The 57,671-nt window shown below is 63.9% G+C and carries 50 protein-coding genes (1 of these 50 cut by a window edge); 23 read left to right on the top strand and 27 right to left on the bottom strand.

Annotated elements, in window-relative coordinates; genetic code table 11:
* Window positions 1-191: 191 nt before the first annotated feature.
* Window positions 192-1,001 carry a DUF3108 domain-containing protein gene (locus tag XH88_RS30610; RefSeq protein WP_271671967.1) on the bottom strand — a complete coding sequence of 270 codons (810 nt, stop codon included), beginning with the start codon at window positions 999-1,001 and terminating at the stop codon, window positions 192-194.
* 575 nt (window positions 1,002-1,576) lie between these two features.
* Here XH88_RS30610 and rpmB point away from each other — a divergent pair.
* From rpmB to XH88_RS30585, 5 genes are all read left to right on the top strand, one after another.
* Complete coding sequence (gene rpmB, locus XH88_RS30605; protein ID WP_271671943.1) at window positions 1,577-1,882, top strand: 50S ribosomal protein L28; 306 nt, start codon at window positions 1,577-1,579, stop codon at window positions 1,880-1,882.
* A gap of 284 nt (window positions 1,883-2,166) precedes the next feature.
* On the top strand, window positions 2,167-3,174 hold the full coding sequence (locus XH88_RS30600; protein WP_271671942.1) for an AAA family ATPase: 1,008 nt from the start codon (window positions 2,167-2,169) through the stop codon (window positions 3,172-3,174).
* Window positions 3,175-3,319: 145 nt separating this feature from the next.
* Window positions 3,320-5,608: a S8 family peptidase gene (locus XH88_RS30595; protein ID WP_271671941.1), complete on the top strand. Its 2,289-nt coding sequence runs from the start codon at window positions 3,320-3,322 to the stop codon at window positions 5,606-5,608.
* A gap of 72 nt (window positions 5,609-5,680) precedes the next feature.
* On the top strand, window positions 5,681-7,015 hold the full coding sequence (locus XH88_RS30590) for a T6SS phospholipase effector Tle1-like catalytic domain-containing protein (RefSeq protein ID WP_271671940.1): 1,335 nt from the start codon (window positions 5,681-5,683) through the stop codon (window positions 7,013-7,015).
* Window positions 7,016-7,465: 450 nt separating this feature from the next.
* On the top strand, window positions 7,466-7,717 hold the full coding sequence (locus XH88_RS30585) for a PilZ domain-containing protein (protein ID WP_271671939.1): 252 nt from the start codon (window positions 7,466-7,468) through the stop codon (window positions 7,715-7,717).
* 250 nt (window positions 7,718-7,967) lie between these two features.
* Here the strand turns inward: XH88_RS30585 and XH88_RS30580 are convergent, their stop codons facing one another.
* From XH88_RS30580 to cobS, 6 genes are all read right to left on the bottom strand, one after another.
* Window positions 7,968-8,378: a hypothetical protein gene (locus tag XH88_RS30580; RefSeq protein WP_271671938.1), complete on the bottom strand. Its 411-nt coding sequence runs from the start codon at window positions 8,376-8,378 to the stop codon at window positions 7,968-7,970.
* Between the two features lie 286 nt (window positions 8,379-8,664).
* Window positions 8,665-9,777, bottom strand: a complete 1,113-nt coding sequence (locus XH88_RS30575) for an NADH:flavin oxidoreductase/NADH oxidase (protein WP_271671937.1) — start codon at window positions 9,775-9,777, stop codon at window positions 8,665-8,667.
* A 141-nt stretch (window positions 9,778-9,918) separates the two neighbouring features.
* Window positions 9,919-10,611, bottom strand: coding sequence for a hypothetical protein (locus XH88_RS30570; protein ID WP_271671936.1), 693 nt, complete (start codon window positions 10,609-10,611; stop codon window positions 9,919-9,921).
* 173 nt (window positions 10,612-10,784) lie between these two features.
* Window positions 10,785-11,855: an esterase-like activity of phytase family protein gene (locus XH88_RS30565; protein ID WP_271671935.1), complete on the bottom strand. Its 1,071-nt coding sequence runs from the start codon at window positions 11,853-11,855 to the stop codon at window positions 10,785-10,787.
* The gene (cobT, locus tag XH88_RS30560) at window positions 11,852-13,756 is read right to left on the bottom strand and encodes a cobaltochelatase subunit CobT (RefSeq protein ID WP_271671934.1); all 1,905 of its coding nucleotides are present in this window, start codon (window positions 13,754-13,756) and stop codon (window positions 11,852-11,854) included. Before cobT ends, XH88_RS30565 begins: the two co-directional genes overlap by 4 nt.
* Window positions 13,757-13,821: 65 nt before the next feature.
* Window positions 13,822-14,820, bottom strand: coding sequence for a cobaltochelatase subunit CobS (cobS, locus tag XH88_RS30555; RefSeq protein WP_209968106.1), 999 nt, complete (start codon window positions 14,818-14,820; stop codon window positions 13,822-13,824).
* Between the two features lie 296 nt (window positions 14,821-15,116).
* Between cobS and XH88_RS30550 the strand changes: the two genes are divergently transcribed.
* The gene (locus tag XH88_RS30550; RefSeq protein ID WP_271671933.1) at window positions 15,117-15,776 is read left to right on the top strand and encodes a DedA family protein; all 660 of its coding nucleotides are present in this window, start codon (window positions 15,117-15,119) and stop codon (window positions 15,774-15,776) included.
* A gap of 111 nt (window positions 15,777-15,887) precedes the next feature.
* Here the strand turns inward: XH88_RS30550 and XH88_RS30545 are convergent, their stop codons facing one another.
* The 4 genes from XH88_RS30545 to XH88_RS30530 form a co-directional block, all read right to left on the bottom strand.
* Complete coding sequence (locus tag XH88_RS30545; protein ID WP_271671932.1) at window positions 15,888-17,654, bottom strand: phospholipase D-like domain-containing protein; 1,767 nt, start codon at window positions 17,652-17,654, stop codon at window positions 15,888-15,890.
* A gap of 54 nt (window positions 17,655-17,708) precedes the next feature.
* Window positions 17,709-19,733: a GMC oxidoreductase gene (locus tag XH88_RS30540; protein ID WP_271671931.1), complete on the bottom strand. Its 2,025-nt coding sequence runs from the start codon at window positions 19,731-19,733 to the stop codon at window positions 17,709-17,711.
* A gap of 22 nt (window positions 19,734-19,755) precedes the next feature.
* Complete coding sequence (locus XH88_RS30535; protein WP_271671930.1) at window positions 19,756-20,442, bottom strand: hypothetical protein; 687 nt, start codon at window positions 20,440-20,442, stop codon at window positions 19,756-19,758.
* Between the two features lie 645 nt (window positions 20,443-21,087).
* Complete coding sequence (locus XH88_RS30530) at window positions 21,088-22,317, bottom strand: citrate synthase family protein (RefSeq protein ID WP_271671929.1); 1,230 nt, start codon at window positions 22,315-22,317, stop codon at window positions 21,088-21,090.
* Window positions 22,318-22,398: 81 nt separating this feature from the next.
* On the opposite strand from XH88_RS30530, the gene XH88_RS30525 reads away from it, so the two are divergent.
* Complete coding sequence (locus XH88_RS30525) at window positions 22,399-23,493, top strand: citrate synthase/methylcitrate synthase (RefSeq protein WP_271671928.1); 1,095 nt, start codon at window positions 22,399-22,401, stop codon at window positions 23,491-23,493.
* A 186-nt stretch (window positions 23,494-23,679) separates the two neighbouring features.
* On the opposite strand, the gene XH88_RS30520 is transcribed toward XH88_RS30525, so the two are convergent.
* Window positions 23,680-24,312 (bottom strand): J domain-containing protein, encoded by a 633-nt coding sequence (locus XH88_RS30520; protein ID WP_271671927.1) that lies wholly within the window; start codon window positions 24,310-24,312, stop codon window positions 23,680-23,682.
* A 102-nt stretch (window positions 24,313-24,414) separates the two neighbouring features.
* On the opposite strand from XH88_RS30520, the gene XH88_RS30515 reads away from it, so the two are divergent.
* On the top strand, window positions 24,415-24,684 hold the full coding sequence (locus XH88_RS30515) for a BolA family protein (protein ID WP_271671966.1): 270 nt from the start codon (window positions 24,415-24,417) through the stop codon (window positions 24,682-24,684).
* Between the two features lie 34 nt (window positions 24,685-24,718).
* Here XH88_RS30515 and XH88_RS30510 read toward each other — a convergent pair whose 3' ends face one another.
* The 3 genes from XH88_RS30510 to XH88_RS30500 are packed head-to-tail and all read right to left on the bottom strand — an operon-like array spanning window position 24,719 to window position 27,810.
* On the bottom strand, window positions 24,719-26,023 hold the full coding sequence (locus XH88_RS30510; protein WP_271671926.1) for an HlyC/CorC family transporter: 1,305 nt from the start codon (window positions 26,021-26,023) through the stop codon (window positions 24,719-24,721).
* Between the two features lie 18 nt (window positions 26,024-26,041).
* Window positions 26,042-27,190, bottom strand: a complete 1,149-nt coding sequence (aroB, locus tag XH88_RS30505; RefSeq protein ID WP_271671925.1) for a 3-dehydroquinate synthase — start codon at window positions 27,188-27,190, stop codon at window positions 26,042-26,044.
* On the bottom strand, window positions 27,187-27,810 hold the full coding sequence (locus XH88_RS30500; RefSeq protein ID WP_271671924.1) for a shikimate kinase: 624 nt from the start codon (window positions 27,808-27,810) through the stop codon (window positions 27,187-27,189). Before XH88_RS30500 ends, aroB begins: the two co-directional genes overlap by 4 nt.
* A gap of 170 nt (window positions 27,811-27,980) precedes the next feature.
* Between XH88_RS30500 and XH88_RS30495 the strand changes: the two genes are divergently transcribed.
* The 5 genes from XH88_RS30495 to XH88_RS30475 all read left to right on the top strand — a co-directional run bounded on the left by XH88_RS30495 (window position 27,981) and on the right by XH88_RS30475 (window position 33,147).
* Window positions 27,981-28,127, top strand: a complete 147-nt coding sequence (locus tag XH88_RS30495; protein WP_035669499.1) for a hypothetical protein — start codon at window positions 27,981-27,983, stop codon at window positions 28,125-28,127.
* Between the two features lie 17 nt (window positions 28,128-28,144).
* Entirely contained in the window at window positions 28,145-29,113 is a 969-nt protein-coding gene (gene xerD, locus XH88_RS30490; RefSeq protein WP_271671923.1) for a site-specific tyrosine recombinase XerD, read from the top strand.
* Between the two features lie 251 nt (window positions 29,114-29,364).
* Window positions 29,365-30,327 (top strand): acetyl-CoA carboxylase carboxyltransferase subunit alpha, encoded by a 963-nt coding sequence (locus XH88_RS30485; RefSeq protein ID WP_271671922.1) that lies wholly within the window; start codon window positions 29,365-29,367, stop codon window positions 30,325-30,327.
* 342 nt (window positions 30,328-30,669) lie between these two features.
* Window positions 30,670-32,187 (top strand): L,D-transpeptidase family protein, encoded by a 1,518-nt coding sequence (locus XH88_RS30480; protein ID WP_271671921.1) that lies wholly within the window; start codon window positions 30,670-30,672, stop codon window positions 32,185-32,187.
* 174 nt (window positions 32,188-32,361) lie between these two features.
* Window positions 32,362-33,147 (top strand): DUF3883 domain-containing protein, encoded by a 786-nt coding sequence (locus tag XH88_RS30475; RefSeq protein ID WP_271671920.1) that lies wholly within the window; start codon window positions 32,362-32,364, stop codon window positions 33,145-33,147.
* Window positions 33,148-33,896: 749 nt separating this feature from the next.
* On the opposite strand, the gene XH88_RS30470 is transcribed toward XH88_RS30475, so the two are convergent.
* The 7 genes from XH88_RS30470 to XH88_RS30440 all read right to left on the bottom strand — a co-directional run bounded on the left by XH88_RS30470 (window position 33,897) and on the right by XH88_RS30440 (window position 41,545).
* On the bottom strand, window positions 33,897-34,592 hold the full coding sequence (locus XH88_RS30470; protein ID WP_271671919.1) for a branched-chain amino acid ABC transporter ATP-binding protein: 696 nt from the start codon (window positions 34,590-34,592) through the stop codon (window positions 33,897-33,899).
* The gene (locus XH88_RS30465) at window positions 34,585-35,319 is read right to left on the bottom strand and encodes an ABC transporter ATP-binding protein (RefSeq protein ID WP_271671918.1); all 735 of its coding nucleotides are present in this window, start codon (window positions 35,317-35,319) and stop codon (window positions 34,585-34,587) included. Before XH88_RS30465 ends, XH88_RS30470 begins: the two co-directional genes overlap by 8 nt.
* On the bottom strand, window positions 35,306-36,400 hold the full coding sequence (locus tag XH88_RS30460) for a branched-chain amino acid ABC transporter permease (protein ID WP_271671917.1): 1,095 nt from the start codon (window positions 36,398-36,400) through the stop codon (window positions 35,306-35,308). Before XH88_RS30460 ends, XH88_RS30465 begins: the two co-directional genes overlap by 14 nt.
* Before the next feature lie 89 nt (window positions 36,401-36,489).
* Window positions 36,490-37,704 (bottom strand): substrate-binding protein, encoded by a 1,215-nt coding sequence (locus XH88_RS30455; protein WP_271671916.1) that lies wholly within the window; start codon window positions 37,702-37,704, stop codon window positions 36,490-36,492.
* 4 nt (window positions 37,705-37,708) lie between these two features.
* Complete coding sequence (locus tag XH88_RS30450; protein WP_271671915.1) at window positions 37,709-38,566, bottom strand: branched-chain amino acid ABC transporter permease; 858 nt, start codon at window positions 38,564-38,566, stop codon at window positions 37,709-37,711.
* A gap of 92 nt (window positions 38,567-38,658) precedes the next feature.
* Window positions 38,659-40,173: an amidase gene (locus tag XH88_RS30445; protein WP_271671914.1), complete on the bottom strand. Its 1,515-nt coding sequence runs from the start codon at window positions 40,171-40,173 to the stop codon at window positions 38,659-38,661.
* Window positions 40,174-40,360: 187 nt separating this feature from the next.
* Window positions 40,361-41,545: a substrate-binding domain-containing protein gene (locus tag XH88_RS30440; RefSeq protein ID WP_271671913.1), complete on the bottom strand. Its 1,185-nt coding sequence runs from the start codon at window positions 41,543-41,545 to the stop codon at window positions 40,361-40,363.
* A 179-nt stretch (window positions 41,546-41,724) separates the two neighbouring features.
* Here XH88_RS30440 and XH88_RS30435 point away from each other — a divergent pair, with 179 nt between their 5' ends.
* Window positions 41,725-42,159 (top strand): MarR family winged helix-turn-helix transcriptional regulator, encoded by a 435-nt coding sequence (locus XH88_RS30435; protein WP_271671912.1) that lies wholly within the window; start codon window positions 41,725-41,727, stop codon window positions 42,157-42,159.
* Between the two features lie 237 nt (window positions 42,160-42,396).
* Here the strand turns inward: XH88_RS30435 and secA are convergent, their stop codons facing one another.
* Entirely contained in the window at window positions 42,397-45,237 is a 2,841-nt protein-coding gene (gene secA, locus XH88_RS30430) for a preprotein translocase subunit SecA (protein ID WP_271671911.1), read from the bottom strand.
* Between the two features lie 351 nt (window positions 45,238-45,588).
* Here secA and XH88_RS30425 point away from each other — a divergent pair, with 351 nt between their 5' ends.
* From XH88_RS30425 to XH88_RS30415, 3 genes are all read left to right on the top strand, one after another.
* The gene (locus XH88_RS30425) at window positions 45,589-46,524 is read left to right on the top strand and encodes a peptidylprolyl isomerase (RefSeq protein ID WP_271671910.1); all 936 of its coding nucleotides are present in this window, start codon (window positions 45,589-45,591) and stop codon (window positions 46,522-46,524) included.
* Window positions 46,525-46,628: 104 nt separating this feature from the next.
* The gene (argJ, locus tag XH88_RS30420; protein ID WP_271671909.1) at window positions 46,629-47,870 is read left to right on the top strand and encodes a bifunctional glutamate N-acetyltransferase/amino-acid acetyltransferase ArgJ; all 1,242 of its coding nucleotides are present in this window, start codon (window positions 46,629-46,631) and stop codon (window positions 47,868-47,870) included.
* A gap of 5 nt (window positions 47,871-47,875) precedes the next feature.
* Window positions 47,876-48,286 (top strand): (deoxy)nucleoside triphosphate pyrophosphohydrolase, encoded by a 411-nt coding sequence (locus XH88_RS30415; protein WP_271671908.1) that lies wholly within the window; start codon window positions 47,876-47,878, stop codon window positions 48,284-48,286.
* A 130-nt stretch (window positions 48,287-48,416) separates the two neighbouring features.
* On the opposite strand, the gene XH88_RS30410 is transcribed toward XH88_RS30415, so the two are convergent.
* Complete coding sequence (locus XH88_RS30410) at window positions 48,417-49,295, bottom strand: methyltransferase domain-containing protein (protein WP_271671907.1); 879 nt, start codon at window positions 49,293-49,295, stop codon at window positions 48,417-48,419.
* Between the two features lie 184 nt (window positions 49,296-49,479).
* On the opposite strand from XH88_RS30410, the gene XH88_RS30405 reads away from it, so the two are divergent.
* From XH88_RS30405 to XH88_RS30390, 4 genes are read left to right on the top strand one after another with little or no spacing between them, the layout of a single operon-like run.
* Window positions 49,480-50,277, top strand: coding sequence for a ComF family protein (locus tag XH88_RS30405; RefSeq protein ID WP_271671906.1), 798 nt, complete (start codon window positions 49,480-49,482; stop codon window positions 50,275-50,277).
* A 47-nt stretch (window positions 50,278-50,324) separates the two neighbouring features.
* Window positions 50,325-50,600 carry a glutaredoxin 3 gene (gene grxC / locus XH88_RS30400; RefSeq protein WP_271671905.1) on the top strand — a complete coding sequence of 92 codons (276 nt, stop codon included), beginning with the start codon at window positions 50,325-50,327 and terminating at the stop codon, window positions 50,598-50,600.
* Window positions 50,597-51,487 carry a carbon-nitrogen hydrolase family protein gene (locus tag XH88_RS30395; RefSeq protein ID WP_271671904.1) on the top strand — a complete coding sequence of 297 codons (891 nt, stop codon included), beginning with the start codon at window positions 50,597-50,599 and terminating at the stop codon, window positions 51,485-51,487. Before grxC ends, XH88_RS30395 begins: the two co-directional genes overlap by 4 nt.
* Window positions 51,484-51,966 (top strand): DUF1178 family protein, encoded by a 483-nt coding sequence (locus XH88_RS30390; protein WP_271671903.1) that lies wholly within the window; start codon window positions 51,484-51,486, stop codon window positions 51,964-51,966. The genes XH88_RS30395 and XH88_RS30390 overlap by 4 nt, the downstream gene beginning before the upstream one ends.
* 13 nt (window positions 51,967-51,979) lie before the next feature.
* Here the strand turns inward: XH88_RS30390 and XH88_RS30385 are convergent, their stop codons facing one another.
* The 3 genes from XH88_RS30385 to XH88_RS30375 all read right to left on the bottom strand — a co-directional run bounded on the left by XH88_RS30385 (window position 51,980) and on the right by XH88_RS30375 (window position 54,312).
* Window positions 51,980-52,879, bottom strand: a complete 900-nt coding sequence (locus tag XH88_RS30385; protein WP_271671902.1) for an EamA family transporter — start codon at window positions 52,877-52,879, stop codon at window positions 51,980-51,982.
* 177 nt (window positions 52,880-53,056) lie between these two features.
* Window positions 53,057-53,830: a bifunctional 2-polyprenyl-6-hydroxyphenol methylase/3-demethylubiquinol 3-O-methyltransferase UbiG gene (ubiG, locus tag XH88_RS30380; protein ID WP_271671901.1), complete on the bottom strand. Its 774-nt coding sequence runs from the start codon at window positions 53,828-53,830 to the stop codon at window positions 53,057-53,059.
* A gap of 14 nt (window positions 53,831-53,844) precedes the next feature.
* Window positions 53,845-54,312: a PH domain-containing protein gene (locus tag XH88_RS30375; RefSeq protein WP_271671965.1), complete on the bottom strand. Its 468-nt coding sequence runs from the start codon at window positions 54,310-54,312 to the stop codon at window positions 53,845-53,847.
* Between the two features lie 150 nt (window positions 54,313-54,462).
* Here XH88_RS30375 and XH88_RS30370 point away from each other — a divergent pair, with 150 nt between their 5' ends.
* Together XH88_RS30370 and ptsP are read left to right on the top strand one after the other, a co-directional pair.
* A complete protein-coding gene (locus XH88_RS30370; protein ID WP_271671900.1) occupies window positions 54,463-55,719 on the top strand; it encodes an aspartate kinase in 1,257 nt (418 codons plus the stop codon).
* A gap of 269 nt (window positions 55,720-55,988) precedes the next feature.
* Window positions 55,989-57,671, top strand: the 5' portion of a protein-coding gene (gene ptsP, locus XH88_RS30365; RefSeq protein ID WP_271671899.1) for a phosphoenolpyruvate--protein phosphotransferase. The gene runs 585 nt beyond the window's last position; 1,683 of the gene's 2,268 nt are visible here — the first part of the coding sequence; its start codon is at window positions 55,989-55,991; its stop codon lies beyond the right edge, outside the window.

Raw genomic sequence — 57,671 nt, 5'->3', positions numbered from 1 at the left:
CGCTTCGAGGGCGGATTTCGTTAAGTTGGGGATGGCACGGAGTCGAATCAGAATCGGGGAGGAGTCAAATGGATTCCCGAAAGCGAACCCCTCGCCTCTTTTCGCGAAAACAACCCCATGCACAGTAGGTAAGTCATTGAATTCATTGGGCTCTGTTTCCGGCCCGCGCGGTAGGCCGTAGAGCTAAGGCCCTACTGCGTCTTCGCCACCCGCGGCGGCTGGGCGGTGGTGATGAAGCTGGTGGCTTCCAGCATCGCAGGCCCCAGCGGCGTCGGCACTTTCAGCCAGAAGGGAACCAGGATGCGGGTGCCGGCGACCGGCGCGAGCGCGATCTCGATGTTGCGCTGGGCGGCCAAATATTTGATCACCGGGCGGTCGGGGATGTAGCCGGCGATGGGCACGAAATAGAGCGCGCAGACCACGACCGGGCCCTTGTACCCCTTCTCGGCTTTCACCGTCTCCATGCGCTTGAAATCGAGCTTGAGCTCGTAGCGCATGCGGCCGTCGAAGATGGGTGCGCCGCCGTGGCAGGCCTCCGGCGACAGCGGATCGCCGTTGCCGGGCACGCGCACCAGCGAGGCCGTCATCGGATCGAACACGCCGCGACGATGCGCGTCCGTCACCACGATGCGATCAGGATCGACCGGCGGTTCCGGAATGATGCCGAACTCCTTCACATTCCCCTTGTCGAGGATGATGCGGATCTCCTCGGTCTTCTTCGAGGTGGTGGTGGAGGCCTGGTAGGCGGTCGCGACCAGCGCGCCATTGACGATGCGCCCCTGGCTGGCGCCGGTGCCGGACCCGCCCGCGAAGGATTTCAGGAGGCCGGTGGTGCCGCCGGAAGCCGCCGCCGAGAACACCTCGTCCTGGATATCGATGTTCCAGGCGCCGCGGCCGACCGGAATGCCCGCCAGCGTCGCCTCATATTGCGCCTCGAGCTTGCCCTGCGCCGCGGCCGGATCAGCCCCCCAGGCCAGCACCAGGGCGCCAAACGCGGCCAGCGCCAGCCGGCCGGCCGCGCGCGGCCGGGGCGGAATGAGGAGAGACGTGGGCACGGGACGATCCAATCGGAAAAACGAGTGGTTTGTTACTTAAGCCAGTTCCTGCGCCAGGCAATGCAAAAGGGGCGGCAAAGGGTCGAAACTCACCGGACTCTTCGGCCTCGATTGCGCCCTTTATGTGATGGTAAGGCGTTTTAAACATTGCCGTTTTGGTGATTGGCGGAGGTTCCGGGCGGCGGACCTGAACACCTCTTCCCACCAACTCCGCTGCCCCCCCTGCGCTGTCATGCCCCGGCTTGACCGGGGCATCCAGTACGCCGCGGCTTCACGACCCTAGCCGCGCTGGCTCGGAGTACTGGATCGCCCGGTCCTAGCGCGCAATTGCGCGCAAGGCCGGGCGATGACACCGCTCGTGGGGGCATGACGCGGGCCACGAAACCCCGCCCCAAATCCTTGACTACCCGGCCCACTCCCCCTATACGTCCGCCCGCTCCCTGCAAGGACAGAGAATTTGCTCCCCCGTGGCGCCCCGAATGGCCGCCGCAGACTTGGGGGACAGGATAAGGATTTTTGCCATGTCTCGCCGCTGCGAACTGACGGCCAAGGGCCCCCTCGTCGGCCACAAGGTCAGCCACTCCAACATCAAGACCAAGCGCCGCTTCCTGCCGAACCTGGTCAACGTCACCTTCATCTCGGAAGCGCTGGGCCGCAACGTGCGCCTGCGCGTCTCCACCAACGCGGTGAAGAGCGTCGACCACAATGGCGGCTTAGATGCCTACCTGCTCAAGGCCAAGGCCGACACCCTGTCGCCCCGCGCCGTCGAGCTGAAGCGCGCCATCGAGAAGAAGGTCGGCGACGCGCCGGTCAAGAAGGCGAGCTGAGGTTTCAGAGTTGGGCGGGGGCTAGGTTGCGTCGCGTGGCGTAGGCTTAAGCCCGAGTCAAGTTTGTGTAGCGGCCGGATCGGAAGATCCGGCCGTTTTTGTTTGTGGCGGGATGAAGCAACATCATTGCCAGCCCAAATTATGAGACCACTCTCACGGCTATATGTAAGAGCCTCGGCTCGTGTTAGCTTTGCTGCCAACTGCTTCGCTAGGGCTTTTCGGTGGCACGAAGTGACCTTCTTCTATCAATAGTTCGCGCCGGCGCTACCGGTGACCGGGCCGCCTTGCGTTCATCCGTAGAAGCCGCAGTTGCAGAAGAACGAGGGAAGAACCATCACGTACTAGCCGACCGCCTGCAAAGAGCGCTGTCCGCCGTCACGGTGACCCCACCTGCAAACGTCGCACCGAACGGTGCTCAGGCCGGCAAAGACAGCATTATAGAAATTATCCCACGAAAACGTCTGGAAGAGTTGATCCTACCTCTTCCCGTTGCTCAGCAAGTGAAGCAGCTTATCGAAGAACAACATCGAGCTGACTTGCTACGAGCTCACGGCATGCAGCCACGGCATCGCATCTTGCTCTCAGGTCCTCCCGGTAACGGCAAAACTTCAATCGCTGAAGCTGTTGCGGAAGCTCTAGCAGTTCCGTTCTTTACGGTTAGATACGATGCGCTCGTTGGATCTTTTTTGGGCGAAACCAACACTCGCTTGGCACGGCTGTTTGACTATGCCCGGACCGTTCCTTGTGTTTTATTTTTCGATGAATTCGACTCGATTGGAAAAGAGCGCGGAGACAGCCAAGAGACAGGCGAAATCAAGCGCGTCGTCTCTTTCTTGCTGATGCAGATCGACCGCTTGCCTAGCTACGTTGTTGTCGTCGCGGCCACGAATCACGCCGAACTATTGGATCGCGCGGTGTGGCGTCGCTTCGAACTTCGATTAGCTATGCCCTCGCCTTCTCACGAGGCTCTCGCTGCCTTCCTAGACCGCCAGTTTGAAGGGTGGCCGCAGCGCGCGGGAACATCGGCGGATAGCCTAGCAACCAAGCTTGGTGAAATCAGCTTTGCCGAAGCTTTGGATTTTTGCCAAACCGTCCGGAGACAGCACATACTTTCGCTCGCGAATCGCGAGCTAAAAGATATTGTACGCGAACAGGTTGAGTTATGGACGTCAAGGGTTACTGCAACGCCAGATGCCTCACGACCCTCAGAAGCCACTTCTACGTCTAAACAAACCAAGAGAAGTCCCAAAGCGCCGATCAGGCGGCGGAGGGGGCACGTCAAGACGCTTTGACCGGCAAGCACAAGCTCAAAATCACGGCCCCATCTTCTCCCAACTCCAGGGTATTCTGAATCGACCTGATGCTGCCCTACAGCTTCGATCTGACCCAAACTCGCTAGCTCCGGAACGACTTCTTGTCTTCGAGGTCACCGGCTCGGTGCAGAATTTTGCAAGAGCGGTCCACCGCATAGATGGATTGGAGTTTGCGGGCGAAGAAGAGCTTGAACCCGACGACTTCGACCCAAACCCTGAGTTTTATTTGCTTGTCCCTCAATTAGGGGCGCTACAGCAGATCGTTTCGCTTTGGGAAATTTGGCTACGCGAAGGTCGTGTCCCCAGAAACTACACACCTTGGAGAGACCTGTTTTCACAGCTTCGCGCCGTCCGTCCTTGGGGACCCAGTGACCGCGTCTCGCATGCAAATCGGGTATATTTCCATGATCTGGCAGATGAAGCACCAGACACCGAGTTCTTCAGATTAGAGATCGAGCTGGTCTTCAGAAATTCGGTCGAGTCGTCGCAATCGACTGAGCATGATGCTCGTCAACTCATCGAGACGATCGGCGGACTGGTAGTCCACGAGACCTATCGACCAGAGTTTGCATACCACGCCCTGTTGGCCGAAGTGCCCGCAACTGAAATACGCCGTATAGCCGCGCTCGATCCGACGTCGCTCGCGGGCGCAGACCCTGTTGCCGCCATCACTCCCCAGAGCATTGGGACAGGCATCGATGTCGCGGACGAGATGATCGCAGCAGGGATCGCGATTCCAGCACCTACTCGAGAGCAACCGATAGCAGCCGTATTTGATGCTGTTCCGGTTCAAGCTCACCCATTGCTTACTAACTGGCTAAAAACTGACGACCCGGACGATCTTGAGGCACGCGCGGTAGGGCAGCGCGTGCACGGGACGGCAATGGCCTCATTAGTTGTTCACGGCGATCTAAACGACGGCCCCTCGCCGCTGAGCCGTCAAGTCTATTTTAGGCCCGTTATGTATGCGCCAGCATTTGGCGCAGAAAAGTTTGACGAAGATAGGCTTGTAGTCGATGTAGTCTTCGAAGCCGTCATGCGCATGAGAAGCACTGATGGGGCAGAAGTAATCGTTGTAAATTTATCCCTTGGCGACGCAACGAAGCCCTTTTCCGGTAAGATATCTACATGGGCTCGTGCGCTCGACTATTTGTCCTACACGTACGGCCTACTTTTCATCGTTAGCGCAGGAAATTCAGGACAGGCTATCGTTCTCAACGACTTTCCTAATGAAGCAACCTTCACCGCGGCTCCGCTTGATGCACAAATCCGGGCTACTCTAGCCGGCATAGACGCAGTAAAGGCTGACCGCCGAGTACTTGCGCCAGCCGAAAGCATCAATTCTCTGACGATCGGAGCTTGGCATCGCGATGCTTCACAAGAGCTCTTCAGGGGCACTACACCCTTTCCGCCATTCACCGGTGTAGAGATGCCAAACTTTTCCTCTAGGCTCGGCCCAGGGTTGCGACGCGCCATTAAACCTGAGACCTTGTTCGCCGGTGGACGAGAAAGGGTTAGGATTGGGCCTGCGTCTTCGCCCGTAGATCTGGCTCCACATCCTTACCCCAGCCGATATTGGGGACTTAAAGTAGCAGCACCCTCACAAAATGGAGCGCTTGGAACGCACTTCACGATAGGTACAAGCGCGGCTGCGGCCTTAGCTACGCACTCAGGGCATCGAATATTTGATGCCCTTGAACAGGCGTACCCTCAAATTATCGAAACGATGCCGTTGGCGGAGCGGGCGGTTCTCCTTAAATCATTCCTGGTTCATTCCGCATCTTGGCGCGGCAGCGAAATTTTTGTTCGCAGCATTGTCGATCCGACAATGAAGCTTCATCATGAACATTGGCGGCGAGAGGTCAGTCGTTACTTGGGCTTCGGATTCGTCGACCCTGACAATGTTGTTGCGTGCGCGAACGACCGAGCGACGTTGTGGGCGACCGGAACTTTGGGGCCAGAGGATTCCTTGATCTTCGATCTGAGCGTCCCTCAATCACTTACAACCTCAGCTTCTGTGAGAGAAATACGCGCTACGCTTGCTTGGTTTACACCTACCCGGCCTGGGCATCTGGCTTATCGGGCCGTAAGACTCAAGATCGACGCGCTCGAACGAAGCTCTCTGCAAATGACCGGTGTAGGTACGACATCAGATCAGCCTTCTAATAGCCAGTCCGAAAGTGGAACTGTTGTTCATCGAAGATGGACGAGCTCGCAGATCGGCGAAGCTGAAAGCGGCGCGACAATTCCGATTCAGATTCAGAGGGAGCGAGATCAAGGGACGCCTATAGACGAGCCGATCCCATTTGGTCTCGTGATCACGATCGAAATGCCCGGGGAAGATCAGATATATGAGGAGGTTCTTACGAGCGTCCAAGTACGACCGAGGATTCCGGTCCGCGCACAAGCTTAGCAAATGATTTCCGCCGAGCGGATTCATTTTCCGCTATACTCGCCCCGGTAGCATCACCCGGAGGCGCATCCCATGGAGCATTCGGCCAACCCCGCCGGCAAAAACCTCGTCATCTGCTGTGACGGCACCGGCAACGAGATTTCGGAGAACATCTCCAACGTCCTGAAGCTCTATCGCTGCCTGCGCAAGACCGAGAAGACGCAGCCGCGGCAGATGGTGTTTTACGATCCCGGGGTCGGCACGGTGACGGAGCCGTCGACCTGGAACAGGTGGAAGGCCAACATCAAGACGGTGCTGGGGCTCGCCACCGGCTACGGGCTCGATGACAACGTGCTGGCGGCCTATTGCTTCCTGGTCGAGCATTATGCGCCCGGCGACAAGATCTACCTGTTCGGCTTCTCGCGCGGGGCCTACACGGTGCGCGTGCTGGCGGGGCTGATCCACAAGGTCGGCCTGATCTCGCCGGAGCAGGCGAACCTCGCAGGCTCGGGCCTCATCGCCTACAAGCAATATTCCGGCACCGGGCGCGGCAACGACATCGAGGACATCAAGGACGTCGTCGTCGACGACCAGGGGCCGCTGCCGAAGGACGCATTCGACCTCGCCGCGCAGTTCGCGCGCATCACCTCGACGCGCTGGCCGACCATCCACTTCATCGGCGTCTGGGACAGTGTGGCGAGCGTGATCGTGCCGCGGCGCGACGTGTTTGTCCTGGTGTTCAGCCTGGAGGAGCTCGCCTTCACGCTGCGCAATCCGAGCGTCAACATCTTCCGCCAGGCGATCGCGATCGACGAGCGGCGCTGCATGTTCCGCCTGAAAGAGTATGAGGAGCCGCAGGAGTATTGGAGCAACCGCTATGTGCGAGATGAGAAGAAGGTGCCGCAGGACATCCTGCAGGTGTGGTTCGCCGGCGTGCATTGCGACGTCGGCGGCGGCTATCCGGAGACCGAGAGCGGCGAGTCGAAATATCCGCTGATCTGGATGATCGAGGAGGCGACGAAGGCTGGCCTGCACTTCAACCCGGCGACCGTGAAGCAGCTCGCCTGGGGCGTCCAGCGCAAGAACTCGCCGTTCAAATATGTCGAGCCTGCCTACACCGGCAAGGCGGGCGGCTTGCACGATTCGATGAGCGCGGCCTGGCGCGTGCTGGAATATGTGCCGAAGCGCGCGACGTACAAGGAGTGGCCTGAGCGGAAGGTGTTTTGGGGCTGGTACATCCCCGATTGCGAGCCGCGCGTCATCCCCGAAGGCGCGCATGTGCATGAGAGCGTGTTGAAGCGGATGGCGGTGGACGCGACATACCGGCCGGTGAACATGCCGAAGGAGTACGTGACGGTGCCGATGCCGGTGCCGCCGGTGGTGGATTTGGCGGACGGGGAGCGGGACGGGGTGATGGAGGGAGCGTGAGGGGTGGTGTGCGGAGCGGTGATCTCTCCACGCGTCATTGCGAGCGCAGCGAAGCAATCCCGAGTCTTTCCGCGGAGGGATTCTGGATTGCCTCGTCGCAAGGGCTCCTCGCAATGACGGAGAGTGAGGCGGCGGGCGGAGCGGTGATCTCTCCACGCGTCATTGCGAGCGCAGCGAAGCAATCCAGAGTCTTTCCGCGGAGGGATTCTGGATTGCTTCGTCGCAAGGGCTCCTCGCAATGACGGAGAGTGAGGCGGCAGGCTCGCGCCACACGACCAGCGTCGTCCTGGCCTGGTACGCAATTGCGCACCCCCACCCCGTTACCGCCGCTTTCTCCACCCGCCGCTACTTTTCATTAAAATTCTCCAGCCCGCTTTAGCGTGATCGCATCACCTTCGTGTCCAGGATGGGAATCCGACCGCGAGGAAAGACCAGCGGAGTGGAGGAGACGTGCCGCAGTATCCGCGAAAGTTTGCCCGCGTGAAACCATCGGGCCTGGTGTCCCGCCAGGCCAAGATCATCACCGACCCGCGCGCGCCTGTCATCCCCTGCACGCTGATCGACTACTCGCCCGGCGGGGCCTGCGTCGATCTCGGCGGGCAGGTGAAGATCCCCGATCGCTTCGAGCTCTTGCACGTCAACACCAAGAAACGCTGCCGCATCGCCTGGAAGCGCGGCACGCGGGTGGGCGTGGTGTTTTGAGGGGTGCGGTCGCGGGACGAACTTTCATCATCGTGAGCCGAGAGACGTAGCCCCAGCGCTCCGCTCGGCTCCCTCCCCCCTTGGGGGTTGGGGAGAGGGGTGCCCAGCAAATGGTGCCGATTGGCGGCAACGGAATCTCGCTTGATAGGAGAGCGCACGTCGTGTGGTACCCCTCTCCCTAGCCCTATCCCACAAGGGGGGCGGGAACGCAGTTGTGCTTGCGGCACGACCGTACTCAACAACTACAATCCTACGCCTTGCGCATCCGGGCCTTCGCGCCCGCGATGATCTGCATGGCGACGCCGGCGATCCACACGGACAGGGTGAACCAGGTCCAGCCGATATGCGGCTCGAGCCGCAGCACGATGACGGCGACCGAGACGAACGCGATGACGGTGGCGAACAGGGTGCCGGCGGAGCTCAGGAACTCCGCGGCGTCGATATGGCTGTGCGCGTCGTCGAACGGCATCTGCGGCGTGTCGATGCCGAGATAGAAGCCGATGCCGCCGAGCAGCATCATCAGCAGCAGAAAGCCTTGCGTGGTGAGCTGGGGAATCGCCGAGCCGACGTCGGCGCCGACGAACAGTCCGCACGCCGCGCCCGCCACCGCGAGACCGACGCGCTCGAAGATGTGGGCAGCTTTGCGGACGGGATAACGCATGGCGCACCTCGGCTGGCGTTGAGCTGCGACGAGGTTAGGCCGGTTTTGCGGAGAGTGGAAGCTTGGGAGAGATACGGAGGGGGGAGGTGGGGGCGGTTGTTGCCCCCGATGTCGCCGGACGCGCCCCGAGCGTGTCGTTTCCCCGCCGTCATGCGAGCGCAGCGAAGCAATCCAGAGTCTTCCGCGGTGGGCAGCCTGGATTGCTTCGCTGCGCTCACAATGACGAGTTTGTGGGACGGGCACCGCACCACACTCGCATCACACGTGCAGCCTCACGCCTGTCTCCTCACCTCGCCCCGAACGTCGTCTTGCCGAACAGCGCCTTCTGCGTGGAGGGCTGCGAGCGCCAGTATTGCGGCGGGGCCTCGACTTCGCCGCCGAGTTCGGCGGCGGCGTGCCAGCCCCAACGGGGGTCGTAGAGCATGCCGCGGGCGAGCGCGACCATGTCGGCCTTCCCTGAGGCGACGATCTCCTCCGCCTGCTTCGGCTCGGTGATCAGGCCGACCGCCATGGTCGGCAGACCGGTCTCGCGCTTGATGGCCTCGGCGAACTGCACCTGATAGCCGGGGCCGAGCGCGATCTTCTGCAGCGGCGAGACGCCACCGGAGGAGGCATCGATCCAGTCGATGCCGCGCGCCTTCAAGGCGCTCGCGAATTCGATGGTCTGCGCCAGGTCCCAGCCGCCTTCGACCCAATCGGTCGACGACACGCGCATGCCGACCGGCTTGTCGTGCGGGAACACCGCGCGCACCGCGTCGTACACTTCGAGCGGAAAGCGCATGCGGTTGTGCAGGCTGCCGCCATATTCGTCGGTGCGCTTGTTGGAGATCGGCGACAGGAATTGATGCAGGAGATAGCCGTGCGCGCCGTGCAGCTCGATCGCATCGATGCCGATGCGCTCCGCGCGCTTCGCAGCGTCAACAAAAGCCTCGCGGATGCGTTTCAAGCCGGCGGCATCGAGCGCTGTTGGCGCGGCCTCGCCTTCCTTGTGCGGGATCGCCGAGGGCGCCACGGCCTGCCAGCCGCCTGCGCCCGGCGGGATGAGCTGGCCGCCGTCCCAGGGCCGCGCGCTCGAGGCCTTGCGGCCGGCATGGGCGAGCTGCATCGCGATCGCCGTGGAGGAATGCTTGCGCACCGAGGCGAGGATCTGCTTCAGCGCGGCTTCGGAGGCATCGCTGTAGAGGCCGAGGCAGCCCGCCGTGATGCGGCCGATCGCCTCGACATGGGTCGCCTCGATGCAGAACATCGCGGCGCCCGACAGCGCCAGATTGTTGATGTGGGTGAAGTGCCAGTCGGTGGGAACGCCGTCCTCGGCCGAATACTGGCACATCGGCGACACCACCACGCGGTTCTTCAGGGTGAGGCCGCGCAGCTTGATCGGGGAAAACAGGACGCTCATGCAGGAAATCCGGACGGGAGGGATGGAAGCGATTGCATGAAGTTTAGTGGGGCAAGCGCGAATTGCGAGGTGCGCACGGAGCATGGCACCGCGTCGCGGATGCATTGCGCCCGTCATTTGATCGCAGGCCGGGAACGGCCGCTACAGCTCGAAACCCCCGCGCCGCAACCGGCCGATATGGTTGCGGTTCCTGCGGTCGAGCGTGATGATGGCGTGGGCGGAGAACTCGATTGTATAGCGGCCGTCGTCCATCTTGCTCAGGTGGCCGAGATCGTCGAGCTTGTCGGCCAGCGTCCTGTCCTTCTCCACGAACAGACGGTAGTCGTTCAGCTCGTAGCTGCGCGGCCCCCGCCAGGTCACGCTGGGGACATAGGTGCGCATGTCGCCGTCGGTCTTGACGACGACGGTGCGGCCGGCCGCCTTGCGAAACAGGTCGGGCGTCGCGAGCAGCCGCGCGTGGATGCCCTCGATCGCATAGATGTTCAGCGTCATGATGTGACGCTCGGTGCGGAAGGCGATCGCGACGTAATGCGAGTCGGGCGACCAGCTCGCGTAATAGGCGTCGGGCGCGGTATCGAGATTGTTCTCGTGGCTGATGTCATCGAGCACGTCCAGCCTGACATGGCTGGGCTCCGCCATCAGATAGGCGTGGAATTTGTCATGTGCGCCCTCGCCCTCGCCATGGACGGCGATGGCGAGGTGCTTGTTCGGCGCCCAGCCGCCGGCGACGATGCCGTACTCGCCCTTCTCATAGGTGTGCTCGGCCGTGGCGTGCGCCTGCGAGAGGGCGGACAGCGTGATGGCAAGCGCGAGAATGGCGCGGCGGAGCAGCATGATGATGTGTCGCAAGGGACTGCGGGTGCGTTCAACGACGTCGTGCCCCGGACGCAGCGCAGCGCCTCCTTGGCGATGCGCTGCTGAGCCGGGGGCCCAAGCGAAACGGCGCGCGCGACCCTGGGTCCGGCTCAGCGTCGCGTCATTTCATGCCGCGCCGCGTCCGGGACACATCAGTCTGCAAGCGTGAACTGCAGCAGCAGCGTACGTTGGAGCATCGAGAAATTGTCGTCCGAGACCAGCGTCAGCACGGTCTCGCCCTCGGCCGTGACGTGGGCGTCGATGCCTTCCATGTTGTCGACCTCGTGGCCGAGATCGGCCTCGAACAGCACGGGCCCATCGACCACTGCGCCCGGCGCGATCGATCTCAGCGGGATCGACCGGATGCGGATATTGATGCCGGTGAACCAGGAGAATTTGCGTTCGAGGATCAGGAGCTCACCCGCCGGCAGCAGCACGGCATCGCTGATGAACTGCTTGTCCGTGCGCCTGACGCTGAACTGGCCCGGCGAGGGGCCGCCGATCAAAAAGCCGATCAGATTGCCGTCGGCATCAAAGCCGCCTTCCGACATCGCGATCAGCGTGCCCGCGAGCGGCTGGCCCTTCATGTCCCGGGGCACGAACACCAGCGCCTCGAGCCCCTTGTTATAGGGCAGCTTGCGCAAGGCTGACGGCGTCGGCAGCACCTCGCCGCGGGCGCTGGTGCCGCCGCGTGCGAAATCGAAGCGCATGATCTGGTTGACGCGCTCGAGCCCGACATAGACAGTCGAGCCGTCGCGCGCGAGCGACTCGGTGTCGTACCAGAGTCGCTTCTCCGTGATCGGCCGTCCCTCGCTGTTCAGCATCGGCGCGGCCTCGACATCGTCGAGCCCGGTCATCTTGCCGCCCGCGTAGCGGATGCGGCCGGTGAACCAGCTGCCTTGATCAGACAGCGCGAGGAAGCGTTCGCCCGTCGTGTCGAGAAAGCGGAAGCCGGACAGGCCGCCGAAACCGCGATGCGGCGAGGTCAGGACGAGGCCGCTGCGATATTGCAGGGCGCCGAAGCGCACGCGGGCGCGGTCGCGCGGCTCGAAGAACGGAATTTGCCGCGCGTTGACCTCGATGCCGACGGGCGCGGTGACGGCATGCTCGGGCAGCGCCTGACCTGGCGCGGCCTGCGCGTGCGCATGGCGAGACAGAGCGAGAGTGGAAAATCCCGCCGCCGCGTGGCCGATGAAGCTGCGGCGGGATTGATGGGTGCTCACGAATGCAATTTGCGTCGCGGGCGACTGGCCGGCTGTGTGGGCGCCGTGTTGGTCTCGCTGAACAGTTCGGCGAGCTTCTCGGTGATGGCGCCGCCGAGCTCCTCGGCATCGACGATCGTCACCGCGCGGCGATAGTAGCGCGTCACGTCATGGCCGATGCCGATCGCGATCAGCTCGACCGGCGAGCGGGTCTCGATCTCCTCGATGATGTGGCGCAGATGCCGCTCGAGATAATTGCCGGGATTGACCGACAGCGTGGAATCGTCGACCGGGGCGCCGTCAGAGATCATCATCAGGATCTTGCGCTGCTCGGGGCGGCCGAGCAGGCGCTTGTGCGCCCAGTCGAGCGCCTCGCCGTCGATGTTCTCCTTCAGCAACCCCTCGCGCATCATCAGGCCGAGATTTTTCCGCGCACGACGCCAGGGGGCGTCGGCGGATTTGTAGATGATGTGGCGGAGATCGTTGAGGCGGCCGGGATTGGCCGGCTTGCCGGCGGCCAGCCACGCCTCGCGCGATTGCCCGCCCTTCCAGGCGCGCGTGGTGAAGCCCAGGATCTCGACCTTGACGCCGCAACGCTCCAGCGTGCGTGCGAGGATGTCGGCGCAGGTGGCGGCGACCGTGATCGGCCGACCCCGCATCGAGCCGGAATTGTCGAGCAGCAGCGTCACCACGGTGTCGCGGAAGGTCGCCTCCTTCTCGTGCATGAAGGAGAGCGGGTGATAGGGATCGGTGACCACGCGCGACAGGCGCGCGGGATCGAGGATGCCCTCTTCGAGGTCGAACTCCCAGGCGCGGTTCTGCTGCGCCATCAGCCGGCGCTGCAGGCGGTTGGCGAGGCGGGCGACGATGCCCTGCAGATGCGCGAGCTGCTTGTCGAGATAGGCGCGCAGGCGCTCCAGCTCGTCATGGTCGCAGAGATCCTCGGCGGCGATGACCTCGTCGAATTTGGGCGCGAAGGCGTGGTATTCCGGCCCGCGCGGCTCGTTCTTGCCGTGCTGGTTCGGACGCGTCGCCTCGCCCGGCGTCTCGTCGTCGCCGAGCTCGCCGTCATCGAAGGTGTCCGAGGTCGAGGCCTGCGCGCTTTCCATCGCGCTCTCGCTCATCTCCTCGGATGAGGCCTGCGCCTGGTCGGCGCTCATCTCCTGCGCGGCGTCGGAATCGGGCGAGCCCTCGGCGCCGGACTGATCGTTGTCGCCGTCCTGGTTCTCGTCGTTGTCTTCATTGTCCTCGCTGTCGGCGCTGCGCTCGTCACCGAGCTCCAGCGCGGTCAGGAGGTCATGCACGGCATCGCCGAACCTGGTCTGGTCCTCGACCACGCCGTCGAGCCGGTCGAGCCGCTTGCCGATCTTGTCTTCGAGGATCGGGCGCCAGAGATCGACCATCTTCTTGGCAGCCGCGGGCGGGGCGAGGCCCGTGAGGCGCTCGCGCACCAGCATCGCCAGGGCATCGGCCAGCGGCGCGTCGGCGCGGTCGGTGATCTCGTCGAACTTGCCGCGATGGAAATGGTCGTCGAGCATCGCGGTGAGGTTCTTGGCAACGCCCGCCATGCGGCGCGCGCCGATCGCCTCGACCCTCGCCTGCTCCACCGCCTCGAACACGCCGCGCGCCTGCGGATTGCCCGGCATCAGCTTGCGGTGCACCTTGGGATCGTGACAGGCGAGCTTGAGCGCGATGGAATCGGCATGGCCGCGCACGATCGCCGCATCGCGCTTGGTCATCTTGCGCGCGGGCTCGGGCAGCCGCGCCTTGCCCGGCGCGAGGCCCGGACGCTCCGCCGCGAACGAGACGTCGAGCTCGGGCGTCTTGGCGATCGCCTTCAGGCAGGAGGCGACCGAGCGCTTGAACGGCTCGGTCGGGGCTTCCTTGGTGTTGCGGAATTTGGAGTTGGAGGTGGTGCTCATCTGATCTCACCGTCGTCCCGGCCTAGTGCGCAATTGCGCACGGGGGCGGGACGACATCTCGAACTTTAGCTGAGCGCCACGTTGACTGCCGATTCCGGCAGCTCCGCGTTGAAGCAGCGCTGGTAGAACTCGGCGACCAGGGGACGCTCGAGTTCGTCGCACTTGTTGAGGAAGGTGACGCGGAAGGCGAAGCCGATATCGCCGAAGATGTCGGAGTTCTCCGCCCAGGTGATCACCGTGCGCGGGCTCATCACCGTCGACAGATCGCCATTGGCGAAGGCGTTGCGGGTGAGATCGGCAAGACGCACCATCTTGTTGACGATGTCGCGGCCTTCCTGGGTGCGATAGTGCTTGGCCTTGGCCAGCACGATCTCAACTTCCTCGTCATGGCTGAGATAGTTGAGCGTGGTGACGATCGACCAGCGGTCCATCTGGCCCTGGTTGATCTGCTGGGTGCCGTGATAGAGGCCCGAGGTATCGCCGAGACCGACCGTGTTGGCGGTCGCAAACAGGCGGAACGCCGGATGCGGCTTGATCACCTTGTTCTGGTCGAGCAGCGTCAGGCGGCCGGAGACCTCCAGCACGCGCTGGATCACGAACATCACGTCCGGGCGGCCGGCGTCGTATTCGTCGAACACCAGCGCGACGTTGTGCTGGAGCGCCCAGGGCAGGATGCCATCGCGGAATTCGGTGACCTGCTTGCCGTCGCGGACCACGATGGAATCCTTGCCGACGAGGTCGATACGGCTGATGTGGCTGTCGAGGTTGACGCGCACGCAGGGCCAGTTCAGGCGGGCGGCGACCTGCTCGATATGGGTGGATTTGCCGGTGCCGTGATAGCCGGTCACCATGACGCGGCGGTTCTTGGCGAAGCCGGCGAGAATGGCGAGCGTGGTGGCGCGGTCGAAGCGGTAGTCGGAATCGACTTCAGGAACGTGAGGATCGACTTCGGAATAGGCCGGCACCTCGAGATCGCTGTCGATCCCGAACACCTGGCGCACCGACACCTTCATGTCGGGCAAACCGGAAACTTCCTCAACTTTGGACATCGCGGCGGTCGTCATCAATCCTCCGAGGTCCCGGGCGATCCCGAGACCAGTTATTTGCACGTTGGCTGCGGCTGGGTGCGGGTGCGAACCTATCAGAGACAACGTGCCGGCAGAAGCCCGCGCCCCAATCAAAGTTCCGTTGTCTTTTCATTTAGATAGGCAAGGAACGCGATTTTGGGAAGGCTGCCCTGCAAATCTCGCCCAAATTTCGCCCCGGAGAGCCGTCCTGCCCAGGCGAATGGCACTTTCAGCGCCTGACGTTACTTATGTAGGGTCTGAACCCGAATGCCCCAGCCCGCTACAGAGACCTCGTGACCTCCTTTCTTGATCCCCTGATCTCCTTCGTTTCAGTCCATGCGTGGCTGGCCTATCTGACCCTGTTCCTGGCGGCCCTGCTCGAGGCGGTCCCGGTGGCGGGGTCGGTGATCCCTGGCTCGACCATCATCCTGGCGCTGAGCGCGCTGGTTCCCGGCGGGGATCTGAGGCTGCAATGGGTGCTGCTGGCGGCCGCCATCGGCGCCGTGCTGGGCGACGGCTCGGCCTACTGGCTCGGGCACCGGCAGCAGCGCAAGATCCTCAATACCTGGCCGCTGACCAGATATCCGCGCGTGGTCGAGGAGAGCGAGAGCTTCTTCCATCGCTTCGGCACATGGGCCGTGTTCTTCGCCCGCTTCGTGCCGCCGATCCGCGCCTTCGTGCCTGTGACCGCCGGCGCGCTGGGGATGGCGCCGGCGAAATTCTACGCCGTCAACGTGCCGGCGATCCTGGTCTGGGCGCCGGCCCATGTGCTGCCGGGCGTGCTGGCGGTGTCGGCCTTCCACCAGTATTTCGGCCTGCCGCATCATGGGCATCCGTTCAAGCACATCTGGATTTTGACCGTGGTGGCGGTGGCCATCATCGGCGGCCTCGCGATCTGGTTCTACCGCCGCAAGCAGAACGGCGTGATCGCGGCGGCGAAGCCGTCAGCCTAGATCAGGTGCATCGAATCATCCCGCCGTCCTGAGGCGCCCGCGAAGTTGGGGTCTCGGAAGTTGGGGTCTCGAAGGATGGACGCGCGCGAGAGCGGAGCTTCCATCGCATCGCTAGCGCGCAGCTCGTCCGCGCTTGGCTTTGGCCTTGCGTGTCGGTCCTCGTTTGGCTGGCGCCTTCGGTCCCGCTCCCTTCTTGCCTCTGCCGCCAGCCGCCCCGGCCATGGCTGGTTTGATTTTCTGCCAGTCGGACAGGAATATGCTCTCGAAATATTTGGCGATGCCGGCGTGTTCGAGGATAACGCCGGCATCGCGGTTGGTTTGCACGCCAGACGGCGAAAAGTTCTGGCTGCTCACCACCGCTATTTGGGAGTCGATCACGAAGCCCTTGTTGTGCACATCGGGCTGGAGGCCGATATTGGCGGTGAGGTCGACGCCGATCGTCTTCATCTTTTCGGCCCAAGGCAGCCCCCATCGGGCGCTTTCGATCAGCTTGACGTCCTTTCCTTCCGCGATCTTGTTCGCAAGGGCCTGCAGCAGCCGCTCATAGAGGCTGCCGTCCCCCTTGGACGATTCGATGTATTGGAGCTGAATGTAGATCGAAGTCTGGGCGTTCTCGATCAGGTTCATGATATTGGTGAGATATTGCGGCAGATCGCCCGGCAGCACGTCGGGTGTCAGGAGCGGCGTGACTGCAAGCGCGGTGTTGCGGAAGGTCTTGGCCGCAACCGGCTTCTTCACCGCCGGCGCGGGAGTGACCGATGGCGGATTTGCGTTTGCCGCCCTCTTGGCGCGGGCGTCCGCGATCACCCTTTGGAGGACAGTTGCCCCTGCTGCCTGGTGCAGGATCGCCTGCCCATAGTCGTAGTTCAGGTAATAGGCGAAGGTCTGCGTCAGGTCCTTGTCCTCGATGACGACGTGCCAGTCGCGATCCTCGGTCACCGGCCGCGGCCGCGCGGGATTGGGTTCATTGCTGTTGTTCAAATTGCCGCTCGACAGCCAGAACCGCTGATCGTCCTGAACGATCACCTTGATGTGGTAGGCGTAGGGAAACATGTAGGCGGTCACGAACGGGTCCTTGTCGTTCAACGCCCATGCGATCTTGGCGCGCGCACCGAGGCCGTCCCTGAGATTCTGCACGGTGACCGAGTCGAGCTGGTCGCGCGTCTCGTTGGGCGCGGGATCGTCGAGGACCATCTGCAACGTGCCTTGACCAGACAGCGCGGACAGCATGTCCGCGAGCAGGGACCCCGACGTGAAGTCGTACATCCCGATCACCAGCGACTGCTGTGTCGCCGCCAGGAATTTCGACAGGGTCGCGTAGCCGGCATCCGGGCTCACGGCAACGGTGATCGTGGCGTTGAGCTGGCGTCGGCCGAGCGCGGGCGCGCCCGGCGGGGGCGAATATGGCAGCTGTTGTTTCGCCGCGTGTGCGGAAATCGCCTGGTGGATTGCCGGTTGCGTCGTCCTGGATTGCGCGAATGCGGTCTGCGTCTCGCTCGCCGGATCGTCGAGCAGCTTTCCGCTCGGCATCTCGCGCTCCAGCGGCCAGACCGGTTCTCTTTCCTCCGGCCGTGCGTGAATCTCGCTCAGAGCCGCGGCGGCCGGATCCACGACACGAAGACGCTGATGTGCGCTGGCTTCGCGTACGTCGACGGGGAATTTGCCGAGCTTCGTGGGTAAGAGATCGCTGCGGGCGAGATCCCCGGGGGCCTTCTTGGTGTGCACCGTGGCGACGACGGCTTGCTTGCCGGTCAACTGACCGCCTGCGATCTCGAAGCCGGGCCGAACCGTCAGCACACCCGGCTTGCGAAGCCTTACAAGATTTTTCCGAATGGTTTGATCGATCTCCTGTGCCGCAAATCCCTTGTTGGTGGCCATGATGTCGGTCTCGCGCGATTGGGTGGACTTGCGGTGTTGAGGCTCGTTCGCTTCCTACGCGCTGCGTTTTGCGGAGCTTGCGGCTTGCGTAGCTTGGCTCATGTGGCGGAGGATCGCCCGGACAGTACGGATCGACAGCGCGGCAACCGTCGAAGTTGGATTTGCCGTCGAGGCGGTAGGGAACACCGAGCTGCCGAGAATGAACAGGTTCTCGTGATCCCACGATTGGCAGTCCTTGTTGACCACCGAGTTCGTCCGCGTCGTTCCCATACGGGTCGTCCCCATGATATGGCCCGATCCGCCGAAATTCAGCGGCTGGCCATCGGCATCCGCCTGCAAGATCTGGAACTGCGGCGCGATGCCCAGTGCGTTGAAGATCTTTGCGTGGACATCGACGATCTTCTTGAACGAGTTTCGCACATATCCGATCGGATCATCGACCTTGTAGTTGATCTGCGGACGAACGAACCCGATCTCGTCGGTGACGTCATTGCCCTGCGGGTCTTTGGCCAGCGCAACGTAGTTGGTTTCCACCGGAAGCTGCTCGCACGCGGCGTTCAAGGTGAGGTGCCGCATCGACCGAACCAGTCTTTCGCGCAGCTTGGCCCCGGAGTATTTGCGGTTGCTGACCAGATCGAGAATCGTGCCGGGCCACCAGTCCCCGTCCTCGCCGGTCTTGTAGAGCGGATTGCCCGTGACGTTCGCGGTGGCGCCCCGCGGCGCCCCCGTCGCATTGGTCATCCAGCCGTCATTCTTGAGAGAGATCTTGAATGCCGCATAATGCTTGCGGAATTTGCCATCGCGCAGGTCCTCGACCTGCGACGTGGTCTGCGGCCCACGCAACGGAAACAGGTCTTCGGGGGCCAGGGCGTAGGACTGCTTGATCGGGTGGTCCATCAGATATTTGCCGACCATCCCGCTCGAGTTCGCTGCCGTGGCGCTCGTTCCCGGCACCGGCGTGCGCAGCAGGATCATCGGATTTTCGATGCCGTTGGCGGCGAGCACCACGATGTCGGCCGAGGCATAGACGAGATCGCCGTCCGCCACCCGCGTGCGCTTCTGGTCGTCCCAATGCCATTTCTGGTAGTTCACGCCGAGCACGCGCTTGCCACTGTCGTCGAGCTTGAGATCTTTCACGGCGGCCTGGCTGATGAGCGTCGCCGGATTGTGGTTCTGCCGCGCGCGCCAGAGATGAATGGTCGCATCGTAGCGCGCACCAGTCGGGCACAGCGGAACGCACGAGGTGCGCCCGTCACAGGCCTGCCGCCCGTCCTTGTCCTGCGACAGGATCGCGTGGGGCACCGTCGTCACGTTCAGCGCGATCTCCTCGCGGTTCAGTCCCGGGAGATTGACCTTCGGGATCTCCGGTCCGACCGCAAGGCGCTTTTGCCTGAGCGCCTGCGAGATCTTCCTGTCGAGATAGCTCGGGACCAGTGAGGCCATCGGATAACCGGCCGGCCGCTGCCGGTAGCGTCGCTGGCTACGGTAAAGACGCTCGTTCGGGGGATCGCCGGAAACCCCGAGCTCCTGCTCGGCTGCGACATAGTCCGGCTCGAGTTCGGAATAAGAGAGCGGCCAGTCCAGGCTGAAATTGCTCGGATTGGACGTCAGCTTCGACGTATCGATCCCGAGATCCGACATGGTGAAGTCGCTCGGAATCATGCGGACATAGATTCCCTGCCAGTGCCACGTCGATCCGCCGACCACGCGCTCATAGTAGCTGAGGAATTTGTCGCGCTTTTGTGTGTCGTTCGCCGTGCCGTAATCCGGCGGGTAGTAGTAATAATTGGCGCCGTCGGGGAGCTTGTCGATGTTGAGCCCGTCGGGCGATCGCCGCGGATTGGGCTGCTCGGCCAACACGGCGTCGCCGCAGAACGGCGCGTCGGTCGCCTTGGAGGGCGAGCCAATGTAGTGGTCGAGCATGCGATCGCGGTTACGTTCGTCCGTCGCGAAGCCGCCGGCTTCGATGATGCAGACGTTTTTGCCTTTCTTCACCAGGCGGTCCGCCGCGAGAGCCCCGGCGATGCCGGAGCCGACGATGATGACGTCAAAATGGTCGGTCGTGGGGTTCAGCGCCATGTGATGCCTCCCGTTCCGATTCTCAGGCCACGATCAATTTTGCCGGAGCGGCCCAGTATCCCGGTCCGCCACCGGGCTGGGGCATCGCTGGCGCGTGGGCGCGCAGGAGCGGCCACAGCAATGATTGGCGGTACTGGTCGGCCGTGCCATAGATCCAGGTCTTGCCGGCTCTGAAGGTGCCCGGCTTGGCGCCGATCGTGTTGTCAGGCGGCTCGATAAAGAACGCAGACACGTACCAGAGAAAGATCACCTGCTGCGCCGCATCGGCGACGCTCGGATCGTTCATGAGCTTTGCGGCCTTGGCCTCGGGCGTCCCGTCGGGAAGACTTTTGTACTTGTCGCGAAGCGCCAGCAGCTTCGGCATGTAGCCCGGATTGGGGATGTCCGTCTTGGTCGGGTCCCATAGCTCGGCGAAGCGCTGAAGATACTCGCCGGCCAAGCGACGCTTTCGCGCCGGCTCCGGTGCACCTGTCAAGGCTTGCGAGACCGCAATGAAATCGCTCAGCAAGTCTTCGCCGAGATCAACAGACTTGACGGCGGGTTCGGCGACCCGGCACTGCTCGTCTCCTTGCTCGTAGATTTCGGCGGATGCGATGCGAGGCTGGACGACCGCGGCGGCAGTGACGCCGGTGGCGGTGACGAAGCGCAGCAATTGCCGCCGATCCAGCCCAGGCGTGCCCTGTGGCTCAGCTTTGTCGCTCTTGTTCATCGGCTTCCCTCGCTGTTGTGATGGCGGGTCGGAATGAGAACGAACGCATGTGCTTCGGTACGCGAGAATGCAAAAGAGGTTCATCGGCGAAGCTGAAAGCGCTGACCGCACTCGACGCGCGCCGCTGTGGACTTCAATCGCCGCTGTGAGGCTCGAAGTGAATCTTCATCCGGCTTGCAAGGCAGGCCAGACGCCCCGGTTCAGGCCGCATCGCGCATCCATTGAGATCGCACGGCGCCGACAAATGGTTTGAAGGTATGTCTGAAGCAGATCGGCTCATTGAAATGCCTCCGCCGAAACAGACTGAAAAATCAGAACATTCAGATAACGTATAGAGGCTGCTGACCAAGCGATGTTCAATGCAAGGGAGATTCCAAACAGGCGGTCTATTTCCCTCGGTCATCTGCAGAAGCCCAACAGACCGACCACAGAAGAACACACCACTTCTTTTGTTTCGGTAGTGATCTGGCCCACAAATTGATGCGTATTTTGTAGGTACGCCGCGAGGCGATCGCCTCATCGGTGGGACAGGCTCCTTGACGTTTGGCGCGATTACCCAATCGACAGCTGCATTTGCTTGTGGCTGACGAATGGGATGGCGCAAACGAGCTCGATGCGCGCGCCATCGGCGAACGCGCGGCTGGGCTAGCTTCTGGACTCCACGTTGATCGCTCTCCGCCCCGGCGCCGGTCCCACATATCTCGCCCTTGGCCGGATCAGCTTGCCGAATTGTAATTGCTCGCTGGCATGCGCGATCCAGCCGACGCTGCGGGCCATGGCGAACAGCGCGAGCTCGCTGCCTGCAGGCAGGCGCAGCGCGTGCACGAGCACGGCAAGGACATAGTCGATGTTGACGAACTCGCCGGTCGCCTCCGCAATACGCTCCGGCACCTCCTTCGTGAATTTGCGTGGCGCGCCGGCACGGGCCAAGGCGTTCAGCAGCGATTGCGCACGGGGGTCGCCGCGCTTGTAGACGCCGTGGCCGAAGCCGGGAAAACGTTCGCCCAGCGCCACGCGCTCGCGCACCATCGGCTCGACATCGCGGTCGATCAGGGTCTTGACGAGCTGCGAGGCCAGCACGCCGGCGCCGCCGTGTTTTGGGCCTTTCAGCGCGGCAAGTCCGGCAATGACGGCGTCGTAAAGACTGAGCCCGGTCGAGGCCGCGCAGCGCGCGGTGAAGGTCGAGGCGTTCAGCTCATGATCGGCCAGCAGCACCAGCGCACGCCGGATCAGATCGGGTGCATGCTTGTTGCCGCCTGCCCAGGCGTGCGCGATCTGATGATGCAGCGGCTCGGCCGACGGCTCGGCGTTGAGCATGGTCGCGACCAGCAAACGGACGATGCGCGCGCCGACCAGTGCACGGCCGTCGGGGGCGCGGGTGAAGGCACGGGAATCGGCGCTGGTGGCCAATGCGAGCACGGCGATGGCACGATCGATCGGCGCTGCGCGTCGCGCGGCGTCCGCGATCGCGCGCATCTCGTCGGAGATCTTTGGCTGGTTATCCGGAGCGAAGGGATCGACGTCCGAGACGTCCCAGAGCAGCGTCGCGGTGTGCTCCAGCGTGTCGTTCTCGGCGAGATCGACGCAGTTGACGCCGCGATAGATCGCTCCCTCCTCGGTGATGGTCGATATCTCCGTGTCCATGACGGGCAGGTCGGCATCGAAGCTGCGCAGGCCGCGCGGCTCGGGCGACGGCACGCGGCGTTCCTTGAGGGCACGGACGTCCTCGGCGCGGTAGCGGTTCTTGCGCGAGTCCGCCGTCGGCTCGGAACGGATCAGGCCGCGGCTGACATAGGCGTAGAGCGTGGCCCGCGAGATCGCGAGCTCGGCCGCGGCTTCCCGGGCGGAGAGGTAGAGGCCATCAGAATTTTTCATATTGATTTATGTAATCAAGATTGATCAATCTGTCGAGACGACCGAATTTCTCCTGGTGCAGTGCAAAGGGAGATTTGGGTCATGAACATCCACCTCACCAAAAGCCAGATCGGACTGGACGGCGTTCCTGCGGCCGAGACCGTGCTGAGCCATGTCGACGGCGAGCGCGGCGAATTGATCATCGCCGGCGAGCATGTCGGCCGCCTCGCCGCCATCTCGAGTTTTGAGGGCGTCACCGCCCGGCTCTGGAACGGCGCCAGCAAGACCACCCTCACCGAAGCCAATGTCCGTGCGAGCCTGGGAGCGGCACGCGAACGCGCCTTCGCACGGCTCTCCGACCTGCTGCCGGCGACGCGCGGCATGGGCATCGTCGACGGGTTTCGTGCGGCGGTCGCGGGACTTCGCGCCGAGCACGGCCTGGAACATGAAGCGACCATCGTCGGCGCGTTTCCGGTGATCGCGGGCGCGCTGGTCCGGCGAAAAAAAGGGCTCGACCCGATCGCGCCCGATCCGAACGTCAGCCACGCCGCCGATACGCTGCGCATGCTGCATGGGCGCGCGCCCGCCGCGCGCGAGGTGACAGCGCTGGATGCCTATCTGGTCACGGCCAGCGATCACGGCATGAACGCCTCGACCTTCACCGCACGCGTGGTGGCCTCGACGCAAGCCGATCTGTTTGCGGCCGTCACCGCAGGCTATTGCGCGCTCACCGGTCCCCTGCATGGCGGCGCGCCGGAGCCGGTGCTGGAAATGCTCGATGCCATCGGCTCGCGCGAGCGCATCCAGCCCTGGGTCGACGCGGCGCTGGCGCGCGGCGAGCGCATGATGGGTTTTGGTCATCGCGTCTATCGCGTCCGCGATCCCCGCGCCGACGTGCTCAAGACCGCGGTCGAGGCACTCGCGTCCAACGGCACCGATTTGCCGTTTGCCGGCGAGGTCGAGGCCTATATCCGGGCCGCCTTGCGCAAGAAGAATCCGGAGCGGCCGCTGGAGACGAACGTGGAGTTCTTCACCGCAATCCTGCTGGATGCGCTGGCGATCCCGCGCCAGGCGTTCACGCCGATCTTCGCGGTGGCGCGCGCGGCAGGCTGGACAGCCCATGCACGTGAGCAGCAGCGCACGGGGCGACTGATCCGGCCGAGCTCGTCCTATGTCGGGGCGATGCCGGAGGCGTGAGGTCGGCGGTTGTATAGCGCAGCGCGCTTTCCCTCTCCCCTTGTGGGAGAGGGTGGCTCGCCGCGTAGCGGCGAGACAAGGGGTCTCCGTCCTCACGGACAGTTTGCGCGTGGAGAGACCCCCTCATCCTGCGCTTCGCGCCACCTTCTCCCACAAGGGGAGAAGGGAAGAAGTGAGCGAAGGCCTTTACGCCTCCCGCACCACGGTCTTCAGATAATTATACGCCTTGATGATCTCGATCAGGCGATCCTCGGTGGAGCGGTCGCCACCATTGGCGTCGGGATGGTGCTGCTTGACCAACGCCTTGTACTTGGTCTTGACGTCGGCGAGCGTGGCACTGGGGCCAAGGCCCATGACCTGAAGCGCCTTGCGCTCGGCGTTCATCACCTTGCGCGTTTCCGCCTTGGGCTCCGCTTCGGGGCCCTTGCGCCAGCTCGCACGGCCGTTGATCTCGCTGAACATGCTGAACGGATCGGACGCCATGTCGATATCGGCTTCCGGACCCTTCTTGCCCCCATTGGCGCCCATCTTCCAGGTCGGACGATGGCCGGTCAGCGCATCCTTCTGGTAGCGCGCGACGGCCTCGGCATTCATGCCGGAGAAGAAATTGTAGTTCTGGTTGTACTCGCGCACGTGATCGAGGCAGAAATGCCAGTACTCGCGCTGGTTCTCGCGTCCCTTCGGGGCACGGTGCGCGCCCTTGTTCTGACATCCCGCCCACTCGCAGGCGACCACGGTGTCGCGCGGCTTCGCCTCGGGCTGCTTGCCCCGCGGCTTTACGCGGATGGAGTCGAAGAACTTTGATGAATCGATCGGCATGGCTGACTTTGACTACGCAATGCAAAAACCTTCAAGTCTTGACATTGCAATTAGCTGACCACTGGAGTTGACGGGGTGCAATCGCGTCCCTTAATGGCACTCATGGTTATGAAAGACACTATCAGCAACAAGTTGCAGGAAGCTTTCACGCCGGAAAGCCTGCAAGTCGTCGACGAGTCACATTTGCATGAGGGTCACGCCGGCCATCGGCCGAGCGGTGAGACACACTTCCGCGTTTATATTGTATCTGATGCCTTCAAAGGGAAGAGCCGGGTCGATCGCCATCGCATGATAAATTCGGCGCTGGCTGCGGAACTCTCCGGCAGCGTGCATGCGCTTGCGATCCATGCCCAGGCGCCGGGGGAAGGATAGCTTCCTACCCTCCCCTGGAGGGGGAGGGTAAGAATCAAAACGACTTCCCCGCCCGTCTCGGCTTTGCCTCTTCCATCTCGGCCTCGCGCGGCACCGGTGAAATACGGAGCGCGGTGATGCGGTTGCGTTCCCGGCGCAGGACGCGGAAACGGAAGCCGTGGAACGTGAAGCTCTGGCCGCGATCGGGGATCGAGCGCGCCTCGTGGATGACGAGGCCGGCGACGGTGGTTGCCTCTTCATCGGGCAGGCGCCAGTCCATGGCGCGGTTGAGGTCGCGGATCGGCACCGAGCCGTCGACCACGACGGAGCCGTCCGGCTGGGCCCGCACGCCTGCGACCACGACGTCGTGCTCGTCGGAGATGTCGCCGACGATCTCCTCCAGGATGTCTTCGAGCGTCACGAGACCTTCGACCTCGCCATACTCGTCGACCACAAGCGCGAAATGGGTTTTGCGCCGGCGGAACGCCTTCAACTGCTCGGATACCGGGCGCATCTCCGGCACGAACCAGGGCGGCAGCGCGATGGTGGAGACGTCGATGCGCGAGGTGTCGCCGTCGGACGCGCGGATCGCGCGCAACAGATCCTTGGCGTGGAGCACGCCGATGATGTTTTCGGGCTTCTCGCGCCAGAGCGGAATGCGGGTGTATTCGGTCGCGAGCACTTCGCGTACCAGCTCTTCCGGCGGCAGATCGGCGTTGATCATCATCATCTCGGTGCGATGGATCATGACGTCGGAGACCTGGAGCTCGCGCAGGTCGAGCAGGCCGCCGAGCATGTCGCGGTCCTGCTTCTCGACCTTGCCCTCGTGGTGCAGCAGGTCGACCGCACCGCGCAGGCGTTCGGTCGGCGACAGGATCGCCTGGTGCTCGCCGGCAAGGCCGAAGCCGCGCATCAACAGGCGTACGATGACCTCCACCACCCGCAGCAGCGGCCCCAGCACATACATGGTCAGCCGCATCGGACGCGCGACCGCGAGCGCCATGCGATCAGGCGCGTTGATGGCGATGGTCTTGGGGAGCACTTCCGCGAAGATCACGACCAGCGCCGTCATCACGCCGGTGGCATAGAGCACGCCGACTTCGCCGAACCAGGCGGTGAAGATGGACGTTGCGAGCGCTGAGGCCGTGATATTGGCGATGTTGTTGCCGAGCAGCAGCGCGCCGATCAGGCGCTCGCGCATGTCGAGCAATTGCGAGACGACGTCGGCGTCGCGATTACCCTGCTTGGACAGCCGCAGCATGCTGGCGCGCGAAGCGCCGGTCAGCGCGGTCTCGCTCGCGGCGAAGAAGCCCGAGATGAGCAGGCAGATGACGACGATGGTGAAGCCGAGCCAATCCATACAGCACTCAACAACGTATCAGGCCTTGCGGGTGAGCTTGTCCTTCAGGAAGTCGCGCACCGGGGTCGGTTCGACATCCTTGGCGATGACAGCGCGCCCCACGGCCTCCAGCAGGATGAAGGTGAGCTTGCCGCGCTTGACCTTCTTGTCCTGTGCCATCAGCGCTATCAGCGCGTCGGCGTCCGCAAGGCCTTCCTGCGCAAAACCGGCGATGTCCTGCAAGCGGGTCGGAAGACCTGCCTCGATCAGATGGCGCTCGACACGGGCCGCATCAGCCTCGCCGATCATGCCGAGCCTGGCCGAGAACTGCGCCGCCAGCGTCATGCCGATCGCGACGCCCTCGCCGTGGAACAGGCGGTCGGAGAAGCCGGTTGCGGCTTCCAGCGCGTGGCCGAAGGTGTGGCCGAGATTGAGCAGCGCGCGCTCGCCGGTCTCGCGCTCGTCGCGCGAGACGACACCGGCCTTGGCGCGGCAGGAGGTCGCGATCGCATGCTCGCGCGCCGAACCGCCCTTGAAGATGTCGGCATGGTTCTTCTCCAGCCAGGAGAAGAAGGCCTCGTCGCCAAGCACGCCATATTTGGCGACCTCGGCATAACCGGCGCGGAACTGCCGCGGCGACAGCGTGTCGAGCACGGCGGTGTCGGCGATGACAAGCACCGGCTGGTGGAAGGCGCCGAGCAGATTCTTGCCCTGCGGCGAGTTGATGCCGGTCTTGCCGCCGACGGATGAATCGACCTGTGCCAGCAGCGAGGTCGGCACCTGCACGAAATCGACGCCACGGCGCAGGATCGCGGCGGCAAAGCCGGCGAGATCGCCGACGACGCCGCCGCCGAGCGCGATGACGAGATCGTTGCGTTCGATCCTGGCGGCGATCAGGGCTTCGCTGACCTTTTCGAGGCCCGCATAAGTCTTGGAGATCTCGCCTTCCTCCACCACGACGCGCGAGGTCGGGATGCCGGCGGCAGCAAGTGAAGCCTCAGTCGGCTCCAGCCAGTATTTTGCCACGGTGCGGTCGGTGACGATGGCGGTGCGTACGCCGGGACGCAATGCGGCAACGCGTTCGCCGAGCGAAGCCAGCACGCCGCGGCCGATAACGATGTCATAGGCGCGATCACCGAGCGCGACGTCGACATTGATAGGTTCGGAATGCTTCAGGGGCGCGGTCATCGAATGGCACTCGCAACGTCGGCAGCAGGTTGGGCGGCCGGCTCGCCGCAGAGATAGGCGCGCAGCGTCGCGATGGTCTCATCGACGATTCTGTCGTGCGGCACATCGCGCGAGGCGATGGTGAGATCGGCATGGCTGTAGACCGGCTCGCGCTCGGTGAGCAGGCGCGTCACGGTTCCCTCGGGGTCGGCGGTCTGGAGCAGCGGACGATCGGCGCGGCGGCGCACGCGGCGCATGATGACGTCATGGTCGGCCTTGAGCCAGATCGAGATCGCCTTGGCCGCGATGCGGCTCCGCGTCTCCTCGCGCATGAAGGCGCCGCCGCCCGTCGCCAGCACCACCGGTCCGCCGTCGAGCAGGCGCGCGATCACCCGCGCCTCGCCGTCGCGGAAATGCGGCTCGCCATGGCGCTCGAAGATCTCCGGTATGGTCATGCCGGCCGCCGCCTCGATCTCGGTGTCGGCATCGACGAAGGGCAGCTTGAGGCGCGCCGCCATGCGGCGGCCAATGGTCGACTTGCCGACGCCCATCATGCCGACCAGCACGATCGAACGCGTTCCGAGCGCCGACAAGATGTCGGCCTCGGGGCTCGCTTGGGCTGGCAACACGGCGTCGGGCATCATTCCGCTCGATTGGATCTCGCTCGATTTGCCGCCAAAGGCGGCATCCCGGCCACCTATACGACCCCCTCGGGGCCCTCGCCAGAGGACTCTTGCCACGAAACGGCGAACATGTTGGATGATTTCATTGGTTAATTTGCAAACCTGAGACTTCGCCGAGACCTTGCCCGATGCCCAGCCTGTTCCGCTTCCTGACGGTCGTCGCCGTGATCGCCGGCATCGTCTATGGCGTGGTGTTCGCGCTGGCCAACTTCGTCAATCCGAAGCCGCGGGAAATGACGGTGACGATCCCGCCGGATAAGTTTCTCAAGAAATAGGAGCTAGCCTGAAGGGCATGCGCAGATCCTCCGCCAGCAAGCCCTCAGACACCAGACTCACCGGCCTGTTCCTCGACATGCTCGCGGCGGAACAGGGCGCCGGGCCCAACACGCTCGACGCCTACCGCCGCGACCTCACCGATTTCTCCGAGTTTCTCGGCCGCGTCGGCCACAGCTTTGTGGACGCCGAAACGCAAGTCCTGCGCGACTATCTCAGCGATCTCGATGCGCGTGGCTTCAAATCCTCCAGCGTCGCGCGACGGCTCTCGGCGATGCGGCATCTGTTCCGATTTCTGCTGAACGAGCGCATCCGAGCCGAAGATCCCGCGGCGATCCTGTCGGGCCCCAAGCGCGGCCGCGGCCTGCCGAAGGTGCTGTCGATCTCAGATGTCGACCGTATGCTCCGCCGCGCCAGGGAGATGAGCGAGGCGGCGGACGCCTCGCCCTCGCAACGGCTGCGCGCTTTGCGACTCTATTGCCTGCTCGAGGTGCTCTACGCCACGGGCCTGCGCGTCTCCGAGCTGGTGTCGCTGCCGCGTTCGGCGGCCAAGCGCGACGCCCGCATGATCGTGGTGCGCGGCAAGGGCGACAAGGAACGGCTGGTGCCGCTGAACGAGGCCTCGCGCCAGGCCATGGCGGATTATCTCGCCGCGACCGAAGCCGCCAAGGGTGAGAAGAAGGGCGGCCTCGCCGCCTCGAAATGGCTGTTTCCCTCCTTCGGCGAGAGCGGTCACCTGACGCGGCAGCACTTTGCCCGCGATCTCAAGGAACTCGCGGTCGCCACGGGCCTGCAGGCCCGGCTGGTGTCCCCGCACGTGCTGCGACACGCCTTTGCCAGCCACTTGCTTCACAACGGCGCCGATTTGCGCATCGTGCAGACCCTGCTCGGCCATACCGACATCTCGACGACCCAGATCTACACTCATGTGGTCGAGGAGCGGCTGAAGAGCCTGGTGCGCGACCTGCACCCGCTGGCGGAGAAGTGAGACTATGCCCCGGACGCAGCGTAGCGCCACTTCGGCAGTGCGCTGCAGCGCATCCGGGACACCAGAGCCCGGCCGGGACGACGATGAAAGCGCCTTGACTTCGGTCACATCTCCGCAGAAAGAGCCGTGGCCCTGTCCATGATTTGCCGCGCTCCCTCAGAGCGCACAGGTCAAGCCCTTGAAGAAGCTCCACTTCTTGACTGAAGCCAACCTCGCTTCGCTCTCTCGCCCCGTCCCCCTATATTGAAACGATGCCAGACCAGATGCGCAGCTATCTCGACTTCGAAAAGCCCGTCGCCGAACTCGATTCCAAGGTCGACGAGCTCAGGACGTTGGCGGCCTCCGGCACCGACATCGCCGAGGAGATCGGCCGGATCGAGGACAAGGCGGCGCAGGCGCTGGCCGACCTCTATCAAAACCTGACGCCGTGGCAGAAGATGCTGGTGGCGCGGCATCCGCAGCGGCCGCATTTTTCCGACTTCATCAAGGGCCTGATCACCGAATTCACCCCGCTCGCCGGTGACCGCAAGTTCGGCGAGGACGAGGCGCTGGTCGCGGGGTTCGGCCGTTTCCGCGGCGAGCCGATCTGCGTGATGGGCCAGGAAAAGGGCGATTCCACCGAAAGCCGCATCAAGCACAATTTCGGCATGGCGAGGCCGGAGGGCTATCGCAAATGCGTGCGGCTGATGGAGATGGCCGAGCGGTTCGGCCTGCCGGTGCTGTCGCTCGCCGATTCCGCCGGCGCCTATCCCGGCATCGGCGCCGAGGAGCGCGGCCAGGCCGAAGCCATCGCCCGCTCGACCGACGCCTGCATGGCGCTGACCGTGCCGAACGTCGCCATCATCACCGGCGAGGGCATGTCGGGGGGCGCCATCGCGATCACCACCGCCAACAGGGTCTTGATGCTGGAGCACGCGATCTACAGCGTGATCTCGCCAGAGGCCGCCTCCTCCATCCTCTGGCGCGACGGCAGCAAGGCACAGGAAGCCGCCAACAACATGAAGATCACCGCCCAGGACATGCTGCGCTTCGGGGTGATCGATGCCATCCTGAAGGAGCCGGTCGGCGGCGCCCATCGCGATCCCGCCGCCATGATCGCCACCACCGGCGAAGCCATCGCCAAGGCCTTTGACGAGCTCCGCGGCATGGATGGCGAGGCCGTCCGCAAGCAGCGCCGGCAGAAATTCCTCGATATCGGCCGGAAACTGGGCTGATTCGGGCAGGTTAAGCGCCGGTGCGCTCCCCCTCCCCCGCGAGCGGAGAGGTCGGTAACCCGGCATTAACCCTTTTTTTGCCCAAATCGGCGATCTCAGTACCGGTTCCGCTGCAAAGTCCAAGTTCCGGCCCAGTTTAAGTCTCTGTTGACCACGCCTTTGGGCCAACGGGCTCGTGATCCCAGCTCGGGTTGCGACCCCAAGGTGCGGAGGTTAGAATTTTAATCAATGGCTTCAGGGCATAAGCGCTGGGGCTTGGTCTGAAAGTGCCGGACGTTCCGGTCAGGCCAGGCTCCGCAATCGGGGTTCGCGCTCCTTGCCCGGCACGTTGTGGGGTCTATCTTGAATTCTCGTTCGCTTGCTCGCGCGCTCTTGGCTTCGGTTGCGCTTGCCGCCAGCGTTGTGCTTGCCGGCTGCGACACCGATCAGGTGTCGCTGGCGACCAACGCCAAGGCCAACCAGCCGGTCTCGCCCAAGCTTGTCGCCGCGATGGGCGAGAAGAACATGGATCTGCAATCGCCGATCCTGATCCGCCTGTTCAAGCAGGAGGCCGAGCTCGAGGTCTGGAAGCAGACCCGCTCCGGCCAGTTCGCCCTGCTCAAGACCTATCCGATCTGCCGCTGGTCGGGCGATCTTGGCCCGAAGGTGCGCGAAGGCGACCGCCAGGCGCCGGAAGGATTCTACTCGATCAATCCGAGCCAGATGAATCCGCAATCGGCCTATTACCTCTCATTCAACACCGGCTTCCCCAACGCCTTCGACAAGGCGCTGGGCCGCACCGGCTCGCAGCTGATGGTGCATGGCGATTGCTCCTCGCGCGGCTGCTACGCCATGACGGACGAGCAGATCGCGGAGATCTATTCGCTCGGCCGCGAGTCCTTCTTCGGCGGCCAGAAGGCGTTCCAGTTCCAGGCCTATCCGTTCCGGATGACGCCGGTGAACATGGCCAAGCACCGCAACAACCCCAACATGCCGTTCTGGCGGATGATCAAGGAAGGCTATGATCATTTCGAGGTGACGCGGCAGGAGCCGAAGGTCGATTTCTGCGAGAAGAAATACGTATTCGACGCGGCCAAGGCACCCGACGCCAAGCGCGATCCCGTGTTCGACGCTTCGGCAAAGTGCCCGGCCTATGTGATCCCCGAGGAGATCGCCAGCGCCGTGCGCGAGAAGGAGCAGCGCGACGAGGCCGAGTACAACAAGCTCGTCGCCAAGGGCACGCCGGTGGCGCGTATGAACACCGGCATCGACGGCGGCATGAACAAGATCTTCGCGGCCAAGATTCCGGAAGGCTCGACCGGCCTGTCGGAGAGCGCCGAAGGCAATACGCTGCAGATGCTGGCGATGTCGAAGGCACCGGGCACCATCCCCGGCACCGTCAATCCGCCGAAGCCGAATCTCGAGCCGGTCGCCGCCACGCCGCAGGAAGAGCCGGTCGTCGCCGCGCCCGCGAGCAACACCCGCGTCGCCTCGGCGCAGCCTGCCGAAAAGTCCGGCTTCTTCTCCAACCTCGGCCGCAAGATGGGCTTTGGCACCGCCGACGCGACGGCGACCACGCCGCCGCCGCAAGCAACTGCGTCCGTCGCTCCCGCCACGACGCCGACGACCGCAGCATCGCGGCTGAAGGCCGCCGTGACGCGGTTCGCGCCGGGGCACCACGATGCCGCCAAGGACAAGCCGGCAGTTGCCGCAAAGCCCGCCGAGCCGGCCAAACCCGCCGAGACCAAGATGGCTGCCACGCGGCCCGCGCTGAAGCCGTCGGTGAACGACGCCGCCGCGAGTGGAAGCTCGCAGATGGCGGGCGCCGCGCCCGTGGTCTCGTCGAACTCGTTCGACAGCCGCTTTGGCGCGATGAAGTAGACAGGCGGTAGTCTCTAACGAAACCTCTCGCCGACTCCTCCGGCATTATCATCACCTAGATTGCGTCTCGTGCACTCCCTGGTACTCTCTCTATCTCCAAGGGGTTAAGACTTGGATCGGGAGCGCACTGAGGGCATCGCTGGAACGCCTTGGACGGAGACTGAGATCTCCGCCGTGGTCGATAGCTATTTTCAGATGTTGGCGCTTGAGAGAGCGGGTGCAGCCTACAGTAAGGCGCAAAATCGACGCCAACTGCTGACAATCGTCCATCGCTCGGAAGGGTCAATCGAACGTAAGCTTCAGAATATCTCCGCTGTTCTCGATAGGCTCGGTGCGCAGTGGATTAATGGCTACAAGCCCCTGGCACATTATCAAGATGCTTTGGTGGCCGCAGTCGAGCGCAACGTCCGCCATACACCGGACTTCCTTTATCCTGCGAATATCGACACTCAACCGCTGACGATGAGTGATGATGGGGTATTCGTTGCCCCGCCACCCGTCGAAGACATCGACAAGACGTTGACGCCTGCTGTCCGCCGCTTGGTCGGCAAGTTCGATCCAGCTGAGCGCGACGCTAGGAATCGTCAATTGGGCAAGGCCGGTGAGAGATTCGTCGTGACTTTTGAGCAAGACCGTCTACGGCGCGCGGGGCGCGAAGACCTCGCCAGTAGCGTTCGCTGGGTCTCCGACTTGGACGGAGATGGCTACGGTTATGACGTGCGCTCATTTGAAGCTGACGGCCAAGAGCGACTGCTGGAGGTCAAGACGACATGCGGACACGAACGGACTGCGTTTTGGCTCACTAGGCGCGAGGTCGATGTCGCCGCGGAACGAAGCGACAAGTATCGAATCCGGCGAGTCTTTCACTTTCACAATCGGGCGCAGATGTTTGAGATAGCTCCACCACTCGACGGTGCACTCCTCATGACGCCAACGACGTATTTCGCAGAGCCGAGATAACGTTCGCCTGAATTCTGAGCCGGGCGAGAGAGGCAGTCGATAAAAGATATTGCAGAAGCGAGGTTGGCGTGGCGGCTCTATAGCAAAGCGAAACGCCCCATTTTCTCAAGTTCAATCCCTTCGGATAAATAAAATTTCTCTTTACCCGAACACCCGAAACACCTTATGCTCCGCGCCATCTCATCCCTCCGGAAGGGGCGGGTCGCGATCGTCACGGTTCGTGGGGTGGGTTGCGGTGGACGCGGGCGGCGTTGGCGCCAGATGCGGTCGCAGGGCGGGTAGTCCCCGTGAGCGATGCGCGGGCGCGTGCACGACGGCGCTGCGCCCGGCCAAAGCCCCACAGGGCGAAGACGGGCTATCCTGCGTACGGCAAAATCGTGTGGTCCTGACGTCCGAAGTCTGTACGTCAAGTCTTGTGGTGGTTCGCGCTTGTCCAACCGGACGACGCGCATCGGCAAGCTGCAAGGCGACGGGGGCAATAGTGCATCGCTCCCCGAGGAGAGCGCGACATAAGCCGTTCAACCACTGCGCAGGGAAGGCCGGTTATCGGGCTGTACCTGTGTTTCCCCTGTGAGCGTCTACCTCACGCATCATGCACAGGGGCTCGCGGGTACCAGCCGGTACCCGGCCTTCCCTGCGCCCTTCCGATTCGAAGGGCGCGAAAGCGGAACAAAATCCGGGCGCACAGCGTCGCGGGATCGCGATGTCATGGCTGTTTGACAATCGAATCGGGAAGACGCGGCCACCCCCTACGGCGCCAGGTACCGCATCAGCTCGGGATTGCCCTTCACCTCGCTCGCCGCGCCCTGCAGCGCGACGCGGCCGCGATCCAGCACATAGGCGTAGTCGGCAACGCGGAGCGCCAGGTCCAGGTGTTGCTCGACGATGATGACGGCAATGCTCTTCGCGAGCTCGATCAGGCGCTCGGTGATCTCCTCGATCACGCCGATCCAGACGCCTTCGGTCGGCTCGTCGAGCAGCAGCAGTTTTGGATCCCCCAACATGGCACGGCCGATGGCGAGCATCTTGCGCTCGCCGCCGGACAGCGTGCCGGCGGGCTGGTCGAGGCGCTGGCCGAGCTTCGGGAAGATGCTGAGCACACGGTCGACCGCATTGGCATCCTTGCTGAAGAGCGAGCCGACCGCGAGATTGTCGCGCACCGACAGGCGCGCGAACACCGAGTGCTCCTGCGGCACGTAGCCGATGCCCGCGCGGACACGCTCCTCGGGCCGGCGGCGGCTGATGTCGCGGCCGTCGAAGCCGACCTCGCCCTTCCACGCCGGCAGTTCACCGACGATGGTCTTCATCAGCGTGGTCTTGCCGGCGCCATTGCGCCCGAGCACGGCAACGCCGCCGCGCCAGGGAATGCCGAGGGTGACGTCGAACAGGACCTGGCTGCGGCCATAGCCGGCGTCGAGATGCTTGATGTCCAGGAATTCAGGCACGGCGCAAATAGATCTCCTGGACGGACGGATTGGACTGGATCTCGGACACGGTGCCAGAGGCCAGCACCTTGCCCTGGTCGAGCACGGTCAACCGGTCACAGATGTCGCGGATGAAATCGAGGTCGTGCTCGACGATGACGAGCGAGCAGTGCTTCTTGATCGGCTGCAGCAGTTCGCCGGTGACGCGGCGCTCCTCCAGGCTCATGCCGCCGGTCGGCTCGTCGAGCAGCAGCAGTTTCGGCTTGCCCGCGAGCGCCATCGCGATCTCCAGCCATTGCTGCTGGCCGTGCGAGAGCGCGGCTGCCGCTTCGAAAGCGCGGTCGGCGAGCCGGAATTGCGTCAGCATGGTCATGACCTGATCGTGCAGCGCGGCGCGCGTGCGCGAGAACACGAGATCGAACAGCGAGGACTGCGCCTGCAGTGCGAGCAGGATGTTGTCGTACAGCGTCAGCGACGGCAGCACCGAGGTGATCTGGAATTTCAGGCTCATGCCGGCGCGCGCCCGCTCGGTCGGCGTGAAGGCGGTGATGTCGGTGTTGACGAAGCTTACCTTGCCTTGCGTAGGGACTTCGGCGCCGGCGATGCACTTCATCAGCGTGCTCTTGCCGGAACCGTTCGGGCCGATCAGGCCGTGAAACTCGTTTTCGCCGACGGTGAGCGCGGCTTCATCAAGCGCGGTGAGCTTGCCGAAGATCTTCGAGACGCCTGCGGCCTCAAGGAGCGCCATTTTGCTTCCCCTTGATGCTGGCACCAAAGCTGCCGACCCGCTCGCGCTCGCCCAGCACAAAACTGATCAGACCGAGCGGCCGGAACAGGATCACCAGCAGCAGCAACAGGCCCAAAATGATCGGCCAGACGTCGCGATAATTATCCGAGAGCCAGAAGCTGACGCCCTCGACGATGACGGTGCCGATGACGGCACCGATCAGGGTGCCGGAGCCGCCGAACAGCACGTAGAGCACCACCTGGGTCGAGACCACCACGCCGACCATGTTTGGCCAGACAAACCCTTCGTGGAAGGCATAGAGGCTGCCGGCGAGACCTGCGATAGCGCCGCCGATCGCGAAGATGATCGCTTTCAGATGCTGCGCCTTGTAGCCGAAAAAGGCGATGCGTTGCTCGTTCTCACGCAGGCCGGCGAGGGCGAGGCCGAACTGCGAACGCACCAGGAAGCGGCAGAGCAGGTAGACAACGACGAGGATGCCAAGCACGAGATAGTAGAACGCCGGCCCTTCCGAAAATTCATAACCACCTGATGTCATCGGCGCGATCGACGGAATGCCGTTCTGGCCGCCGAGATAGTACCAGCCGCGCGCGAGCCGGTCGGCAGCGTACGAGCCGGTCAACGTGCCCAGCGAGACGAAGATCACGCTGGAGGGATGCCGGCCCAGCAGCAGGAAGCCGCCGAGCAGCAGCGCGAAGATCAGGCCGATCAGCGTGCCCGCGGGCAGCACCAGAAAGACGTTGGTGATATCGAAGTCCCGGGCGAGCAGCGCGACGCCATAGCCGGCCGAGCCAAAGAACAGGGCCTGACCAAAGCTCATGATGCCGGCATAGCCCCAGACCAGGTCGAACGACAGCGCGAACAGCGCGAGAATGATCACGCGCGTTGCGAACACCGTGAGGTAGTCCTGCAGCGCCAGCGGCGCGACCAGCGCGGCGACCAGCACCACGCCCTCCACCATCGGCAGGACTTTTCGCACCGATGCGGCCTTCCCTGCCGTTCCGTGGCTATCCATTGCGAGGTCGGTCTCCCCGTCGATCTCGGCGGGGATCACCTGTTTCACTGCACCCATCGACTTCGGCATTTCAAGTTAAAACATCCCTGAATTGGGTTCACCTGGTACCAGCTGGAATTTCACCTCTCCCCGGCGGGGAGAGGTGAAGAACGGCCGCCTCAACATTCCTTGGGATCGACCAGACCTTCGCTGCGCGCGACGATCTCGTAATTCCCACCCTTGGCGACGGCGGTGTACATCTTCATCTTGCAGTGCCGTTTGCCTGGCACCATCTCGGCAGGTCCCCCGGGGCCTTCGGCGATCTTGGCATGGTCGAGCGCGGCGGCGACCGATTCGCGATCGATCTTGCCGGCTTCCTTGACGGCGGCTTCCCACAGCTTGAGGCCGCGATAGGTGCCGGTCGCGGCACTGCCAGCGGCGAACAGGAAGTTGCCCGGAAAATCCTTCTCGTAGGCCGCCTGGATTTTTGCGTCGAACGGGTTCTCCTTGGCGAGGACCTTGAAATAGTCGAGGCAGCTGGCAAGGCCCTCGATTTCATTCGCCTGATTGATGTTGAGGGTGTTCTCGTCATAGTAGACACAGGCGAGACGCCCGCCATTCTTGAGGAAGCCCGCTTCATAAAGCTGCTTGAAGAACGGACCGACACCGGGAGGGATGACGGTGTTGAAGACGACGTCGATCTTGTTGGAGATGATGCGGTTGACGGTCGCGGAAAAGTCGATCTGGTCGAGCGGATAGTATTCCTCGAACACCACCTCGCCGCCATTGGCTTCGATTACTTTGCGGGCATAGACATTGAGCGTATGCGGCCAGACATAGTTGGCGCTGGGCAGCGCGAACTTCTTGCCGCCGTTCTTGATCAGCCAGGGGATGAACTCGTCGCATTGCTGCGCCGGCGTCGGCCCGGTGCAGAACAGATAAGGCGTGCACTCCTTGCCTTCATACAGCTGCGGATAGATGTAGAGCGTCTTGCCGCGCGTCACGATCGGGTCCTTGATCGCATTGCGCATCGACGAGGTGATGCCCCCTAACACCATGTCGACCTTGTCGCGCTGGATCAGCTTGCGCACGTTGCCGACCGCGACCGATTCGTTCGAGGCGGTGTCCTCGATGTAGAGCTCGAGCGGACGGCCGAGCAGGCCGCCTGACGCGTTGATCTCCTTGATCACCATCTTGGCGACATTGGCGTCGGCATTGCCGGCATAGGCGATCGGGCCGGTGAGGTCGGTCGCGATGCCGACCTTGATCGGGCCTTCGGCGGCGTTGGCCCAGGGCGCAGGGATCACCCAGCTGCCGACCCCGGTCGCGACCGCGCCGGACGCGAACGCGAAATTGGACAGGAAGCGGCGGCGCGAGAGCTGACGATCGAACATATGACTAAACCCCTTTTCCAGCGATGAGGCCCTGCGGCCGGAATTTGATGAAGGCAATGGCAAGAACGAAAACGAGCACATCGGCGACCACGGGTGCCATCACCCAGGGCAGCGCGGCGCTGAGCGTGCCGATCACGCCGGCGCCGGCGACGGGACCGATGAAGGAGCCGACGCCACCGACCATGACCGCGACAAAGCCCTGGATCAGGAAGCGGATGCCGAGATCGGCATAGAGGCTGAACACCGGCACGATCAGCGCGCCGGCAAGGCCGGCGAGCGCGGAGCCGAACGCAAAGGTGGCGCCGTACATCAGTGGCGTGGAGATGCCTGAGGCCCGCGCCAGCGACGGATTTTCCAGCGTGGCGCGCATGCGGAGGCCAAAGCTCGTACGGGAGAGCAGGAGATAGCAACCCGCCATCACCAGCAGCGTGACGACGATGATGGTGAAGCGCCACGCCGAGATGTGCATGGTGCCGATATCGATCGAGCCGCCGATCGGCTCGGGCACGGTGAGATAGAAGCCGCCGATCAGTCCGCGCACCGATTCGCGGATGATCAGGCCGAGCGCGTAGGTGCCGAGCATGGCCACGATCGGCGCGGCGTAGAAGCGCCTGATGATCAGCGCCTCCAGCACGAAGCCGAGCGCACCGACCAGGAAGGGTGCGGCGACCATGCCGGTCCAGATCGGTAGGCCCTTGGCGTAGGCGAGATAGGTGATATAGGCCCCGAGCAGGACGAACTCGCCCTGCGCGAAGTTGAAGATGCCCATCATGCTGGCGATGATCCCGAGCCCCAGCACGATCAGGACGATGATCGCGCCAAAACTCAGGATCTCGAACGCTGCGACGAATGCGTTAGCCATACGTTGGATTCTTGTCTCGACGCATTTTCTTGACGCGAACCGGTATCCACTTCGCTCGAAAACGCTCTGCAGCCCAGCCCGCCTTCACCGGCTCACATCTTCTTCCAGTCGCCGATCTGCTCGAACGCATGCGCGGCGCGGTAGATGGTGGATTCCTCGAACATGCGACCGACCAGCATCAGTCCGACCGGCAAGCCATCGACCATGCCGCAGGGCAGCGACATCGCGGGATGATGGGTGATGTCGAACGGCGCAGTGTTGGAGATCATCTCGAGCGCGCGTGCGACATACTCCTCGCGGCTGGCGGTCGGCTCCGGCAGCTTCGTCGCCTTCATCGGCGTCGTCGGCAGCAAGAGCAGGTCGTAATCCCCGAACGCCTTGTCGTAGGCGGCGGTGAGCCGCCGCGAGATGTTCAGCGCCTTGCCGTAGAAGCGCGGACCGAAATTGTTATTGATGTAGGTGCCGAGCATCATGAACAATTTCGTGGTCTCGGACAGCGAATCGGCCTGCCGGCGCCAGCCGCGGTGAAAATCCATCAGCGAGGTCGAATAGAGATCGCCGCGGGAAAGGCCGTAACCGTCGCCGAACATCATGGTCTGGGTCAGGCCTTCGGTGCCGATCGGGGTCCAGATCGCGCCGCCCAGGAGATGCATCGGGACCGACACCGTCTCGACGCTGGCGCCGAGATCCTTGAACCGCTTCGCCGCTTCGCGCACGCTTTCGTTCACCGCAGCCTCTGCGCCCGCCTGCTCAAAGCCTTCCTTGAGGATGCCGATCTTCATGCCCTTGACGCCCTGGCCGAGCGCCTTGGTGTATTCCTCGACCTTCGGGGCCTTGATGCGCGGATCGTAGCCGTCATCGCCGGCGAGCACTTCGAGCAGCAGCGCGTTGTCGGCGACCGTCGCCGTCATCGGGCCGGTATGATCGACGTAGATCTCGATCGGCATGATGCCGGTATAGGGCACGAGGCCCCAGGTCGGCTTCATGCCATAGATGCCGCAGAACGATGACGGCATGCGGATCGAGCCGCCCTGGTCGCCGCCGATCGCCATGTCGACCTCGCCGAGCGCGACCACGACGCCCGAGCCTGAGGAGGAGCCGCCGGCCGAGTAGCCCATCTTGTGCGGATTGTGTACCGGCCCATAGGAACCGGTGTGGCTGCCGCCGGACAGGCAGAAGTGCTCGCAATGGGTTTTGCCGACGATCTCGGCGCCGGCGTCCAGCATACGCGTGACGATGGTGGCGTCGAAATCGGGCACATAGCCTTCCAGCGTCGACGAGCCGTTGGTCATGGGCACGCCGGCCAGCATGATGTTGTCCTTGAGCGCGACGGTCTTGCCCTTGAGCTTGCCGTTGGCGGCGCCCTTCACCGTGGACTTGCGGTACCAGGCGTTGCGCGGGTTCGCCTCCGGCGACGGCCGATGGCCCGGCGTGCGCGGATATTTCACCTCCGGCACCTCGTCCGGCATCGTGGCCACGAGATTGTAGGCCTCGATCGAGCCCTGCATCAGGCCGCGGAACGAGGCGACGTCGTCGTCGGTCAGCGAAAGGCCGCACTGCTCGGCGACGCTGCGAAGCTGGGCTGGCGTGGGAAGGACAACTGTCACGGCGCTCTCCTGAAGTTTCTTGACGCGGTTCCTTGAAAACGTTGGGCGGGGCCGCTCAAGCGCGACGCGCATGCCGCCGGCCCCACCGATACATTCAAAACGGAAATATTTTCCTTTTCAAGTATTATTTTGCAATGGCGCCAGCGCGGACCGCTGCGCGCGTCAGATCGGCTTGATCAGCCTCGCGTCAGATCGGCTTGATTAGCCTGAAGTCGAGGCCATCGGCCGCGGCGAGATGCATCGGCATCCGCGCGCGCCCATCGCGAATGGTGACCACTCCGCGGGCGCCGCTGTAGACGATGTTGCGGCCGGCTGCGAGCATCGGCCGTGTCGCCAATGAGCCGGTCTTGTTGGCGACCGCTTCGAGGAAACGCAGGCCTTCGTAAGCGGACTGTCCAACCGAGCCGATCGGCGGCGCGTTCGGGCCGAACATCGCGCGATAGCGGCTCTGGAAGTCGTCATTGGCGCGCGTGCCGGTGCCGGTGAAATAGCCGGACGCGCAGAACATGTTCTCGCTGTTGTCGGCGCCGATGCCGAGCAGAACGGTGTCGTCCATGGCGCCGGCAAGCCGCAGCGTGGTGGCACCCAGGCCGCATTCGCCGAAAGCGCGATTGAAGGTGCTGCTGTCGGTGCCGATCAGCGAGATCAGCACCACGTCAGGCCGCGCGGCGCGGATGCGCGCCAGATGCGGCTCGTGATTGTCCTCGCCGAGGGGCACGAACTCCTCCCCGACGACGTAGCCACCGGTTTCCCTGATGTAATTCTTCACGGCCCGGTGCGACTGCCAGGGCCAGACGTAGTCGCTGCCGATCAGATACCAGCGCTGCGCCTTCTTGACGTCGGCCAGCCAGTGGATCGACGGCCGGCTCTGCCAGCGCGGTGTTTCGCCGATCGCCATCACCCCCGGCGTGCGCTCGCCGCCTTCATAGACCGGTGTGTAGATATAGGGGATGCGGTGGCGCGTGGTGACGTCGCGCAAGCCGACGCGGACCGCGCTGGTGTGCAGGCCGAGGATCAGATCGAGCTCGTCAGACGCGATCGCCTGCTCGGCGCGGTTCAGGACCTCGTCGAGCGGTCCGCCGGCGTCGTAGATGGACAGTTCGATCTCGCGGCCGAGGATACCGCCGCGCTTGTTGATCTCGGCGACCGCGAGCTGCGCGCTGTTGGTGGCGCAGGGTCCCCAGATCCCAGGCGAGCCGGTGCAGCAGATGAAGCCGCCGACGCGCAGCTTGTTGGCGCCACGGCGTTTGAAAAAGGCGTGATCACTCGGCAACAAGCCGCCGTCATTCGCCGATGACGACAGATTCCTGAACAGCAGGGACGGCGGTAACGCCGGACCGCCGTGAGCCGGGAAGTTCACCGTCGCGCGCACGCCAACTCCTGTCTGGCACCAGACCTGAAAGCACATTGAGCAGGCGGCCGCGGCATCCGCCCTTTTGTTGGGCAATGATCCTATTTTGAAAATATTGAATATTCAACAATTGAAGTGCATATAGATGCAGCATTGATTGCAAGACATTCACTCATTTGGGTCAAGACGAAGTCTTAGCCGTGGCAAAATCGAACGCTCCCATCACCGAACATCTCGCTTATCTGCTCGCGCAAGCCAACCGGGAGATCAACCGGCAGTTGGAACTGCGCTTGAGCAAGGAGGGAGTTCCTGTCGAGCAGTGGCGCATCCTGAAGGTGCTGTCGGACGGCGACGGCCATTCGATGGGCGATCTTGCGGACGCGGTGCTGCTCAACCATCCGACGCTGACCAAGATGATCGATCGCATGGTCTCCGACGCACTGGTCTATCGCGTGCAGGATCCCAACGATCGCCGCAAGGTGCTGATGTTCATCTCCGACCGCGGCAAGGTGCTGTGCAAGAAGCTCAACTCGCTCGCAGTCGACCAGGAAGAGCACATTTTGGAAAGCTACGGGGACAAGTCGACGAGCGAACTGAAGCGGCTGCTGGAGAGCTTGATCGACAGCTCCAATTGAGGGCGACGATTCAATCTCCTCGCCGCCCTGGACAAGCGAAGCGCAGATCCAGGACGACGATGTGGAGGAAGCTGCCCGCCATAGGCACAACCGTCATCGCCCGATTTAATCGGCCGATCCAGTATTCCAGAGACCAATGTGATTGAACCGAGGCGCCGCGGCGCACTAGGTCGCCCGGTCAAGCCGGGCGACGACGGCGTTGAATGAGGCGCGAGCACCGCGCCTCACATTCAGGCCTTACGCATACCGTCCGTGGCAGTGCTTGAACTTCTTGCCGGAGCCGCAGGGGCAATCCTCGTTGCGGCCGACCTTGCCCCAGCTGGCCGGGTTCTTCGGGTCACGCAACGCGGCGTCGGTGTGCTGCGGGGCCAGCGAGACGTTGGCGACGGCCATTTCATCTTCGCCTGTGTTCGGATCGAACTTGTGCGCTTCCATCTGCGGCAGCACGGGCGCTTCCTGCTCCGGCGGGACGATCTCGACCCGCATCAGCTGCGCGGTGACGGCCTCGCGCAAGTGCGCGCTCATCTCCTGGAAGAGGTTGAAGGCTTCGGTCTTGTACTCCTGCAGCGGATCGCGCTGGCCGTAGCCACGCAGGCCGATGACCTGGCGCAGATGATCGAGCATGATCAGATGCTCGCGCCAGAGATGGTCGAGCGTCTGCAAGAGAATGGTCTTCTCGACGTAACGCATCACGTCGGGACCCCATTGCCCGACCTTGGCCGCCATGTGCTCATCGGCACGGTTCTCGATGCGGTTGAGCAGCTCCTCGTCGGCGATGCCCTCTTCCTTGGCCCAGTCGTCGACCGGCAGGTCGAGATCGAGCACGCGCTTCAGCTCGTCCTTCAGGCCGGCGACGTCCCACTGCTCGGCATAGGCATGCTCGGGCACGTGTTTGGCGACGAGATCCTCGATGAAAGCGTGGCGCATGTCGGCGACGGTCTCGGCGACGCTCTCGTCCTTCATCAGGTCGACGCGCTGGTCGAAGATCACCTTGCGCTGGTCGTTCTGGACGTTGTCGAACTTGAGCAGATTTTTGCGGATGTCGAAGTTGCGGGCCTCGACCTTCTGCTGCGCCTTCTCGAGCGCCTTGTTGATCCAGGGATGGATGATCGCCTCGCCCTCCTGCAGGCCGAGACGCTGCAGCATGCTGTCGAGGCGATCCGAGCCGAAGATGCGCATCAGATCGTCTTCCAGCGACAGGAAGAACTTTGAGCGGCCAGGGTCACCCTGACGGCCGGAACGGCCGCGGAGCTGGTTGTCGATGCGGCGGGATTCATGCCGCTCAGAGCCGATGATGTAGAGGCCGCCCGGCTTCTTCACGGTCTTGGCGGGCTTGCTACCCTTGGCCGGCTCGACCTCGACGGTTTCTTCCGCCTTCAGCACGATGTCACGGAAATGGGCGATGTCGGCCTTGATCTGCTCGATCCTCGATGCCTTCTCGGCCTCGTCCTCGATGCCCACAGTTTCCTGCTGGATGCGCATCTCGAGCGATCCGCCGAGCTTGATGTCGGTACCGCGGCCGGCCATGTTGGTCGCGATCGTGATCGCGCCCGGCACGCCGGCTTCGGCGACGATGTAGGCTTCCTGCTCGTGGAAGCGCGCATTCAGCACCGCGAACAGCTTTGCCGGCTTGCCGGCCCGCGCGGCGGCATAGAGCTTGTCGAGCGCGTTCTCCTTGCCGAAGTCGATCTGCTTGTAGCCGTTCTGCTTCAGGAACTCGGCCAGCACTTCCGACTTCTCGATCGAGGCGGTACCGACCAGCACCGGCTGGAGCCGTGCGTTCGCGCGCTCGATCTCGGCGAGGATCGCCTGGTATTTTTCCTTTTGCGTCCGGTAGACCTCGTCGTCCTCGTCGAGGCGCGCGATCGCCAGGTTGGTCGGGATCTCCACGACCTCGAGCTTGTAGATGTCGAACAGCTCGTCGGCTTCGGTCGCGGCCGTGCCGGTCATGCCCGCGAGCTTCTCGTACATGCGGAAATAGTTCTGGAAGGTGATCGAGGCCAGCGTCTGGTTCTCGGGTTGAACCTGGACGTGCTCCTTGGCCTCCAGCGCCTGGTGCAGGCCTTCCGAATAACGCCGGCCCGGCATCATGCGCCCGGTGAACTCGTCGATGATGACGACCTCGTCGTCGCGGACGATGTAGTCCTTGTCGCGGGTGAACAGCGTGTGGGCGCGCAGCGCCTGGTTGATGTGGTGGACGACGGAGACGTTCTCGACGTCGTAAAGCGACTCGCCCTTGAGCTGGCCGGCGTCGCGCAGCAGCGTCTCGATCTTCTCCATGCCGCCTTCGGTCAGCGTCACGGTGCGCTGCTTCTCGTCGACCTCGTAATCGCTCTTGTCGAGCTTGGGCAGGAAGCTGTCGATGGTGTTGTAGAAATCCGAGCGATCGTCGAGCGGGCCGGAGATGATCAGCGGCGTGCGCGCTTCGTCGATCAGGATGGAGTCGACTTCGTCGACGATGGCGAAGAAGTGCGGCCGCTGGACCATGTCCTCGAGCCGGTACTTCATATTGTCGCGCAGATAGTCGAAGCCGTATTCGTTGTTGGTGCCGTAGGTGATGTCGCAGGCATAGGCTGCCTTGCGCTCGGCATCGTCGAGGCCATGGACGATCACGCCCGTGGTCATGCCGAGGAAGCCGTAGATCTGCCCCATCCAGCCGGAGTCGCGGCGGGCGAGGTAATCGTTGACGGTGACGACGTGGACGCCTTTGCCCGCAAGTGCGTTGAGGTAGACTGCAAGCGTTGCGACCAGCGTCTTGCCTTCGCCGGTCTTCATCTCGGCGATGTCACCCTCATGAAGCACCATGCCGCCGATCAGCTGGACGTCGAAATGACGCTGGCCGAGCGTGCGCTTGGCCGCCTCGCGCACCGTGGCGAAGGCGGGCACCAGGAGGTCGTCCAGCGTCTTGCCTTCGGCAAGCTGCTTCTTGAACTCGGCGGTGCGGGCCTTGAGCGCCTCGTCGGAAAGTTTGGCGAACTCGGGCTCCAGCGCGTTGATCGCGTTGATGCGGGACTGATATCCCTTCACCCGCCGGTCGTTGGCGGAGCCGAAAAACTTGCGGGCGAGCGCGCCGATCATGCCTAGTTCCTGTGTTCGCGATTCAACCGCGTTGGGCCTACGAAGTTGTCACCCGCCAGCCTATCAACTCACCGTGACGCCTTCTGACGCCAGAGCCCGGACTGCGGGGTCATCCGCCATATGGGTGGGAATTGGGCTAGTCTGGGTTCACCGGCCAAAAACGCAGCAAAATAAACGCCATCGCCATGGTCGCGACCGGGCAGAGATATGGCCCGGTCAGGGCCTTGTCAACGGCGGCCGCATTGCGGCTAATTCATCATTTTGACAGACTTTTCGCGTTGCCAAGCCCCCCTGAATTGGGCGAGTGTCCGCCCCGCTCAAGCAGCCCCTGCTTCAACATAAGGATTTTCCATGACCACCTCGTTCCCGGTAACTACCGGCCAGCGTTTTCGCCATGCGTCCGCCCTGGCTGGCTCCCTGGCCCTGGCGCTGTGTTTGGCGTTCGCGGGCCCGCTCCGGGCGGCCGACGATCCCGTTCTGGCCAAGGTCAATGGCGCTGAAATCAAGAAGAGCGACGTCACCATGGCCGAGGAGGAGCTCGGACCGAGCCTCGCCCAGATGGATCCGGCGACCAAGGACGAGAACGTCCTGTCGTTCCTGATCGACATGAAGATCGTGGCCAAGGCCGCCGAGGACAAGAAGGTCGCCGACAGCGACGAGTTCAAGAAGCGGATGGCGTTCGCTCGCAACCGCCTGCTGATGGACAGCCTGCTCGCCAACGAAGGCAAGGCCGCCACGACCCCCGATACCATGAAGAAGGTCTATGAGGAGGCCTCCAAGCAGATCACCGGCGAGCAGGAAGTGCGCGCCCGCCACATCCTGGTCGAGACCGAGGACGAGGCCAAGGCGGTGAAGGCCGAGCTCGACAAGGGCGCCGATTTCGCCGAGCTCGCCAAGAAGAAGTCCAAGGATCCGGGTTCCGCCGACGGCGGCGACCTCGGCTTCTTCACCAAGGAACAGATGGTGCCGGAATTCTCGGCGGTCGCGTTCGCGCTGGAGCCGGGCAAGATCTCCGACCCCGTGAAGTCGCAGTTCGGCTGGCACATCATCAAGGTCGAGGAAAAGCGCAACCGCAAGGCGCCGGACTTCGAGCAGGTCAAGCCCCAGATCGAGCAGTACGTCACCCGCAAGGCCCAGGCCGACTACGTCGCCAAGCTCCGCGCGGATGCCAAGGTCGAACGGATGGATCAGGCTGATGCGTCCAAGGATGCCAAGCCGGCCGACGCGACCAAGCCTGCCGATGTCAAGCCTGCCGACGGCAAGATGGCGCCTCCCGCCAAGAAGTAAGAATTTGCTGTCACTTCGCTGACGCCAAGAGTATCTAAGCCTTCGTGATGCCCGGCCCCCGTGCCGGGCATCTGCTTATCCAGTTCCCACGAAGGCGCCTCGCGATGTCCTCCTCCGTCTCTCCCCTCGCCCCGAAGAACGTCCCCGATATGCCCGTGATCGCGGGCGTCCGTCTTGCGACGGCCGAGGCCGGCATCCGCTACAAGAACCGTACCGACGTGCTGCTGGCCATCATGGACAAGGGCACCGCGGTGGCCGGCGTCTTCACCAAGTCGAAGTGCCCGTCCGCGCCGGTCGAATGGTGCCGCGCCAAGCTGAAGGGCGGCAAAGCCCGCGCGCTGGTCGTCAATTCCGGCAACGCCAATGCCTTCACCGGCAAGACCGGCCGCGCCTCCACGGCCCTGACCGCGAAGATCGCGGCCAAGGCGGTCGGGTGCAGCGAGAGCGAGATTTTCCTGGCCTCGACCGGCGTGATCGGCGAGCCGCTGGACGCGACCAAGTTCGACGGCGTGCTGGGACGCCTCGCCGTATCAGCGGAAGCAGGCGAATACCTCGCCGCCGCCAAGGCGATCATGACCACGGACACCTTCCCGAAGGTCGCGACCGCGACCGTGAAGCTCGGCAAGGCCAAGGTCACCATCAACGGCATGGCCAAGGGCGCGGGCATGATCGCGCCCGACATGGCGACGATGCTGTCCTTCATCTTCACCGACGCGCCGATCGCGCCCGCCGCGCTCCAGGCGCTGCTCAAGGCCGGCGTCGAGGACACGTTCAACGCGGTCACGATCGACGGCGACACCTCGACCTCGGACACGCTGCTGGCCTTCGCCACCGGCGCCGCCGCCGAGCACGGCGCACCCAAGATCAGCCGCGCGAGCGATCCGCGCCTGAAGGCCTTCGTGAAAGCCTTCAACCAGATCCTCGCCAATCTCTCGGAACAGGTCGCCCGCGACGGCGAAGGCGCGCGCAAGCTGGTCGAGATCACCGTCGAGGGCGCCAAGACCAAGGCCTCGGCGCGCAAGATCGCGATGTCGATCGCCAACTCGCCGCTGGTGAAGACCGCGATCGCCGGCGAAGACGCCAATTGGGGCCGCGTGGTGATGGCGGTCGGCAAGGCCGGCGAGCCGGCCGATCGCGACAAGCTGTCGATCTCGTTCAACGGCATCCGCGTCGCCAAGAGCGGCGCGCGCGATCCATCCTATGACGAGGCGCAGGTGTCGGAAGCGATGAAGGCCCCGGAGATCGCGATTCTGGTCTCGCTCGGCCTCGGCAAGGGCCGCGACCGCGTGCTGACCTGCGACCTCACCAAGGAATATGTCGCGATTAACGGGGACTACCGGTCCTAGCGATCATGGCCGAGCTCAAGCTCACACTGGTGGTGGCCTGCGCGCTGGTCGATGCCGACAAGCGCGTCCTGATCGCGCAGCGACCGGAAGGCAAGACGCTCGCCGGCCTCTGGGAATTTCCCGGCGGCAAGTGTGAACCCGGCGAACGGCCCGAACAGAGCCTGATCCGCGAGCTCCACGAGGAGCTCGGCATCACCGTCGCCGAGCCGTGCCTCGCGCCGCTCACGTTTGCGAGCCACGGCTACGAGACCTTTCATCTCTTGATGCCGCTCTATATCTGCCGGCGCTGGGAAGGGCTGGTGACGCCCCGCGAGGGCCAGACCCTCGCCTGGGTCCGAGCCAACAAGCTGCGCGACTATCCGATGCCGCCCGCGGACATTCCGCTGATCCCGCATTTGATCGATTTGCTGATGTGAGGCGGGCCGTGCCCCGGACGCAGCGCAGCGCCCTTGCGGTGCGCTGCAGAGCCGGAGCCCAGAGAGGCAAAGAGCGCGGTCCCGGCTCTCCGCAGCAGCGTTTCACGCTGCAGCGCGTCCGGGACACGTGTCACTCTTTTCCCGCCTTCTTCACCGCCTCCGCAAGGCTCGCTTTCGCCGAACCCGGCTTCAGCGGCTGCTGCTGGCTTGCATGCGGCGCCCAGCCGGACAACCAGATGATGTCGAAGGTGGCGCGGATGCGCCCGTCGGCATCGGCAAAGCGCTCGGCGTAGATTTCGGCCATGCGCAGCAGCGTCGCGCGCCGGCTCGGGGTGCGGCGGCGCTCGATCAGGACGTTGGCCGCGCCCATGCGGCGGAGATCCTGCATCAAGGCGAACGCATTGCCATAACGCACCACGACGCGATCGACATCGGTCACCGGCAGCGCAAAGCCCGCCCGCTGCAACAGCGCGCCGATGTCGCGCAGATCGGCGAACGGCGCGACGCGCGGCGACACGCCGCCCTCGCATTCGGCCTCCGCCGCGGCAAAAGCCTGCCGTAGCTCGGTCAGGCTGTCGCCGCCGATCATCGCGGCCAGCAGCATGCCATCCGGCTTCAGCGCACGACGAATTTGCGCAAGCACGCCCGGCAGATCGTTGACGAATTGCAGCGCCAGCGCCGAGACGACGAGATCGAGGCTCTCAGGCGCGAACGGCAATTTCTCCGAGCCTGCAGCATCGAGCGCGATCCGTTGGATGGAGGGCAGCCGGGCGCAAAGAGCGGCGAGCCCCTCACCTGGCGTCCAGAGGTCGGCCGGCGCGCGAAACTCCCGCATCACTGCGGCCAGCCGGTCCGACATGTCCTCGACGACCCGGTCGAGCAGAAATGCCACTTCGCCTTGCGCCTGCGCACGCCGCTGCCGCGCATGCAGCAAGGCGCGATCAAATAACGCGGGCGGGGTCTGCGGGTCCTGAGCCATGCCGCTGGTTACGCCGATCGTGCTGGTCATTGCAATCTCTCGTGTCCCGGACGCGGTGCGGCACGCAGTGACGCTCAGCAGACACAGGGACCCATGCTTCTGCGCATGCAGCTTCTGGGCCCCGGCTCAGCAACGCACCGCTCCGCGCTGCGTTGCGTCCCGGGGCACGAGACTGCGGCTTGAGCCCGCGCTAGCGGAACGCTAGCCTCCTCCCATGGACGCCGACGCTGCCCCCACCCGTTCCATCGCCGCACCCTTGCGAGCTGCCTGGTTGGCCGGCCGCCACGTGCTCACGCGCGTGGCCAAGCTCTCGCTCGACATCGCCCTGCCGACTTTATGCGTGTCCTGTCGCGAGCCGGTCGATGGCGAGGGCGTGTGCGCGGCGTGCTGGGCAAAGCTGTCGTTCATCGAACGACCGTACTGCCCGCGGCTTGGCATTCCCTTTGTCTATGACCCCGGTCCCGACATGCTGTCGATGGAGGCCATCGCGAGCCCGCCGGCCTACCAGCGGGCCCGCGCGGCGGTGCGCTACGACGACGTCGCACGCATCCTGGTGCATGCGCTGAAATACCAGGACCGCACGGACCTCGCGCCCGCCATGGGCCGCTGGATGGTGCGCGCGGGCGGCGAACTGCTCGCGGGCGCCGACATGCTGGTGCCGGTGCCGCTGCACTGGCGCCGGGCCTGGCGGCGACGCTACAACCAGTCCGGGGCGCTGGCGCACATCATCGCGCGGCAGAGCGGGGTGAAGGTACGGGGCGAAGTGCTGCGCCGGGTGCGCGCCACCGAGCAGCAGATCGGCCTGTCGCGGGCACAGCGGGCCACCAATGTCCAGGGGGCATTCCAGGTATCCCCCGACCGTCAGGCCGAGGTCCAAGGCCGGCGCATCATCCTGGTCGACGACGTCCTGACATCGGGTGCGACCTTGGATGCCTGTGCGCGCGCTCTGCTGCGTGCCAAGGCAGCCCAGGTCGACGTGCTGGTCTTTGCCCGGGTTGTCGAGATCAGGTAAAGTCCCATATAATTCAATAAATTCATGACATGAGAGCGCTGGACGCCATGACCGCTGCTGTCGAGATGTATACCAGGCCGGGATGCGGCTATTGTTCCGCCGCCAGGTCGCTTCTGACCCGCAAGAAGGCGGCCTTCACCGAATTCGACGTCGCCAAGAACCCGTCCTGGCGCGAGGAGATGTACGATCGCGCCGGCCAGGGCTCGACCTTCCCGCAGATCTGGATCGGCGGAACCCATGTCGGCGGCTGCGACGATCTCTATGCGCTCGACCGCGAAGGCAAGCTCGACGGCATGCTCGAAAGCGTCAAGGCGGTCTCATGAGCCACAATCAAGCTCAAGACAGAACCTTTACCGCTGCCATGGTGCAGATGCGCACCGGCTTGATGCCCGAGCCGAGCCTCGCGCAGGCAACCAGGCTGATCCGGGAGGCCGCTGCCAAGGGCGCTGACTACGTGCAGACCCCTGAGGTCAGCAATATGATGCAGCTGAACCGCAAGGCGCTGTTCGAGCATCTCCAGAGCGAAGAGGATGACACCTCGCTGAAGGCGTATCGCGCGCTCGCAGCAGAGCTGAACATCCACATCCATGTCGGCTCGCTGGCGCTGCGCTTCTCGCCGGAGAAGGCGGTCAACCGCTCCTTCCTGATCGGGCCCGAGGGCAATGTGCTCGCGAGCTACGACAAGATCCACATGTTCGACATCGAACTGCCCGACGGCGAGAGCTATCGCGAGTCCGCCAACTACCAGCCGGGCGAGACCGCCGTGATCTCCGACCTGCCCTGGGGCCGTGTGGGCCTGACGATCTGCTACGACGTGCGCTTTCCCGCGCTCTACCGCGCGCTGGCCGAGAGCGGTGCATCCTTTATCACGGTGCCATCGGCTTTCACCCGCAAGACCGGCGAAGCGCACTGGCACGTCCTGCTGCGCGCGCGCGCGATCGAGACCGGCTGCTTCATCTTCGCAGCCGCCCAGGCGGGCACTCACGAGAACAAGCGCGAGACCTATGGCCACTCGCTGATCATCGATCCCTGGGGCGAGATTCTCGCCGAGGGCGATGTCGAGCCCGGCATCATCATGGCCCAGATCGACCCGGCCAAGGTCGAGACCGCGCGCCGCGCGATCCCCTCGCTCCAGCACGGCCGCCGCTTCGGTGTCTCCGATCCCAAGGCCGGGCCGGATCACCTCCACCTGGTGCGGGGATCGGCATGATCCGCTACGCACTCCATTGCGACCGCAAGCATGAGTTCGAGAGCTGGTTTCAGAGCTCGTCCGCTTATGATTCGCAGGTGAAGCGCAAGCTCGTCACCTGTCCGATCTGCGGCTCGGCCAAGGTCGATAAGGCGATCATGGCGCCGCGCATCGTCGCCAAAAAGGGCCGCGGCCGCGCAGCACCGCCACCGGAGCCGGCGACGACCGCCGCACCCGAGGCTACGCCGTCAGGACCGACCTCGCTGATGATGGCCCAGGAGCGCGAGCTGCGCGCCAAGCTGAAAGAGCTGCGCGACCACATCGTGAAGAACGCCGACAATGTCGGCGAGCGCTTTGCGAATGAAGCCCGCGCGATGCATTACGGCGACAAGGAGCACCGCCCGATCTACGGCGAAGCCTCGCCGGATGAGGCGAAGTCGCTGATCGAGGAAGGCATCGAGGTGTCGCCGCTGCCGACACTGCCGGAAGACCGGAACTGACGCGCAAAGCGCGTCAGAATCCCACCAGCAGCGCCACGCCGACCACGATCAGCACGATGCCAAGGATCTCGCGCGGCGCGATCGGCTGCTTGAACGAGTAATATGCCACGCCCTGCGCGAACAGCACCTCGATCAGCGCAAGCGTGCGAACATTGGCAGCGGCCGTCAGCGCGAATGCCAGGAACCAGAACTGAGAAGCGAAGGCGCCCGTGAAGCCGGCGAGCATCGATGGCCGCCACATTCCGAGAATTCCCCGCAATACATTAGGTGCGCGCCAGAGCAGATAGATCGTCAGCACCAGCGTTTGCACGAACAGGCCGAGCACCAGCGTGAAGGAGGATGCCGTCACGAAGGAGACGTTCGGCACCGTGATGATGGCGCCGCGGAAACCGACCGCGGAGAGGGCGAACGCCGCCGCGGCGACCAGGCCGGTGATCGTCGGCTTCAGCTCGGCAAAGCCCTTCTCGCCGCCCGGCCGCAGCGCGGTGGTGACGACGCCGACCGTCGCGATCACGATCGCCAGCACCTTCAGCCAGGTCAGGTGATCGCCGAGGAAGACGAAGCCGAAGATCGCGGTCTGGATCGCCTCGGTCTTGAGATATGCCGTCGTCACCACGAAGGAGCGGTCGTTCATCGCGAGCAGCATCAGACCGGTCGCGATGATCTGGCTGAGCGCGCCCAGCAGCAGCCACGGCCAGAACACTGACCGCGGCATGCTCACATGATCGCCAGTTGCGACCAGCACGACGCCCAAGAAGAGCAGCGAGAACGGGAAGCCGAACAGGAAGCGGATATTGGTCGCACCCCAGGTCCCCAGCGGCTTGGTCAAAGACCGCTGCATCGCATTGCGCGCGACCTGGCCGAGCGCAGCAATGACCGTGAAGGGAATCCAGAGGCTGGTGACGGTGGGCATGGGGGATGGGGACTGCTACGGGAATGATAATGCAACCTGCCGACGCCACGGCCGCGGGTCAATCACGCCCACGTCATAGGAGCGATGCTCTTGCTAAAAACTCGTTGTCGTCCCGGCCCCCGCGCGCAATTGCGCCCTAGGCCGGGACGACACCGATTTTGTATTCGCAGCCTGCCCTCACACCATCCCCTCCGCCACCACCATGTAGTTCACGTCCATGTCCGACGAGAGCGTCCATTTGTCGGCGAAGGGCGAGTAGACGACGCCGGTCTGCTCGGTGATGACGAGACGATTGTCGAGCAGGTGTTTGGTCAGCTCGTCGGGGGTGACGAACTTGTTCCACTCGTGGGTGCCGCGCGGCAGCCAACGCAGGACGTATTCGGCGCCGACGATGGCGAGCGCAAAGCTCTTCCAGTTGCGGTTCAGCGTCGAGACCACCATCAGGCCGTTCGGCTTCAGCATCGAGGCGCAGCGCTTCAGGAAGACGCCGACATCGACGACGTGCTCGACCACCTCCATCGCCAGCACGATATCGAAGCGCTCGCGCGGGTCGATCTCCTCGACCGTGGTGCACCGATAGTCGATCGCAAGGTGGCTCTTGTCGGCATGCAGCTTTGCCGCCGCAATGTTGCTCGCGGACGGGTCGACGCCGATGACCTGTGCGCCCAGCCGCGACAGCGGCTCGCAGAGCAGGCCGGCGCCGCAGCCGATGTCGAGCACGCGCAAGCCGGCGAGGCAGTTGAGGCTGCGCACATTGCGCTCGAACTTGCGGCAGGCGGCGTCGCGGATGTAGCCGAGCCGCAGCGGATTGATCCGGTGCAGCGGCGCCATCTTCCCCTTGGGGTCCCACCACTCGGCGGAGAGTTTCGAGAATTTCGCGATCTCGGCGGCATCGACGGTCGAGCCGGGCGGGAGGCTTGCTGGTGCGGAAGTATCTTGCTGCATGCTCATGGTTGCGCGCGGTCCTACCGCGTGGTGATCGAACTACGGAAGGCCAGCGGCGAGGCGATGGTTTTGATCGTCTCGATCCCCTCGCCGACGCCGCGAATGGTCACGTCGCCGTAGTTGAGAATTCGTCCGAGAATCGTCTGATCGACGTCGACACTCTCGACCTTGTCCAGCGCCATTTCAAAGGTGCGGCGCTTGATGAACCCGGTCTTGTGCACAACCCTGAGATTGGTGACGTCGGTCTCGGTGGTGAAGCGATGGAACCAGCCCTTCACGGTCCAGTACAGGGCGCCCAGCGCCACCAGGCCGGAGCCGAACAGGCACAGGATCATGATGCTGTAAATGTCGGTCTGGCGGGAAATGGCGAACAGAACGATGGCCACGATCCAGGCCAGAATGGCCGGGAAATAGAAGATCCAATGTGCATTGGTCGAATACAGCACCCGCTCGCCGGGCTGCAGGATCTCGTCGATATAGCGCGCCATAACCTCTAATAACCCATTGCCCGGATTGGCGATGCAGGAACCCGCTTGCCCCCGGCCCCGCCCCTCTGTATACGCGCGGTCGGTATCCCCTGGCATCCGGCCCAGCGCGGGTCACCATACTGATCCTCAAGAGGGAATGCACGCGTCGTCATGAGCCGCCTCGTGATGAAATTCGGCGGCACGTCCGTCGCCAATATCGAACGTATCCGCAACGTCGCACGCCATGTGAAGCGTGAGGTCGACGCCGGCCATGAAGTGGCCGTGGTCGTCTCGGCGATGTCGGGCAAGACCAACGAACTGGTGGCCTGGTGCACCGAGGCCTCGCCGATGCACGACGCGCGCGAATATGACGCCGTGGTGGCCTCCGGCGAACAGGTCACATCGGGCCTGCTGGCCATCGTGCTCCAGAGCATGGGTATCCAGGCCCGCTCCTGGCAGGGCTGGCAGCTCCCCATCAAGACCAGCGACGCCCATGCCTCGGCCCGGATCGAGGACATCGACGGCAGCGAGATCATCAACCGATTCCGGGATCGCAAGGAGGTCGCGGTGATCGCCGGCTTCCAGGGGATCGATCCCAAGACCAACCGCATCACGACGCTCGGCCGCGGCGGCTCCGACACCTCGGCCGTGGCGATCGCCGCCGCGGTCAAGGCCGACCGCTGCGACATCTACACCGACGTCGACGGCGTCTACACCACCGACCCGCGAATCGTGCCGAAGGCCAAGAGGCTGGACAAGATCGCGTTCGAAGACATGCTGGAACTGGCCTCGCAGGGCGCCAAAGTGCTCCAGGTCCGTTCGGTGGAACTCGGCATGGTCCACAACATGCCGATCTTCGTCCGCTCGAGCTTCGACAAGCCCGAGGATATCGACCCGCATGCCAACCAGCCGCCCGGCACGCTGATCTGCAGCGAGGAGGAGATCATGGAAAGCCACGTCGTCACCGGCATCGCCTTTTCGAAGGACGAAGCCCAGATCTCGGTGCGCCAGATCGAGGACAAGCCCGGGGTCGCTGCGTCGATCTTCGGCCCGCTCGCGGATGCCAATATCAACGTCGATATGATCGTCCAGAACGTGTCTGAGGACGGCAAGACCACGGACCTCACCTTCACGGTGCCGGCCGCCGACTATAACCGCGCCAAGGACACGATTACCGCCGCCAAGGCCAAGATCGGCTATGCCAGGCTTGATACCGCTACCGACGTCGCCAAGATTTCGGTCATCGGTAGCGGCATGCGCAGCCACGCCGGCGTCGCCGCCCAGGCCTTTTCGGCCCTCGCCGGACGGAATATCAACATCCGGGCCATCACAACCTCCGAGATCAAATTCTCGGTTCTGATCGACACCGCCTATACCGAGCTTGCGGTGCGCACTCTGCACACGCTCTACGGCCTCGATCAGGCTTAGACCTAATTTTCTCTTAGCGGTCGCAGCAAACGCGAAGGTGTACACACCTTCGCGTTTGGCAGGCGTTTTGCTTGGCAAAACAAGCCTCGATTCGCTATACGGCGAACAGGGTGGGCTGCCGCAGACTGTGTCCCAGTTCAGGCCGCTGATTCGGTGCAAGCGAAGGTTTGCGCCTGCGCCGGACAAACAATTTGGTTGTTTTTCTGGAATTTTTGGCCAGCCGCCGGCCGATACCGCCGGGCCGGGCAGACGGAGGAGATTGACGGTTCATGCGGAGCGCGTCGGGAGGTCCCCGCGTCTTGTTGAGACGGCTCCGCGAAACCATGGCGGAGCAGGTCTCGGCCCAGGAGCGGCTGGACAAGATCGTGGTGCTGATCGCCGCCAACATGGTGGCCGAGGTATGCTCGGTCTACGTGCTGCGCGTCGACAACACGCTCGAGCTTTACGCCACCGAAGGTCTCAACCGCGAGGCCGTGCACCATACCGTGCTGAGCGCCCATGAGGGCCTGGTCGGCCTCGTCGCCAGCGAGGCGACGCCACTCAATTTGAACGACGCCCAAAGCCATCCGGCCTTCTCGTTCCGCCCGGAGACCGGCGAAGAGATCTATCACTCCTTCCTCGGCGTGCCGATCCTGCGCGCCGGCAACACGCTCGGCGTGCTGGTGGTGCAGAACCGCGCCAAGCGCACCTATGTCGAGGAAGAGCTCGAGGCGTTGCAGACCACCGCCATGGTGCTGGCGGAGCTGATCGCCTCCGGCGAATTGTCCGCGCTGGCCCAGCCCGGCCTCGAGCCGGCCGCACGCCATTCCACCCAGAAGGCGGGCGCCATCCTCTCGGAAGGCATCGCGCTCGGCCATGTCGTGCTGCACGAACCGCGCGTCGTCATCAAGGACTACATCGCCGAAGACCTGCCGAAGGAGATCAAGCGGCTCGACGCGGCGCTCGCCAAGCTGCGATCGGACCTCGACCGCATGCTGGAGCGCGGCGATGTCGCCGAAGGCGGCGAACACCGCGACGTGCTCGAAGCCTACCGCATGTTCGCCAACGACCAGGGCTGGTCGCACAAGCTGCACGAGGCGGTCGCCACCGGCCTCACGGCCGAAGCGGCGGTGGAGCGCGTGCAGTCCGACACCCGCGCGCGCATGCTGCGCTCGACCGATCCCTATTTGCGCGACCGGCTGCACGATCTCGAGGATCTCGGCTACCGCCTGATGCGACAGCTCGTCGGCCAGGACCACGCACCGTCGCGCGAGCAATTGCCCGACAACGCCATCGTCATCGCGCGCGCGATGGGACCGGCGGCGCTGCTCGATTACGACCGCAAGCGCCTGCGTGGCATCGTGCTCGAGGAAGGCACCGCCAACTCCCACGTCTCGATCGTGGCGCGCGCGCTCGGCATTCCCGCGGTCGGCGAGGTGCCGAACGCGCCCGGCATTGCCGACCCCGGCGACGCCATCATCGTCGACGGCACCTCGGGCGCGATCTATGTGCGCCCGTCGCAGGAGATCGAGGCAGCCTATGCCGAGCGGGTGCGCTTCCGCGCCCGCCGCCAGGCGCAATATCTTGCGCTGCGGGACCGGCCCTGCGTCACCAAGGACGGCGAGAAGGTCGAGCTTTTGATTAATGCGGGCCTCGCGATCGACCTGCCGCATATCGACGATACCGGCAGCGCCGGCATCGGCCTGTTCCGCACCGAGCTGCAATTCATGGTCGGCCAGAGCCTACCGCGCACCAGCGACCAGCTCGCGCTCTACCGCGCCGTGCTGGATGCCGCAGGCCCCAAGCCCGTCACCTTCCGGACCCTCGACATCGGCGGCGACAAGGCGCTGCCCTATATGGAGACGGTGATCGAGGAGAATCCCGCGCTCGGCTGGCGCGCGATCCGACTCGGGCTTGACCGGCCCGGCCTGTTGCGCGGCCAGATCCGCGCGCTGCTGCGTGCCGGCGGCGGC

Origin of the sequence: Bradyrhizobium sp. CCBAU 51627 (assembly GCF_028128765.1) — a bacterium.
Classification (GTDB): Bacteria; Pseudomonadota; Alphaproteobacteria; order Rhizobiales; family Xanthobacteraceae; genus Bradyrhizobium.
This window is presented reverse-complemented; position numbering and strand designations above follow the sequence as displayed.

Coding starts and splice junctions, on each gene's coding strand:
- XH88_RS30500 (WP_271671924.1), bottom strand. CDS start 27,810: ATGCCCGACGCCGTGTTGCCAGCCCAAGCGAGCCCCGAGGCCGACATC.
- cobS (WP_209968106.1), bottom strand. CDS start 14,820: ATGACGACCGCCGCGATGTCCAAAGTTGAGGAAGTTTCCGGTTTGCCC.
- XH88_RS30495 (WP_035669499.1), top strand. CDS start 27,981: ATGCCCAGCCTGTTCCGCTTCCTGACGGTCGTCGCCGTGATCGCCGGC.
- XH88_RS30520 (WP_271671927.1), bottom strand. CDS start 24,312: ATGCCGATCGATTCATCAAAGTTCTTCGACTCCATCCGCGTAAAGCCG.
- XH88_RS30450 (WP_271671915.1), bottom strand. CDS start 38,566: ATGGCTAACGCATTCGTCGCAGCGTTCGAGATCCTGAGTTTTGGCGCG.
- rpmB (WP_271671943.1), top strand. CDS start 1,577: ATGTCTCGCCGCTGCGAACTGACGGCCAAGGGCCCCCTCGTCGGCCAC.
- XH88_RS30510 (WP_271671926.1), bottom strand. CDS start 26,023: ATGGATTGGCTCGGCTTCACCATCGTCGTCATCTGCCTGCTCATCTCG.
- XH88_RS30455 (WP_271671916.1), bottom strand. CDS start 37,704: ATGTTCGATCGTCAGCTCTCGCGCCGCCGCTTCCTGTCCAATTTCGCG.
- XH88_RS30425 (WP_271671910.1), top strand. CDS start 45,589: ATGACCACCTCGTTCCCGGTAACTACCGGCCAGCGTTTTCGCCATGCG.
- XH88_RS30390 (WP_271671903.1), top strand. CDS start 51,484: ATGATCCGCTACGCACTCCATTGCGACCGCAAGCATGAGTTCGAGAGC.
- XH88_RS30575 (WP_271671937.1), bottom strand. CDS start 9,777: ATGAGCGTCCTGTTTTCCCCGATCAAGCTGCGCGGCCTCACCCTGAAG.
- grxC (WP_271671905.1), top strand. CDS start 50,325: ATGACCGCTGCTGTCGAGATGTATACCAGGCCGGGATGCGGCTATTGT.
- XH88_RS30530 (WP_271671929.1), bottom strand. CDS start 22,317: ATGAAAAATTCTGATGGCCTCTACCTCTCCGCCCGGGAAGCCGCGGCC.
- xerD (WP_271671923.1), top strand. CDS start 28,145: ATGCGCAGATCCTCCGCCAGCAAGCCCTCAGACACCAGACTCACCGGC.
- ubiG (WP_271671901.1), bottom strand. CDS start 53,830: ATGAGCATGCAGCAAGATACTTCCGCACCAGCAAGCCTCCCGCCCGGC.
- XH88_RS30395 (WP_271671904.1), top strand. CDS start 50,597: ATGAGCCACAATCAAGCTCAAGACAGAACCTTTACCGCTGCCATGGTG.
- XH88_RS30370 (WP_271671900.1), top strand. CDS start 54,463: ATGAGCCGCCTCGTGATGAAATTCGGCGGCACGTCCGTCGCCAATATC.
- XH88_RS30570 (WP_271671936.1), bottom strand. CDS start 10,611: ATGCTGCTCCGCCGCGCCATTCTCGCGCTTGCCATCACGCTGTCCGCC.
- XH88_RS30540 (WP_271671931.1), bottom strand. CDS start 19,733: ATGGCGCTGAACCCCACGACCGACCATTTTGACGTCATCATCGTCGGC.
- argJ (WP_271671909.1), top strand. CDS start 46,629: ATGTCCTCCTCCGTCTCTCCCCTCGCCCCGAAGAACGTCCCCGATATG.
- XH88_RS30580 (WP_271671938.1), bottom strand. CDS start 8,378: ATGCGTTATCCCGTCCGCAAAGCTGCCCACATCTTCGAGCGCGTCGGT.
- XH88_RS30405 (WP_271671906.1), top strand. CDS start 49,480: ATGGACGCCGACGCTGCCCCCACCCGTTCCATCGCCGCACCCTTGCGA.
- aroB (WP_271671925.1), bottom strand. CDS start 27,190: ATGACCGCGCCCCTGAAGCATTCCGAACCTATCAATGTCGACGTCGCG.
- secA (WP_271671911.1), bottom strand. CDS start 45,237: ATGATCGGCGCGCTCGCCCGCAAGTTTTTCGGCTCCGCCAACGACCGG.
- XH88_RS30515 (WP_271671966.1), top strand. CDS start 24,415: ATGGTTATGAAAGACACTATCAGCAACAAGTTGCAGGAAGCTTTCACG.
- XH88_RS30415 (WP_271671908.1), top strand. CDS start 47,876: ATGGCCGAGCTCAAGCTCACACTGGTGGTGGCCTGCGCGCTGGTCGAT.
- XH88_RS30545 (WP_271671932.1), bottom strand. CDS start 17,654: ATGGCCACCAACAAGGGATTTGCGGCACAGGAGATCGATCAAACCATT.
- XH88_RS30410 (WP_271671907.1), bottom strand. CDS start 49,295: ATGACCAGCACGATCGGCGTAACCAGCGGCATGGCTCAGGACCCGCAG.
- cobT (WP_271671934.1), bottom strand. CDS start 13,756: ATGAGCACCACCTCCAACTCCAAATTCCGCAACACCAAGGAAGCCCCG.
- XH88_RS30465 (WP_271671918.1), bottom strand. CDS start 35,319: ATGGCGCTCCTTGAGGCCGCAGGCGTCTCGAAGATCTTCGGCAAGCTC.
- XH88_RS30460 (WP_271671917.1), bottom strand. CDS start 36,400: ATGCCGAAGTCGATGGGTGCAGTGAAACAGGTGATCCCCGCCGAGATC.
- XH88_RS30525 (WP_271671928.1), top strand. CDS start 22,399: ATGAACATCCACCTCACCAAAAGCCAGATCGGACTGGACGGCGTTCCT.
- XH88_RS30385 (WP_271671902.1), bottom strand. CDS start 52,879: ATGCCCACCGTCACCAGCCTCTGGATTCCCTTCACGGTCATTGCTGCG.
- XH88_RS30590 (WP_271671940.1), top strand. CDS start 5,681: ATGGAGCATTCGGCCAACCCCGCCGGCAAAAACCTCGTCATCTGCTGT.
- XH88_RS30535 (WP_271671930.1), bottom strand. CDS start 20,442: ATGAACAAGAGCGACAAAGCTGAGCCACAGGGCACGCCTGGGCTGGAT.
- XH88_RS30485 (WP_271671922.1), top strand. CDS start 29,365: ATGCCAGACCAGATGCGCAGCTATCTCGACTTCGAAAAGCCCGTCGCC.
- XH88_RS30375 (WP_271671965.1), bottom strand. CDS start 54,312: ATGGCGCGCTATATCGACGAGATCCTGCAGCCCGGCGAGCGGGTGCTG.